The sequence below is a fragment of the Pedobacter sp. MR2016-19 genome (assembly GCF_014947265.1).
GTDB lineage: Bacteria > Bacteroidota > Bacteroidia > Sphingobacteriales > Sphingobacteriaceae > Pedobacter.
Map to the genome: position 1 here is coordinate 1 of NZ_JADCNK010000009.1, position 57,671 is coordinate 57,671.

Here is a 57,671-nt window from a genome sequence, read left to right on the forward strand (position 1 = left end):
GTTTACCAGAATGGGCTTTAAGTGATTTATAAATTAGATATTATAAAATCAAAACTATCTTGATCTTAGAATTACGATTGGATGAATTCTAAAATATCTTTATTAATTGTTGCGGCTTCCGTAGTCGGCATACCGTGAGGAAATCCAGGATAGGTTATCAATTTACCATTTTTAAGCAATTTAGCGGACTTAACGCCAGCATTTTGATAAGGAACAATCTGGTCATCTTCGCCATGTAACACCAAAACCGGAATATCAACTGCTTTCAAATCTTCTCTGAAATCAGTTTCAGAGAAAGCCTTTATGCCTTCGTAATGCGCCACTATGCCACCCATCATGCCTTGTCTCCACCAATTTCTTTGTACGCCTTCTTTCACAACTGCACCTTCCCTGTTGTATCCGTAGAACGGAATGGTTAAATCGATATAAAACTGCTGTCTGTTATTAAGCGTTTGATCTCTGATGTCATCAAAAACAGACATCGGAACACCATCCGGATTGCTGTCACTCTGCACCATTATTGGTGGAACTGCACTGATTAATACAGCTTTTTTAGCTCTGCCATTAGCATATTTATTAACGTAGCGGATTACCTCGCCACCACCTGTGGAATGTCCGATGTGAACAACATCCTGCAAATCAAGAAAATCGACCAATTCAGCAGCATCAGCAGCGTAAGTTTCAATATCATGGCCATAAATATCTTGGCTGGACCGGCCGTGGCCTCTCCTATCATGTGTGATCACCCTGAAGCCTCTTTGCAGGAAAAAAATAACTTGTGCATCCCAGTCATCTGATGATAAAGGCCATCCATGATGAAACATTAAAGTTGGTCCTTTACCTTGATCTTTGTAGAAAATTTCTGTTCTGTCTTTTAATTTTAGCGTACTCATAGTTTTTAGTTTTTGTAATTTATTTATTTTCTGAAGGTTTTTATTTTATTCTTTATCAAAAGTAAACTGGTAAAGGCGTTTAAATCTTGACCTATGATAAAATTAACCGGTTGATTAACCATCTTAATTATTAAAAGGTGCAATTGCTTTCGTGATTCCTTCGCCGGCAGTAAAGAAGAAAGCTGGTCCTGCTAATAATGTTATTTTCCTGATTGGTTTAAAGTTCGACATCTTTTTACCTTTTAAGTAAACCTGAGTCCGATACGCATTGATCGCTCCGGTAACACCATAGCCAGCAACTTCTGCGGTTGGTGAATCTATTCCAGCGTCTTTCAGATCAGATGCAAAGGCATATTCGGTAACTCCAAGGCGCAATGCTTCTTCCATACCCACGGTTGCAACCTGCTGCATTAGTACGGGCGTGAATTTGTTTCGGTCGCCTAATCCGATAAGCAGTAATTTTTTTGCACCGATACTTCCTGAAGGCGGCGTGATTAATAAAGTTTCTAATGAATGACCTGCAAATTTGCCGGATTTCCTGAGGTCTGTGATGAGTCCATTTAAACTTTTATCAAGATGAACCATTCCGTTGACGGCTTCGGGCAAAGCAGGAGGCGAATTGAAGATATCACCTTCCATATATTCAAAAACACATGCGATTTGTAATTGGGTGTTCTCTGTTGAAGGTCCCTGTACCATTCCTTCGATGCTAATACCGTCAACTTTTCCCCATATTTTAGACGTGTTTACAGCCGCTGTTTGCGCGGTTGTTTGTGCAAAAGATAATTGTGGTGCTATAATGAGCATCGATATATATAGACCAATGCATGCTACTTTTTTAATGGTTCTGGTAATCATAACAGGAGATTTAATGGATTAATAAATTTACTTTTTAGCTTTGGTTGATTAATAGTTTTTTGTTTTCCTACTGTAAATTTATTGCAGAATCAGATCCTTTTAATTCTTAATTCGGTGAACAGGCAAAAAGAATCGTTGGAATGTGAGATGTTGCTTGCTAAACTGCGCTAAAAACAAAAATCACCGCCATACAGCAGTGATTCTTTAGATCTAATGATAAATAAATTGGACTTTAGCTATTATCAGCTCATTTAAACAGCCATTTCTTAATCAGCATGGTGTAGTTTGGCATCACCACATAAACCATCAGCAAAACAATACAACCAGAATTTATAAAGGCATCAAAATAATGGTTAAGCGGAATGCCCAGCCATCTTAAAATTGGCAGCAACAAAACCGGAATAATTAAGGATAAGGGATAAATTGCCGACCAGGTGACCAGGTACTGTTTCCAGCGAACGGGTACCTTATGACCTTCATTTTCTGCATTGAAAAGAAAATCCAGGCCAGATTTTATTTGATATCTGTCATTCTTTCTGAAGAAAGGGCTTGCCTTTTCAATGAGTTGTTTTCGGTCTTGAGATTCCATCCAGCTTTTTAGGTTATCAATGGTATCAAAGCGGATAATAACAGTATAAACAAATGTTAATTTAGGAATTGGCCTTACGATCTGTAAATCGATAAAACCTGTTGCATGTTTAGAAACGGGTAAGATTTCATCTAACCATTTTTCATATTCTTTTTGTTTACCTTCCAGTATATGGTGGGTAATTACGACAGAGGCACCTGAATTTTCCATATGGAGACGCGTTGATAAATCTAATTGAAAGCCCTTTTATATTGCCATGGTACTTCGATGTCCATTTCCAACTCCTTAGCCGAATGGATAGCAAAATAAGGGTCCCGCAAATGTTCCCTGGCAATGACAACCAGATCAGCCTTGCCATCAGCAATAATTTCATTTGCTTGTTTTGCATCGGTAATCATACCGACAGCGCCTGTAGCGATGCCCACTTGTTCCCTTATGGCGGTTGCAAAAGGAACCTGATAGCCAGGAAAAACCTTATCCCGACTTACATTTGTAAATCCTCCGCCAGACGCGGTAATAAAATCCACCCCATTTTCTTTAAGTACTTTTGAAAGGGCAACGCTATCTTCCAAAGTCCAGGCATCTGCCGTATCTATGTAATCTACTGCGGAGATTCTAACCAGCAATGGCATGCCCTCTGGAATTACTTTTCTTACTTCCGTTACGGTATTTACCAAAAGACGGATCCGGTTTTCAAAAGTTCCGCCATATTCATCCTGTCTTTTGTTAATAACTGCTGAATAGAACTGATGAAACAAATAACTGTGGCCAGCGTGAATTTCAATTGTATTAAAACCAGCTTCAACAGCACGACGTGCGGCATCAACAAATTTTACTTTTAATTCATCAATCTCGGCAATCGTTAGCTCCTGCGATAGTACACCATTCAGTTCTGTTGCAGAACAGGTTTTTACAATCCACCCCCCTTCTTCCAGGCTTAAGGGCTTCATACCTTCATTTGGGTGTTTAAGGCTGCCCTTTCCTCCGGCATGCCAAAGCTGAATACCGATTTTGCTATCCTGTTCATGAACAAAATCCACAATGGTTTTCCAGGCATTTTTTTGCTCATCATTCCAAATACCTACATCGCTTAAGGTCGCCAGTCCTTCAGGCGATACGGCTGTACATTCGGTAATGATTAAACCTGCACCTCCAACTGCACGGCTGCCCAAATGTACCAGATGCCAATTTCCCGGGATTCCGTTCTGTGCACTGTATTGCTGCATAGGGGATAATACAATCCTGTTCTTTAAAGTGAGATTGCGAAAGGTTATGGGTGAAAATAGATCCATTTTATTTGTCTTTATAACTGTTGTAAAAAATTTTTAGCTTCAGCAACTGCCAGGGTTAAAATACTTTTTAAATCTTCTAAAACCTGCTGTAATGATGCCTTTTGTTCGGTCGCAACTTCAAGCACATCCAGTTTCTCTTCCAAGATTGTCAATAATCCCATCATGGCAATGCTGGTTTTAAAATCATGGGCCCTGTGGTTTACTGTTACAAAATCATGGCTTTGATAGGCGCTTAGAAGCTCCTGCAAATGAAGGGATACGTTATCAATAAATTGTTGGGTAACTGTTTTTTCGAAATCTGTATCTCCACCGCTTATGGATCGCATATAAGCAAGATCGAGATACTGAAAGCGGGTGGTGATTTCTGCCGCTTTTTTTTCTTTTTGTTGTCCGTTTTCAAGGCCGAATTCGGATATAAACTTAAACAATTTTTCCTCATTAATCGGCTTAGAAAGGTATTCATTCATTCCGCGACTGAGGCATTTTTCTCTTTCTCCCGCCATTGCATGTGCCGTCATAGCGATGATGGGAATGTCTGATTTCAGCACATCGCGTATGTGCTGCGTGGCTGCATATCCATCCATCTTTGGCATTTGGATATCCATCAATACCAGGTCGTAGGTTTGACCGGAGAGTTGTTCAATTGCTTCCAGACCATTGGATACAATATCAAAATCGATATTCCATTGCAATAATAAGTGCTGCATTAAACTTTGATTGATGGCATTATCGTCGACAACCAAAACCCGCAATGGCGCATTTGATTTATCCTTAAAATAACTGGTATTTACAGCCGGTATTACAGGGAGTTGATGCTCAGCAATGTCATAAGGAATATGAAAATTAAAGGTCGTTCCTTTTCCCTGTTCGCTGCTTACTTCAATATTTCCATTTTGTAACAAAATCAGATTTTTCACAATAGATAAACCTAAACCTGTTCCTCCGTAATTTCGGGTTATAGAATCTTCACCCTGGTTAAACCGTTCAAAAACTTCGTTTAATTTTTCTTTATCAATCCCTATTCCAGTATCAGCAACCTTGAAACCAACCGTTATTTTACTTCCTGTTTGTTCTTTTTTATACACTTCAACATTGATTTTTCCGTGCTGGGTAAACTTAATGGCATTACCTATCAAATTAACCAATATTTGAGTCAATCTTGTGGCGTCGCCGATTAATGTATCTGAAACGGAGGAATCTATTTTGCTGGATATGGTCAAACCCTTTTCTCTTGCCCGTTCCTGAAAAAGCGTTTCCAAAGAATTGATTAAACCGTTAATGCTGAATGTTCCCGGTGTGATGCGCATCATGCCCGCTTCAATTTTGGAAAGGTCCAGAATGTCGTTGATAATGGCCATCAGATTCTCTCCCGAGCGCTGGATCGAAGAAACAAATTCGGCAGAAGTCGTATCCATAGGTCTCTTTTGCAGTAAGTTGGTAAAACCTAAAATACCGCTTAAAGGTGTTCTGATTTCATGGCTCATATTGGCCAGAAAATTTTCTTTTGTCTGCGCAGCCACCGATGCTTTTTCCTCAGAAATGGCCAGTTCTTTAATCAATAAATGTTGACGGCGAAACTGGCGGACGATATGGTATCCGATGATGGCACCACTTACAACAAGCAATGCCAGTATGGAAATGTCATAGAGTCTTGCCTTTCTCCCCATTTCTTCGCTCCGCTTGCTGAGTTTTACCATATTCAATTGCCGGCTTTCATAAATTTTAGCGGTAATTGATGTGATTTCGTTGGAAATTCTTCTCGCCCCCGGGTTGGCAATGGAACTGCGATCGTCCATGTTTCCAATTGAAAGATAGCGACGTAAAAGTTTCTCCTTAACTACTTTTTTGTCAAGTGTTAAAACACTTAGCCGACGGATCAGCGTTTCTTCCCTTGTATCAACATTATCTTTAGAAAGTGAATCTAGAAAGTTTTCTACCTGGTCTACCTTCTGATCTATCCCTTCCAGGTGAGTGGTGTCATTTGTAGCTATAGATGCTCTTATCCTGCTTTCTACCCCTAAGATATCTCTGTCAATCTCCCTAAGGTGATTACTGGAACGCAATTCCTTTAAGAGTATGTTATTGTTGTTTATCAGTGCCCTGGTATTTTGGGCCGAATTGATTTGCAACGCGATGAGGAGGATAGAATCTGCAATGAAAGTAAACACAATCAGGTAAGCAAAACGTTTATTGCCCATCACTGTAGAAATATTGATCATAAACTAAAGTATAAATTGATGACAGGAACGCCTCAGTTCAAACGCATTGCATGGACACCTCAACTTAAAAAACATTCATTCTTGCACTGAGTGTCTTCCGATAAGCATCGGCAACCGGAATAAATTTTCCATTGATTACGACCCCGCCATCCTATAATGTGTCTATTTTACCAAGCGCTATAATGTAAGAGCGGTGAACCCTGATAAAATTATTTTTCAGCAAGCGTTCTTCGGCAGCTTTCATCGTACCATGTATGGCAAACATTTTTTCTGATGTATAGAACTTTACGTAATCACCCATTGCTTCCGCATAAAAAATATCATCCAGACTCAATCGTCTCGTAATATTTGAATCTCTGACGAAAATGAATTCTTCCTTATCAAACTGCACATGCTCTTTCTTACTTTCTGATATAATTTGTGCTTTACTAACAGCTTGTAAAAACCGGGCCGACGTAAAAGGTTTCAACAGATAATCAGCAATATTCAGTTCGAAAGCTTCAAGCGCATATTCCTTTTTTGAAGAAGTAAAAATGATAATAATATCTTTGCCTACTAAGTTTCTGGTCAGTTCTATTCCGCTCATTTCGGGCATCTCAATATCCAGGAATATCAGATCGACCTGATTGTTCTGCAAATGGTGATAGGCTTCTATAGCATTGGAATATTCATTTACAATAATGAGATTCGGGATTTGTTTTGCCAAATGAGCCAAAGTAGTTCTTGCAATAGCATTGTCATCAACGATTAGCGCTTTCATGGAGATGGTTTATTTGTGACTCAAATATAACTATTCCATTTATTTTATTCTTTTCCGGATCAATTATCTGAAGTAAGAACGGATCATCCAGGCCATTTCTTCATGTGTTTCCATTAGCCCGGTAATAAAATCGCTGGTGCCATAATCTTTATATTTTTCTGCAAAAGGAACGATATTGCCACGTAAAAATTCGATGATGCTTTCATGGTCCCTTAAGAGGTCTGCCATATAACCCAAACCGTCGTTAGTTCTTTCACTGTATTCTGTAAGGTGGGTAAGTTCTAAATAAGTTTTCATCGTTGCAGGTGCAAAATGACCTATTTTTCGCATACGCTCGGCAACACTGTCAGTTAATTCATCGAGTTGTTTGTATTGATTTTCAAAGAAAATATGGTTTGCGTGAAAATTATCACCTGTAACATTCCAATGTGCGTTTCTGGTTTTGGTATACAATACAAATTCGTCTGCCAATAATTTAGCCAATTCTGCAGCAACTGCATCTGTGTTTTTTTCTGTAATTCCAATGTTAGTTTTCATGATTCAAAGTTTTTTATTTAAGCGATATTGCTCTTTTCATGGTTTAAAGATGCAGCAGGATCGGCTTAAAATCATTTGGCTTTCGATAAACAGGCAAAATGAATCGTTGAAGGGTTGAATAAATTGCTTTTGCTAAAAGATGCATTTCACTATCAGAGAGGTCCGGAAGTATTGGAACCATATTTGTACAAGCAAAGAAAAATTAATCATGAGTATTAAACAAAATTTATTTGCCCTATCCATATTGCTAACCGGCCTGTATAGCTGTACGCAATCTAAACAAGATAGTTCTGCTAGCAACCAAGCCGCAGCAGACAGCACTGAAACCTCTATAAAAGGCTGTTATCTGTACAAGGTCAATAAAGACACTTTTCAACTCGCCATCACCGCCGTTAATAAAAACGATATAGAAGGATCAATTATTTATAATTTTTCAGAGAAAGATGATTCTAAAGGCACTTTCAATGGCCATTTTGATGGGAATATCTTAAAGGGTGACTATACTTTTCAGTCTGAAGGGCTTACTTCTGTACGCGAGGTTATATTCAAAAAAACACAAACGGGTTTCGTTGAAGGAACTGGCGAAGTTAAAGTTATAGGCAACAAAGCGGTATTCTCTAAACCTGACTCGATATCTTATGAAAACGGTACAGCCTTTACAAAAAGTGAAACTTGTCTGCCTTAAATTCTGATAACTGGTTTGTTTGTGTAAAGATTGGTAGCGAATAAACTCTTATTTACAAAATTAAGATATCCTACATTACTTACATTTCCGTTTAGCATATCTACATGCAGGATTATTACCTGGAACCAGGTTTTCGTGAGCCATACAGGCATGTATTATGAGCCATGCGGGCAAATTCCGCATGATTTAAATTCAGACCTTTAAATCATGAAAAATAGCACAACAATTCAACTAGGCCAAAATGGCCCTTTAATATCCAAACTTGGTCTGGGCTGTATGCGCATGTCCTCTATCTGGGGCGGATCTACACCCGACGAAAGGGAAAGCATTGCTACGATCCATGAAGCATTGGATAATGGCATTAATTTTTTGAACACCGGCGACTTTTACGGAGCTGGTCATAATGAGATCCTGGTGGGCAAAGCCATAAAAGGGAGACGTGATGAGGCGTTTATTAGCGTAAAATTCGGAGCGATTTTTCATAATGGACATTGGCTGGGATTAGATCTGCGTCCCATCGCCATTAAGAATTTTATAAACTACTCACTAACCCGTTTAGGGATCGAAACCATTGATTTATACCAACCCAGCCGGATGGATGACAGTGTACCGGTAGAAGACATCATCGGCACAGTAGCCGACCTCGTTAAAGAAGGTAAAGTTCGCCACATTGGTGTATCAGAGATCACAGCGGACCAGCTTCGAAAAGCCAATAGCGTCTACCCAATAAGCGCATTGGAGATCGGGTATTCATTAGCCGATCGTGGGATAGAGAGTGACTTACTTCCGGCGGCTAAAACATTAGGTATTGGTGTGGTAGCTTTCGCTAATACTGCCGAAGGTTTATTAACTGGTGAAATGAAAGCCCCGGTTGCCGAAAACGATTACCGTAATCACTTCTCTCGTTTTCAGGGCGAAAGTTTGGTTCATAACCTGGAAAAAGTGGAAGTTTTAAAGCAACTGGCTACCGATAAAGGTTATACACCAACGCAGGTGGCGATAGCCTGGGTAAAAGAGCAGGGTGACAACATTATGCCCTTAGTAAGTATGAGCCGCAGATCGCGCTTACCTGAAAATATTGCAGCGATGGAAATTGTGTTCACGCCCGAAGAAATGAATACTTTAAATACTACTTTTGCAACAGGCGCTATCCAGGGCGGCACTTATTTACAACGCTAAATGATCAGTCCAGCAGAGATTCTTCCCGGTGTAATATTCTATTCTTACCTTTCTGCAGAGCGGAAGGAGAAAGCATGTTTTTGGAATCACCATACCTTGATCCTACAGGTCTCGGGGCAGTTTACCTTGGAAACCTCTACGCAAACCATTTCAATGACCGCAGGGGAAATGCTGCTGATCGGAAAAAATCAACTGGGTACAATTACCAAAACACCGCTGCCAGGTGCAAACTATGAAACCATCGTGATATCCCTGCAGGAAGATCTGTTGCGCAGAATCGTGTTAGAAGAAAGGCTTAAAGCAGACCAGAAATATGTTGGTCCGCCAAATATTTTAATTCCTTCTAATGAATTCCTGCAGGGTTATTTTCAATCCATTGTTCCATATGCACGTAGTTCCGGCGCAGAGATGACCGACGAAATGGGCATCCTGAAGGTAAAGGAAGGCGTCAAATTGCTGATGCTTGCCATGCCGGTGTTACTTAATTTTTTATTTGATTTTTCAGAACCTTATAAGATCGACCTGGAAAAATTTATGCTGCATAATTTTCATTTCAATGTCCCTGTCGAAAAGTTTGCACAATTAACAGGTCGCAGCCTGGCGGCCTTTAAAAGGGATTTTATGAAGACATTCGGTGCTCCACCCCGTCACTGGCTTCAGGAAAAACGGCTAAATGAGGCTAAACACCTCATCGAAGCTAAACATCAAAAGCCATCAGCTATCTACCTCGACCTGGGCTTTGAAAGTTTATCGCACTTCTCCCATTCTTTTAAGAAAAAGTTCGGAAAGGCCCCAACTGAGTTCATGTAGGAATATTCTTTTTCAAATAATCAATAAACAAATCGATTGCAAGACCGGTAATCTTGGAAGAAATGCTTTCCTATAAAAACAATCCTGTTGAATAAGGAAAAACAATTCAGGCCCACCTTAACAACAGTCAAAATGTTGCACAATGGCCTCGCTTATTTCACTAGCTTTGACTCAGATATACCATACACATGAAGAAGATCCTGATCGCCTTAGCCCTTTTTACCACTACCTTCGCAATGGCCAAGACGCCCGTAAGGTCGACCATCGATGAGCGTGTGGAACTGTTCAGTATCATCTTCCGGCTTGCGGGAAACCCCGAGTACAACATGAAATTCGCAAAGCATTATATCGCCGACATCAATGCACATTTTGCCCTTTACAACAACGACCCTGTGATTAGCTTTGCAAAGGAACTTGCAACAGAAAAGAACATGGGCTTCTCAAAAGTGATGTTCCTTGCCGTACACTTAAAAAAGTCGAAAAACGGCTTCACCATAATCCCTGAGCAAAAAAGTAACCTCATCGGAAAATGGGATCCTGCTGATGCCGAAAAGTTCATCGGGCTCGTGAACAGCTTTTACCGCTGCTCCGGTTTCAACCTGTTCTTTAGAGCCCATAAAAAACGCTACACCCAGGCCACGAGGGACTTCGACCAATCAATGGATGGATTCGACCAGCAATGGTACCTTGACTATTATGGTGACCACCAGGTCGATTATAGGGTAGCCATCGGACTTGGCGACGGCGGGGCGAACTACGGCCCCAGCGTTACGCCAATCGGAAGTAAACGAAGGGTCTACGCCATCATGGGCTCATGGACCTTCACCGCTGACGGCACCCCGCTTTTCGCAAGGGAAACCTACCTCAGCGACCTTATCCATGAGTTCAATCACTCCTTCATCGACCATATCCTTGAGCAAAGCCCAAGGATCGATTCTATGCTTAGTGCATCCGGAGAAATTCTATTGGCAGCTAGACGCAAAGAGATGAAACTAGAGGGCTGCGAGGACTGGCACAGCCTGATCAATGAATCCCTGGTACGCGCCTCCGTCGTTCGTTATATCATAGACCATAAACAAAGTCAGAAGGAAATCAACAACGAGATCGCCAAACAAAGAGAAAAAGGTTTTACATGGATGGAAGACCTGGTACAATTACTTGGTGAATATGAAACCTCAAGAGCGTCCTACCCGACCTTTGAGCACTTCTACCCACGGCTGACCACTTTTTTCGAAAAGACCGCAACAAACATCAGCTGCTAACGAAAATCGACAAAACTTTTTCAGTGTTAAGAGAAATCCCATAAACAAACAAACCCGACTATTTTCTAGAGCAAATCTATCCACTTTTTATTCGGCGATAAATATTTTCTTTTTGGCAATGTCAATGGTCAACACATTTCCCAACCAATCTATACTGGTCTTACCTTCGTAAATCAGTCCGTCAACAAATGCAACATCAAGCCCTTCCACCTTACGCAGATTATTCACTGTATTTAATTCGGAAAGCTTACCGATATAATAATTATTCTCCTTCTTAAAATCGCTTTTTACAGGAACTGCTTTAAAATCTGCTTTATTTAGGGCCAAGGGTTCCATTAACTTTGAACTGAACCAAAATGATTTTTTTCCGGCACCACTATCCAATAATGTCTGGATTTTCAAAGTATTGTTCAATTTTATATATGTAAAAATATCAAGGGCTCTGCCCGCATAATCTGCTATCTGAATATCGATGCTTTTTTCATTTTTTGTTACTTTATCAAAAACAATCTTTTTGTTGAGATAATCAATCGTAAGCGGTGTGTTGATGAAGGGTTGCAGCGAAATAATTCCATCAATATCCCCAAAATCTAAATCAACAATGGCGTATTGCTGATCTTTAAACTTTCTGTTATTCATTTCAAACCCTGTCGCATTATACAAATCAAGGTTCAACTCTTCTCCTGTCGCTCTGTGCCCGACGAAAAAATTACCGGTTTTTTCATTCTTGAGTTTTTGAGAAAATTTAGTAAAAATAGCATTAAGCCCTGCTCCGGTATCCAGAATAAAATTCCCCTCCACATTATTTATTTTTGCCTTAATGATGATATGCCCGCTGGCGTTCGTGGTAAAAGGCATTTGTGCATTAATTTTAAAAGAAAGAAATAGTAAGATAGAAAGGATGGTTACCGTAAATGGTCTTTTTCTCATTGTTATTTTTTTAATGCTTTGTTAGCTTGTTGCGATGGATTTATTTGATTAACAAATATACTTTATTTCTAAGCAATCAGCCCAGCACATAAAAAGCCCCTGATCAGGCAAAAAAATTGGGGGAGTTTGAGAAGTTTAAGCCAAATAAAAAGTGTAATGTATTAAACGCTCCCATGATCTAAGCTGATTTTACAGCGAAATAAGCGATAAAAAAAGAAGGGCAAGCGACCGTTTTACCGTGCTTGCCCTATTTGGCTCCCTCTGCTGGGCTCGAACCAGCGACCCTCTGATTAACAGTCAGATGCTCTAACCAGCTGAGCTAAGAAGGAGTGCTGGTTGTTTCCGAAAACGGGCTGCATTGTACTTTTCGGCACAATAAAGCTTGTTTGTTTTGGGAGTGCAATATTAGCGCTTTTAAATTATTTATGCAAAAAAACATTAAAGAATTATTAAAACACACTAATAATTAACCAGTTAAAAAAAATATTTCCAGAGTAAATTGCCGGGCATAATCAAAAAGCCACCCTAAAAGGTATTTAACTTACATATTTTTCCTCCTAAAAATATTTGCTTGGCAGTGCATAGTATCCCTTTCCGGATAACAGGCTGTAATCTTCCTCATACTGTTCCCTGTCATCTCCTGCAAAATTCTGCTGATGCTTATATTCACCTGAATGGATGAGAAGAAGTGATCTGTTTTTTGAATTTCTAACCACATCCTGCCGGGAATGGATAATCGGGGTCACTGGATCGCCTTTTTTTCCCCTACTTATCTTCGAGGTAAAATTCCAGGCAAAGGAAATAAAATTCAAAGGAGGAACCTCTGTTCCCGGGATGCAATCTTGAGTAGGATAGCATACCAGGGTGATATCGGAGGTATGGTAAGAATAGGCATTGTTTTGTCCTGCAACAATATTCCTATATTCGATCCTGGCGTAAGGTTTATTAAATGGCCCATAATTGATTTCAAATGGCGCTTCTACATTAGTATCATCAACAAGGTACCTTAACCTGAAACTGATTGGAACCCCGGGATCGTCCATTGAATAAGTCGAATTTGAAGAAAGTACCTCTACAAAACCTGCCAGGCTGCTGATGGTTTTCAGATCGCTTACATTTTTATCCCCGTTTGGCCCTGTTATGGCATATTTAATCTCAGAACTTTCGAGGATCTGTTTTTCCGAATCACTAAGCGAAGTACCTATCCCCACCAGCCCCTGCAGTATTCCGATCTGCTTGGTTATCGCATTATAAACCGAAGCGGAGTCACTATTGGATTCAATAGTCATAATGCCCATCCTTCCATAGGTTACGCTACTAACATAATATGGGCTTTTACCGCCGAATACGGTAGCGGTATCAAGTCCGGTAGGATCAAAAAGTTCGTTATAATCTGAAGGAACATCGACATCTACTGTAAAATTCTGCTGATAAAATTTTAGAATGAAGCCTGTGCTACGGGTAACTGACTGAGAACCCCCAGTGGTTGTGTTTCCCTGTTTGTAGAGAAAAAGATCAAGGTTTTTATTGTAACCATAAAGGGTTTTGATCATATCGTAATTAGAGAATGATGTCATTTCGAACTGGAGCCTTGCTGCACCAATTCTTCCTGGATTAAGGTCGTTAAGATCTTTAAGCGCAGCCCTTACAAATGCCCTATCGCTGCTTGGCCTGGCCATTACCGTTTTGGCTACTTTTGTTCCACTTACGGGCAAACTGGTTGACAGGTTAACGGGACGGATATTAGCCGAGATATTCGGAATGATACTTGGGGCAAAAACATCGGCGCGTATGCTGTTGCCATTCATTATGGCGCCCGGAAAAATGTTCAGTCCCATTTCTGGGGATATTACAAAAACATTTGATTTGAATGATTCCACGAACATTACTTTATTCGGATCAGCACCAAAATCACTAACCAGTTCGCCAGTGCGGTAAGTGCCAGCGATTAATGGAGGCCCGTCGAAACTACCGCCATCCATTTTACGCCTTTCCAGTACCGCGCCCAAACTTCCAAGGTTGGAATATTCATTATTTTTAACGCTAAAAGGGCTAAGAACAGATTTTTTTAGGCTCTTAAAATCTTTTGAAGCAGCGCTAAACAATGCATCCGATTCCATTTTGCGGCAACCCGATGCAATAAAGAGGATCAGGAGCATGACTCCTGATAAAATATTGATTTTTTTCATTGTTAATTTCTTTTAAGTTTAAAATCACTGTATGTTTTTATCAGCCCTTCTCCAGTAGAAGAAAGTCCGATGTATTTCTTAATCTTTGGGCTTTCTACGGTTCCGCCTGCAGGAACCTGTTTAACTGTTCCCAATTTCTTAATTGCGCTACCTGATGATTTTGTCGTAGGAGAAACGATGGCTTTAACTGCAGGATCGGCAATATCGGCAAAGTCGACCGTTACATCATCCATGGTTGAAATACCAGCAGGCAAACCATCAAAAAAGTCGCCTTCACCATTGGCATTCCTGGTCTGGTACATCGCAAGATAAACTTTGTAACGATCTATTTTTATATCAAAAAAACCCACAGGCTTTCCGTAAGTACTTACATTGCCCGAACCATCAGCAGATACACCCACCAGCTGAACCTTTAGGTAAGGCTTTAATACATTGATCAGAAGCTCGCTTGCCGATGCTGTTTGACTGCTAACGATAAAACTTACTTTTTCCAGGTGCAGTGCATTTCCCTCGATCTCAAAATTATTCCTGTTTGCAGCAGGACTATAATCAATATCGTGCAACGTGGCCATCTGCCCATTAATATAAACAGGCCTGTTATCAAAACCCAATATCGGCTGGTTGGCAAGAAGATCAGCTTTTCCCTCCTGCATTTGGCTGTTGTAGTATTCCGTAAACATCAGTTTTCCATCAGCAGACTGGGGGGCTATACAATTTGCAAGGTACCTGCAAGTATTTTGGTATCCCCCGGTATTATAACGTAAGTCTACAATCAGTTCCGATATTCCGTTTGCAGCAAACTGGTTCAGTACCGGACCGAGAAATTGTCTGGTATTTTCCTCGTCGGTAAAGCTTTTGTAAGCGATATAGCCAATTTTTTTGCTTTCAACATTCAGTACCGAACTTTTCAGTACGGGACTGGGTACGAAATACTGTTTTTTAAGCTGTATTGTTCTGTTAACCGCAAGATTGTTCTCCAAGGTCTCGATAACTACAGACAGGCCACCGCCATTCAGTGCAGAAGATATATAGCTATAATAGCCCGTTGAGGCAACTGCTTTTTCATTATTGATGCTAACTACCTTTTGTCCACGCCTTAGCCCTGCCTGCCAGGCGGGAGCATTCATGTCAACATATAATATCCTGATACCATCCGAAGTACCCACAAATGCCAGACCGAAGCCATTATCGTCACTATTGTATCTGGGTACTGTACCGGCAGAACCTGTCTCAATCAATGATGAATATTTGGGAATCCCGGCAGCGTTTGCATTATATTCGAAAGGCTTGTTATTGGAAGGATTTATCGCAAACCTGCTTAGCGCAAATATTTCATTTTTGTAAATATCGATTTCATTACCCGCTGCCCCGTCATAAAATCTGGCTGGCTTAAAGTCCTTACCAGCCGGGAGTTCGCTGTTCCATAGGTAGATTTGTTGCGCATAGGCATAGAGCGAATCTAGATTGCTCATGATCTTTTCTTTTCTAACTTCTACCTGGGTTTCGACAGGTGGATCTGACGGATCTTTTTTACAGGAGAAAAACAAGGTCGAACAGCACATCAACACCATAACAGAACTGGCATTTTTTGCGATAAAACGGAGCGGAATGTTAAATTTTTCCATAATAACTGTTAATAGTAATAATCAACCTTGAATATGGGTCTGTAGGGCGAATTGTCTTTCAGGTATTTTAAGGTAAACTGAACCGGCACGCCCGGATCGTTTGCTGTAAATTCGCCCAGGCTTTCGCTGATGAAATTTGAAAGGCCATCATAACTTCCGGGATTGTTGATTAGCTGGGTTACGGCCCCTCCATTACTTCCCATCAGGTATACGGTTAGCCTGCTGGAATTGAATATACTCTCTTCTTCAAAGGTGAATGTTTCCGTTGTTTTTTTGAATATTTTCTTCACCACCTTTTCAAATGCCGTTTTGGTTGCAGCGCTGTTGGAGTTGGTTTCGATCATCAGAAAACCGAAACGGCCATAGGTTACCGAATTGATATACACAGGAGAAACGCCTTCATATACACTTGAAGGTGTTCTTGTGTAATCGATCAGCTGACCTGTAACAGGATCGGAAGGCATGGCCAAGGTAAAATTCTTAACCAGGTAGGTCAGTATCAGCCCGGTTGAATAAGAAGTTCTGGAATTTGCAGAATTAAAGGAGCTATTTACCGAAGAGAATAGTCTTTTTTCGTTCAAGTTATAGCCAAAAGAGAGCTTGGATTCTTCATAAGAATTGAAAAACGAAGATGTATAAGAGAAATCTTCCAGCTGCCTGCCCGAAAAGAAAGGATCCATCAGTGCATTTCTTAAAAAAACCCTTGTTTTAGAAAGCGACGGTGTATCGATTTTACCTGCAGCCTTATCAGATGGGAAAGAGGCCAAAATATCGATAGGAAGTTTTACATAACCTTTTAAGGGCGAAAAATTTCCACTGGCTACCGAGGCACTCTTAATAATCGAACCAGGATAAACATACGATTCGTTATCTGGGGTTACCACCATTTCATCAGACTGGTATATTTTGGAAAAACCATCAGTCCAGCTGCTGTCTCTCAAAAAAGTAGTGGTATTCTGTTTTGCTCTGTCTAGAAAATCCTTTAGTTCCTTGTTTCGGCCGCCTTCAATCGTGATCATGCTCAAAGGTTCTATTTTAAGATTACCATATACCGAAGATAAGGGCAGGCCTTTTTTCAGTTGGGTATTTTCGGTTAGAGTTTCAGCGCGATCAATATCTTTTTTACAGGAAAGCAGGCATATAGCAAGGCTTAGCAACAGTATGAATTTATTGTTGTACATATATTTCAGATTTGGGTTAAACAACAATGAGGCTGCCTGGCAAAGCCAGATAGCCTCCTGTTTATTCATCATCTACTCGTAAATATTCTGTTTTTTAGTTACTATGTACCTGTACCTGAAATTTATTCCAATAAGTACTGAAATCGCTCAGGTAGTTAAGCGTGTAGTAAAGCGGAACACCTGGAGCCTGCCATGAGAATTCGCCTCCACCAGCAATGATCTGTGCAAAACCGGGAATCCCCTGTATGATTTTGGCCAGATCTTTACCTTCGGCACCAATGATATAGATACTGATCTTTGCGTTGTTCAATACGTCGATCTGGCTTTTTGTAAGGTGTGCTGAAATATTCAACGAATCTTTAAGAACAGGCAACGGTAAATTGAATACCGCTTTTATACTGCTGGTAACAGATTTGAAACTGGAATCAGACTCTACTGTCATAATTCCCTTTCTACCATAAGTTATCGAACTAACGATTAATGGATCGTATTGGCCAAATTTGCTTTTATCAATAGGATCTTTTAAGAAAGGTTTGTCGATAGGCGGCTCCAGGTTGACAGAAAAATTCTCCTGCGTAAATTCAGCACGTACCCTGGTTTTATTGTTTGATAGTGCAGTAGAATCTTTGATATCAAGTTTGAACAAACCTGCAACTGAGACGTTTGCTCCAAATGACAGTTTTAGTTCCTCGTATCTTTTGAACGATTCCATTTCATACCTGAAAGAAGAAAGCTGTTGGCCGCTACCCACTTTTAGCGCAGCCTGAAGATAGGCCCTTTCGGCAGTTGGACTAGGAGAAGCAAGTGTTTTAGAAATGCTATCGGTAGGAAATGAAGCATAAATGGTAATCGGGTTCCGCTCTGCCGCAGTAACAAAAACGGGCAAGAAGTTGGAAGGGTTACCAGCATTTTCGGCTTTGATTATCGCACCAAGGTAAACCTGACGACGGATGTTATCAAAAACAGCTGGCATCTCTGTAGACTGTAGAAAAAGTGTTTTACCATTTCCACTCGCCCATACACTGTCTCTGAGCACCTCAACCGTATTCTGCTTTTTCTGCTCTAGTATTTCGGCTATCGTTCTGGTATCGGATACGTTAACCTTGATCACTTCTGTAGGTAAGCGTTTTGCCCCTTTAAATTGCGAAATGTAACCTTTTGGCCCTTTAGGAGTGTTTTCCTGTGGACTTTTTTCCAATTGCGATTTTTTACACGCGTTGAAAAATGTCACGCCGGCTAGCGCTAACGCAAGCGTTAATAGATGTTTTTTTTTCATAGGATTAAATGTTAATGGTGATAGATAGTAGATGTGATACTTTTTATGCTGATTTTCTCAATAGGATAAGGTTTAAGGTGATAGACTATTAACTAAAAACACAGTAGATAAAATTAGCAATTGTTACAATACGCTAATGATCAACTGTGTTAAGAAATTATTATGTTTTTTAAAGAAGTATTATTTGCTCAACTGCAAATTAAACTAACTGAATATTTCCTTGATGCTTTCTGCGGCATAACCGGCACTAGCCGTCATTCCTTTACCACCAATGGCCGTACGGATGTGGATACGGTCATCCAGGTCGTAGGCTACAATATGTTTAGTAGAATGTTGTGGATAAAATCCTGCTCAGGTACTTTGCAGTTTACGTACGTCGAAATCAACAATTCTGGCTGCTTCATCCAGCATCAGTTCGTTAATGTGATAACTTAAATCGAAACCCAAATCATCAAAATGGTTTACATCGGCATAAACATGCGAATCGCCGATGATGATGGTATTATCCGCTGCTTTTTTAAACAGGATATGGATCCCCCATTTTTTCAATTCTTCGTAATGTTCAGGTGTTTTAATGCTTTTAAATGAAGGGCAATAGTGCTCAAAACTCTCGTAACGGCGGGTAGTTAAACCTGTTAAAATGTTGCCTTCCAATGCTACATCGGGCATCGGGATGCTGCGCATCATCTGTAATTTGCTCACCACAATGCCTCTTTCGCTAAACAGTTCGGGGTACAGCAATTTAAACTCATAACCATTGCAGACAATGGCTTTCTCGGCCGTAAAAAGCTCGGCATTGTTTTTCAGCCCCACTTCTACCCCGGTGCCTTTGGTTTCGCATGCGGTAACCGGACTATTATATTTAAGCGTGTACTTTTCGAATTTTGTCTGCATATACTGGTGCAAACGGTAGATCATCTGATCGGGTGCTACGCTGATTTCCTGCGGAAAAAATATGGCCTCTTTGGCATAAGATGATTTAATGGCCGGATATTTTTTTTAAAACAGCAGCCTGATTGAGCAATTCTGTTTCGTAACCAATGGTATCGTAATGCGCTTTCAGCTCGTGGATCAAGGTGCATTCATCATCATCTGAGGCGATGTATACGCTGTAGAAAATTTGATGTTCTTGGTTAAAATACGCGAGTAGTTAAAGCCAACAGCCTGTTCTTTTTCGAACTTCTGGTAATTGGCCTTCCGTTTTACCAGCACAGGAGCATCTTTTTATGAAAATTAATGTCTTTAAAAAAGCTGTTTAAATCAATTTCCAGGCTCTTAATAATATCCATCAACACCATAAGCGATGGGATGGTCCTGCTGTTTTCGATCTGAGAAATAAGGCCTTTACTTACTTCTGCCTTATCTGCAAGTTCCTGAACAGTAATGCCCAGTTCTTTACGTCTTTCTTTGATTTTTCCGCTTATTTATAAAAGAATTTCTTCCTGCATGGTTAAAATAGATATTAATAGCGCCAATGTATTATTTTATTCCAATAATATAAATGAAACATCACATTAGTTACACCTTAAATAGTCAGATAAAGGCATTCTTTTCACCACAGAGAAAACAGAGATAAGCCCCGGCAAAAGTGAGCAATAATACAACATAATAAAATCGGTCGGTAAGATACCGACCGATAGAAGTTTTAGCGATAATGACCATGCACCCAATGGCGACCACCGTAAGGACCAACAACATAATAACCGGGTACCCAGTGGGCACGTGGCGCACGTGCGCTTACTACGCATGCACTAAAATTTAAGGCCAAAACCAATAAGAGCAACGCATTTACAATCTTTTTCATAACCTAACCTTTTTAAGTGAAAAATAAATCAAGCTTTACGCTGTGTGTAGTGGTTTGACGAATGAACTTACTTTAAGTTTAATTCAATTAAACTGAAGTATTAAAAAAACTTAAATTTCATTAGATGATCAGCGCCCTTCTTTTACATCATTACGTTTCATTAGGCTTATGTTGCTCTTTGTTTTAATAACAGTTGGAATTATAATCTCCCAGGTAATAGATTTTGACTGCTGAAGAATACCCGACTTCCTTTCGCTACCATCGGAAAATTTCAAGCCATCATCTAATATAATTTCATAGGTTCCTTCATTATCTGGTGCAATAACACATTTTAATGTAAGTGATTTCTTACCAGGCCTTAAATTATTCATGGCTATCGAATTTGCTGCACCAATATCAGTTTTGCCAATAGAAACACCATCTAAAAAAACTTCAAATGCATCATCCGCCCAGTTACCGTTATCGCGAACGGTGATACTTCCAGCCGCATTTTGTTCTTGCAAACACGGGAAAGGATCAACTGGTCCTTTTTTATTATTTAGACTACTGTTAGTATAAAATTCGAAATGTAGATGGGCCCCCGTAACCCTACCTGTTTTACCCGATACTCCTATTAACTGGCCAGCTAAAACATCCTGTCCGGGTTTAACCAATAACTCCGAAAGATGCAGGTATCTTGATTTATTGCCATTATCATGCATAATTTCTATGAAATTACCTGCAGTATTAGAAAACTGTGAAACTTTTATTTTTCCTGATCTTACTGCATAAATCGGAGTGCCTTCTTTTACTTTAAAATCGATACCATTATGTTGCTTTTTATATTTAAGCACGGGATGGACACGTACACCAAACAAATCATCCGCATCGGCCTGCGCCAGTAACTCACTACACTTATCCAATAAACCTAAGGGGCAGGATATTGGTGAAGCTTCGCAATCCATTAATGAAGTTTTTGAAGTTGCCGCTGAAGCAGTTAATGCTTTAGCATTTTTTTGCAGCACTGAAAATGCGGGATTCTCGCCTGGGCTAATGCCAATCATAATTATTGCTTCAAAAGTTTTGTTTTTACTTCTTTTATCTGTGAATAAGTACCTGGGCATTTCCAACAGAATAGTCCCTGTTTCCGGATTATATTTGGAAGGAATAATCTGAAAATTATCCAAAGTTTCATTTGCATTATCCTGATATATCTGGGCGAAAACTTCAAATCCGGACGTTGTTTTCTTTAACTTTTTAAATCTATCGGAAATTTTAACTTCCATCGATATATTATCATCCAGTGCCTGATTTTTCCCTAAATCTAAAACAATAGTATATGGCCAATAATGTTCAACATCAAACAACCATGCCATTTCGTTAAACAATGCTTCTCTTTCTTCATCTTTAACAATTTTGAGCGAAATATCTAAAGAGTTTATAGAACCATCAGGAAAATTTACTTTCACACTATCACCCAAATGAAGCTCTTTAACAATTTTATTATTCGAGCTTTGGGCTTCGTCTTCTCTGTTCCTTTTTTTACAGCTAACAATATTTAATAGTATTAGACATATTAAAACCGGATAAGTGTATTTTAATTTCATCGTATTTTAGTTTATTGGTTTACTTTAATTGTTATTTTAGATCGGGGTTAAGCAGAAATAGTTTCTTGATGGCAGTTGCAAAACCATCATAAGCAGTGCAACAGCGTTATTGCTCTTTCTGGCAAATCAGATCTCAACAACCTCAACCTCTACAATACCATTGGTTATCGCATGGGTTTTGATCAGGTATTCGAGTGTCTTTTTAAAATTCAAAATTTCGCGGTGGGTTAATAAATTTTCTTTTAAATCTTTACCTATATGCGATTTTGAAGAGTAGAGCTCAATAGCTTTATAAAGTGAGTTTAATGTAAAAGGTATATCTACCACGTGCAGCTCACCATCAACAGCTTTAGAAACATCAACTGAAAAATCGTAATCTCTTACATCTTTTGATTTCACCTTCATTTTTTGCCAGCTATCTTTCAGCCTTTTGGATTGAACTTTATTAAACATATTATCACCAAGATCATCTGGAAGCAGAATGGTGAATTTTAACAACAATATTTTAAAGGCCTTTTTGTTTAAGAGATGAAATACTTTACCTTTTTTTTTATCCTCAAGCAAACGCTTTACTGTAGGTTCTATGAAATTTGTAAAATAACCGTATGCAAGTACAGTTGATGGCAGAAAACCGATATCGAATGTTTTCTCCCTGCTGATGATGTGTTTTCGTATTTTCGCTATACAATCATTTAATGCATCCTCGAAACCGGCAGATGATTCATTTGGAATTAACGGCAGGGATATACCAACCAAATCAGTTGGAACTTTAATTCTCTCTTCAGTTACATAAAAAACCCTCGATCTTCCTAATCCCCCGGCAAAAAGGCCAAACTCAAAAAGCACATTATCTCTTGCTCCTACTGATAATTTTTCTCTGGAAAGGATGAGATCATCGCCCATGGCTATTAAAATAGCATAGTCGTAAAATGCGATCTGAGAAATCAGGTTATCAAATGCACTAACACCTAAATCAAATGCATCATCCCAGGATACACATTCGGCAATGTCTGTCAGGCCCTGTTTAATTTTTTTTACAACCCTAACATTTTCTGTAGAATTACCTATAAATATTCTTGGTTTAAAATCCATATCTTAAAGTTCGGGTGGTTTTAGAATAATGATTATTTTTGATTGGAACTGTGGGCCCTATAGCCTCCGTAAACTGCAGAGAATAACCATCCTGGCACAATACCTAAACCAGGTATTAAAATAAAGAGGCCAATAAGAAATACGAAGCACCAGAAAAAATCCGTGAAGCTTTTAAAATAAATACCTATGCCAATCGGCCCAAAAAAAAAGCCAACAACGGCAGATAAAAACGGATTTTTAGGTGGGATTTTGGGTAAACCATCAACATGATCTTTTACTCCCTTAATGTAGTGTCCGGTACTCATAATAGTTAATTTAAATGATTAAAAATGTTTATATTCTATTCTCTTTTACCAATTTCCAGTAATGCTTCCCTAAGACGGTTAACTTACAGCCCTTGGAGTTTTGAGCCGCCCAATACAAATGCTCCTCATCATGTGGAATAACCAAACCAACACCTTGCATTTTTTGGAGTTTCTTAAATATTTGGACATTTGCTTCAATAGCAACACCCGTATTGCTGTATTCGTAAGAAGGGTCAAGCTGAAACACAGATTCAGGTTCGGCAAAGAATTCGGTTATCGTGTTCAATACTGTTAGGGGCTGTATAGAGGGGTATGTAGTGCGTAGCGGCATAAACCTGCTAACATTGGTTTTAAATTGAGGACGTTGCTGCCAAAATCCCAGAGACCGATCAATGTATGCATAAATGCTCCCGATAGTAATATTTCCTACAATATCAGCGGCACCACCCTCTAAAGCTTTTAACAGCAGCAGTGTAAACAGCCCGTGGCCACCACTTTCAACAGATGTTTCGGACATTCCTGATGCAGTTAATACGGTAACACCGTTACCAAGGTAGGTAGCTTTACCTCCCAACAAATGCGGGCTACCAATATGCCCTGAATAGCAGCAATCTAAAACAATTATCTTCTCTTTTATTGGTGAATAATTGCATAAAGACAATAGTTCATCCATCGATATTCCTTCATCGTAACTCCCGTAATCAGGCGTAACAATATATCCGCCAATATCTGTAGTACATCCATGCCCTGCGAAATAAAAAAGTGCAACGTTCAAATCGGAATGGAAAAGCCTCGTTACTGCTTTTTTTAATTCGCCCTTTGTTTTAATATTATTTTGGAGTTCAATCTGAAAATTGCTTGTACCATCTTCATTTTTTGCCAACAAATCTGCCAGAGCTGTAGCATCATTTACACATCCTTTAAGCTGATTTCCGCCGTGATAATCATCTATTCCTACTAATAATGCACCTTTCATAAATTTAACTTTATATGAGTTTTAAATTTGATTAATCAGAGGTTTTTGCTATTTCTTGCTCAAATATTGAGAGTAAAATCTATTGTAAAAAGGGAGTTTCCCATATCAGGGATAAATCCCTTTATTAAGCACAGGATAATTCCTATTGGTTATGAAAAATAAGGGGGATTAATCCTGTATACGTTCTAAAAATTTTAAAACACTGATTTTCAACATAGTTTAGCACCATAAAACATTTCCAACGTTAAAAATTTATGAACAAGTACCCCCCTCAACCACTGCCACTCTTTTTTGTTAGCAAAGCCGTACTAAAAAACCGTGTAGCCGACTATCAAAAAAACAAGTTACCCTTACTCAGCAAGGCCATTGGCAAACCCGAAACAAAAAGTATTTGGTACACAAAAGACCATATAGCCAAGCTTTTAGCTGAAATAGAATATGTCAACGGCGACGGACTACGATTATATTTCGGCTCTTATGATGCGCAGCATCCGTCTTTTGCAGGTCAGCAATGTATTTTAATGACAGTTACCAGAGAAGAATTCGTTGGAGATTCTGTACGTCACATTAATGTATTTTTGGAAGAACAACCAGGTTTTGAGGCAAGAATTTCCATAACACGCGAATTTTCGGCAAATGATTCAAGTGAAAGAAATTTTAATTTTGGTTCGCCATGCCCTCCTGCATGCGACGAAAGCAGCCTTGAAGATTAAATACCGATCACAAGTAATATTGTATATTAGTAAATGCATAAACTATTGAATAACATTTACATATACCTTATTCCTTTAATGCTGAGTACAATTGCCAGCCTAAAAAGCTTTAGGCTGGCAACGTTTCGGCCATATTTACTGTTTTCTATATTTTTACTACTTACTTTGGCCGTTGAAATATTTGCCATATTATGGAAATGGCAATTATATCAAACTGCCTACTGGAACTATTCCAGGTCTAATTTATTTATTTATTGCGGGTTTCTTACCGTCCGGTTAATTTTTACGCTATTGATTTATTACCAGGTTTTACACAGCAAAAGGATAAAAAAAATTATAAAACACTTATCCATTCCCCTTTTGTGCTTCTTTATCATTAATTATTTCTTTATTCAAATGCCCGATCGGGTAAATACATATTCAATCGTTCTTCTGCACTTAACTTCAATTATCCTGGCATTTATGTTTTTTAATCAGATATTAAAAGATAAAAAAATTGTACAATTGAGTGTTCAGCCAATGATATGGATATCTTTAGGTATTTTCATTTATCATGCAGGAACCCTCCCCTATTTTATTTTCTTAAACTACCTTAATAAAGAATACGTTACGCTGGCACTTTCACTCCTTAACATTAATCAGGCCCTAAATATTATCATGTATTCATTTTTCTTAATCGCTTTCTTATGCATCCCACATCATCAGAAGTAAGTGCAATTACCATAATTGTCTCGACGGTTTTACTATTACTTTTTTCAAGCGTAATTATCTATTTCCTTTTCCTATACCAGAAAAAACGATTTCTCCATCAAAAAGAAGTATTAGAACTAAGGGAAACCTTTAATCAAACATTACTGCTCTCTAAACTAGAGATCCAGGAGCAAACACTCGATCATATCTCAAAAGAGCTTCACGCCAACTTCAGCCACCTGGTTTCCTTAATCAATATCAACCTTTCAGAAATACTACCGCAAAGCACGGATACTATGAAAGATAATATCTCGGAAACAAAATCTTTAGCGAAACAATTATTATCAGAATTAAAGGCATTAAGTGCAAGCTTAAACACCGATCATATTATTCACATTGGTTTTTCAAAAGCTTTGGACAATGAACTTAAAAGGTTAATTAAAACAAAAAAATTTACGGTCACTTCATCAAAAACAGGTGAAGAATTCCGCTTGCGCCCCGAACATGAAATCATATTATTCCGACTGTGCCAGGAAGTTTTAAATAACGTAATTCAATATGCACAGGCTAAAACGATAACAGCTAACCTGATCTATTCCAAAAACCTTTTTAGACTGGAAATAATCGATGACGGTATTGGCTTTGACATTGAAGAGTCGGATAGCCAACGGGCACAGAAAGAAAGTACCGGGTTACCCAATATTAGAAAAAGAGCCCATCTTATTGACGCCAATGTTGATATTAAAAGTACAATAGGGCATGGAACAAATGTTACAATTACAATTCCAATCAATGAATATACTAAAGGACAGAAATACTATTAACCTTGGAGTAGTAGACGATCACAATCTTTTTCGAAAGGGTCTGATCAAGCTTATCAATCTTGGTGATACAGACAAAAAATATAACATCCTATTCGAGGCAGAGAGCGGATTGGATTTAAAAGAAAAACTAAAAAAAGACGAGTTGCCCGACATCATTCTAATGGACATTGACATGCCGGATATGAATGGATATGAGGCTATAGAATGGCTGCAAAGAATTTATCCTTCTATTAATATACTCGTAATATCCATGTTTGAAACCGAAGAAGCAGTGCTTAGGATGCTCAGACTTAAAGTCAAAGGATATCTATCAAAAGATATTGAAGTTGAAGACATGCACATGGCTCTTGAAGCCATTTTGCATAATGGATATTATTATTCCGATTTTGCATCGGCAATCATTTCCCAGTCTTATACACCACTTGAAGGAGATGACAAAAAAAACATGTTGCACGATAAACCAAGTAGTTTCCTATCACAAAAGGATCGTGATTTTTTACAATATGTATGTAGTGACATGACTTACCAACAAATAGCTGGAAAAATGTTTTTGAGTCCGAAGACAATTGACGGGTACCGTGAATCGCTTTTTCAGAAATGTGGTGTTAAAAGCAGAGTGGCCCTTGCGCTTTATGCTGTAAAACATGGAATAGTCGAATTATAGGTAGGTAGGGTGAACTTAGTTCATAGCCCAAAAACCGCTTTCCAAAAAAAACGGCCTGACCTTATTTAGGCCAGACCGCTATATATATTTATTTTAAAAAAAGATTAGAAGCTATATCTCAATCCCAATTGCATCTGGTAACGTGAGGCAAAGAAATCTTTTGAATAAGAGGTTACATCTTTTTGTGCAAAAGTATAAACCGGGTAAGCGGTTGGTGTTCCCGCAGTTCCAACTTTGATACCCATACTAGCCATCGAGTTGAATGTATTAGGAGAAAAATACTGAATACCCCAATCTTTATTTACCAAATTAGTCAGGTTAATGATATCGTAAGTTAAAGTAAGTATGTGTGGATGTTTTCCTTTTGCAACCTGAATATCCTGAGAGAAACGGAAATCAGCCTGTACATTCCAAGGGGTACGTGCGCCGTTACGTTCTGTAAAATTGCCACGACGGCTGCTTAGGTATTTATCACTATTGATGTAGCTATCAAACGCTGCTGCCTGTGCAATTCCATCAGCTGTATTGGCAAAAAATTTCTGTGTTTCGCCAGCTGCCGGAACATACATTAAACTTACGGTTTGTCCGGTTCCATTGATTGTACTGTTCACCAAACCCAATGAATAAGGAGAACCTGATTGACCACTGAAGAACAAAGAGAAGTTAGAAACGTATTTACCGTTTTTAGCCCAATCTAACCTATAATTGATGGTAGAGATAATCCTGTTGCGGATATCGAAGTTAGAATAAGCCAAACCTGGGTTATTTGGGTTAAGCGCCTGGTTTAACTGCCAGTTAGATTCCATCGAGTTCCGGATACCGTTTGCAATATCTTTTGACTGACCATAAGTATAAGCCACCATTACATCTAAACCAAATGGTAAAGATTTACTCACCTGTCCTGTTAAGGAATATTTATATCCTTGATCGGTATTTGATAATAAATAAGCATTTGTATACTTGTTATTAATCTTTCCATTTCCGTACGCTCCAGAAGTTGTACTATAAATTGGTTGTTGCTGCTGTGTATCATAAACCATGTATTTTGGATTATCTACATAGTTAATTTGCTGGAAAGCAACATCCTTAATAACCTTGCTATAAATACCCTCTACAGTAAATTTCCAGTTATCCTGTGTTTTGAAATCAAAGCCCAGGTTACTTCTCCATGCTTTTGGCATTTTAAAATTATTATCTACTAAATCTACTTGTGTTGCACCATTTGCATCGTTAATGTTTACGCCTTGTTTAGCGGCGTATCCTGCTTCGCCATTCCCACCTAATGCATCTTTAATTGGATCGGTACCAGGCACTTGCGTCACAACCTTGTTTCCTGTTGCAGGTTTAAGATCATAAGAACCATAGTTTACACCATTATTATAATACGCATAACCTAACCAGGCAAAAGGTACACGACTGGTAAATAAACCACTACCACCGCGTAAAATCAAACTTTGATCACCTAATGCATCGAAATTAAAACCTAATCTTGGTGAAATCTGAACTTTATTTAAAAACTTATTATTAATGTTTGAAGGTTGGGTATAGGTATAAGTTGTACCATAGTTAGGATCAACCGGTGAGTTAGTTGTTTTACTACTCAAAGTTGGCATGGTTGGTAAATCAGCCATATCGAAACGCAAACCTAATGTCAGTTTAAATTTATCGCTCAAACGCATTTCATCCTGCCCATAAGCACTATAAAGATTAACATTGAATTTAGCTGTCGGATTCGCAATAATATTATCGCGGGTATTATCAGCATAATCAAAACTTGTGCGTACCCTTTTTGGCTTGTTGTTTAAGAAGTCATCAACACTATCATAAGCTACCCTACCGTTCCAGGCATTTACAAAACCATAATTGATTTTATAAAATTCATTGTGGGTACCCACTGTAAAATTATGTATGCCTTTGCTGAATGAATAGTTATCCGTTAGCTCAAAAGTATTTTGCTTCATATTAAAAATACTTGCTTCTCTATCCGTTCCCAGGAAAATAGTACCACCATTAGAGCCAATTTCAATTTGTGGAATAGCAGGATCAGAAAGAGGTGTACGGAAATCGTGTACAGTTGAGTAACCTAAAATCAGGTTATTTGTAGCAGAATTGTTAAACCTTGTCTTTAAATCAGCAACGGTTGAACTTTGATTATTATTCTGTTTAAAATCGATACCGCCAAACCTGAAGTTAGACTGATCTCTTTCTAAGTTCGTGGCTTTCGAAACGATGGTATTATTTCTGATGGTTAACTGGGTGCTTTCGCTGATATTCCAATCTAAACGGTTAAAAAATTTGTTAGATTGCGAATAAATATTATAATCTCCGAATGAACCCGCATCAATACCATAAGCATTTTTCATGCGGTCAGAAATTTTCTGTGCGTCAGATAAGGTAAGTAATTTCATGTCAGACGATCCTGCACCTAAAATTACCGGATCCTGACGGCGGGTAATTTCCTCATTGGTAAAGAAGAATAACTTATCTTTTATAATCGGGAAACCAACACGGAAACCGGTTTGATAATCGTGAAAGGCAGAAGGCTCTTTTGCATTATCGCCGATTTTATTTCTACCGATCAATGAAGCGTTACGGCCATAACCATAAACCGATCCTACTACCTCATTGGTACCACCACGCGTAACAGCGTTAATACTACCACCTAAAAAGTTACCCACTTTAACATCATAAGGAGAAAGTAGAACGGTAACATCCTGGATTGCATCGAGCGAAACCGGGTTGGTACGTGTACTGCTTCCCGGCATACCCGAACTTCCGCTCTGGCCTCCTAATGAAGGACTAAAACCAATGGCGTCATTGTTAATCGCACCATCAATGGTTACGTTGTTGTACCTGAAATTGGTACCGCCAAAGGTATTATCTTTACTGCCTTGAGGCGTTACACGGGTAACATCCTGCAAACTGCGGTTCATGGTAGGTAAGGTTTTAATCTGACCTTCGCCAATGCTGGTACCTGCACCAGATTTTGTTCCGCCCTTTTGGCCCTTAATACTTACATCAGCCAGTTGATTACCCTGCTCCTGAAGATCAAGATCAAGTTTTAGGTCTGAGCCAAGAGTTAAATAAATGTTTTCTTTTACTACTGGACTATAACCTACAAAAGTTACGGTGATTTTGTATGGTCCACCCGGATTTAAGTTGCCAATGCGGTAAAGCCCAGATTCGTTTGACGAACCTTTGGACACTGTGCCTGTAGGAACATGTACCATAACGATGGTTGCACCAGGAATGATACCTTTGTTATCCTTAATCTTTCCATTAATACTAGACGTGGTAACCTGCGCCTGCGCAAACGTGACCAGGAGTACAAGAATACTTACTAGCGATAGTATACGTGATTTCATTTTCTGTTATTTTATTTTGGTACAAAACAACAGTCTTAATGTTAATTCAATATTAACAAGAAATTAAGTTTAACCTTATGTTAACAATATGAAAATCGGAATTAAACAATAGCAAAACAATTCCTTAACAGCCTTTTAGAAGCCGGAATACGATGAAGAGCGATATGCTCAAATATCAGACAGAAAGATGAAGATTTGATGAAGATTTAAAAAGTCCGAAGTCTTTAGTCCAAAGCCCGAAGTCAATTTTCAGTTAATAATTTTTAGTTGGCGGTTACTCAAGCTCCGTAACATGCTACTAATAAGCCAATAACTTCTGAACCAATGAACCACCAGCTAATAACCATAAAACCATTAACCAACAAACAAATGACCAATGAACAACTGAACGAATGAACCCATCTATTATCTTTGCATCCATGACAATAAGATTAGCCGTTACAGAAGATATACCACTAATTATGCAACTGGTGCACAAGGTTGTTCCTTTGATGCGTGCTGCAGGAAATTTCCAGTGGGGAGATGATTATCCGAACCCTGAAGTATTTACCAACGATATTACGATTGGTCAGTTATGGGTAGCTGAAATGGAAAATGAAATTGTTGGTGTTTCAGCAATTACGACAGATCAGGATCCTGAATATGCAGATGCTGGTTGGAACATTACGGAAAAAGCCATTGTTACGCACCGTTTAGCTGTAGATCCGGATTGCCAGGGCAAGGGCATTGCCAAAGCTTTGATGAACCAGGCAGAGCAGGTAGCAAAAGCTTCGGGAATCTCCATCTTAAGAGTAGATACCAACAGTAAAAATATGGCCACACAAGCGCTTTTCCCAAAACTTGGCTATCAGTTTAGCGGTGAAATTAACCTGGCCAAGCGCCCCGGACTACGTTTCTTTTGTTATCAAAAGCTGTTGTAACCGTTAATTACACTTTTAACAAACCACGAAATGCCCTTGCAGCATAATACGATTGCGCACCATTGTGGTACACAAATACATGATCGTAGCGCCGATCACCAAAAAGAGCACCCCCTAATTTTCTGATTCCGGAAGGAGTAACAATCCAACTGGATGTTTTCGTATCAAACTGGCCAAGTTGCTGCAAAAAGCGATATTGCTCTTCTGTTAACAGCTCAATACCCATTGCAGCAGCCATATCAATAGCATTATTTTCTGGCTGATGCTCTTTTCTTGATTCTAGTCCTTCCAAATCATAACAAATACTTCTTCGGCCCTTAGGACTTTCTGCCGAACAATCGTAAAAAATATATTCGCCTGTTTTTTCATCATAATCCACAATGTCTGGTTCGCCACCGGTTATTTCCATTTCATCAAGTACCCAGAGTTTGTCAGTATTCGCTTCTAATTTTGCCTGTACTTTAGTCCATTCGATACCTTTATGGCGCTCCATGTTTTTCTCGAAACGGGTTTTCAATGTATGCAGCAATTCGTGCGTTTGTTCTACAGATAGTTCTTTTTTACTCATGTTATAGTTTCAATTGAATAGTTTCTTAGTTTTAAAAATACCAATTTATATTTGGAGCGCAAGGCTTGTAATAAACAAAAAGCTTCTTCCCGTTTTTTGCTTTTACGCTTCGCTTCCTCGTACCTAGTTGCCGCAGGGTAACGCTCAATGTTGTCATTAAGTTAAGGGATAAATCTCAAAAAGATGTCACCCTGAGCGTAGTCGAAGGGCATTTATTTACGATTTATCTATCTCAAGAAGTCTTCGACTACGCTCAGACTGACAACTGCGGTGCTTAACCTAATGAAATTGCAGTAACGCTTCAACCGGGGCTAGTTGGCTACGACAGCATTTCATTTTTGAGGTTGCAGGGTGCACAAACCCTTGTTCCTAAACCCGACAGTAGCGGCAGCCTCCGATTTTTTCTATCGGAGCTACAGCGAATGGCGGGACTGAAGTTCGCCAAAAGCCACAAACCACTCATTTTCAATAAAAACTAACCATTTAAGGGAAAATAGGGTACATATAAGCTTATTTTTTTTCAAAACTCCTAATCCAGCTTTACTTTTTAAACTGAATTAGTGTATCATCAACCAAATGTGCTATCGATAGAAAATTATTAGCCAATGATAAAATTTCATTTTGAAAATCGTTTGCATCACAACTTACCCAGCCCTGCATTAAAGTTAGCGGACCATAACTAACCCTCACATTTGGCCACTGGGTTTCAAAAATATTGAAACTGCTTCTGAATAGATCGGCAAACTGCCGGCTTTGTATGGCGTAACCTTTAAGATGCCTCAGTTTAAATGCATGAATGTTATAATAAATCTTCTGCTCTTGAATGGTGGCATCATTTATCCAAATGGAAAAGAAAATCCTCGAAACTGCGGTTAAGGGATCCTGTGCAGAACTTGCCCAAGATTTTTTATAGAGTTTTAAAAATACAGCATCCAAAACCACTCCAACAGCAGCCTCGATTTCTTTTTCATGAAGCATTTTTTGATCGAGCTGATCAGCTGCTTTTTGAAATTTCTCTAAGTAAAATGAAGTATCCATATTGCCGTTTGGTAATTAAATGTAGTGAGAAAGGAGTAGATGGCTCACATAAATAAGTTCCCATCTGCTGAAGCATAGCAGAATGGAAGGATCTTTAAAGATAGATTTACATTAGTTAAACACTTCACAATCAACGACTTATTTAAAATTCATTCAAAATGACGAATCTATATTAGTTAGAAAACAGTCTTTTATCTGGCATCTTAACCCAAACTCAAGCCCTACCACCTAATTAGTGCACTCGCCCAGGTAAAGCCCGATCCGAATGCTGCAAGGCAAACCAGATCTCCATCTTTAATTTTACCCGCTTCCCAGGCTTCGCACAAGGCAATAGGAACAGAAGCCGCTGTAGTATTGCCATACTTCTGGATGTTATTAAAAACCTGGTCGTCGTTTAAGCCCAACAACTGCTGTACATACTGGCTGATACGCAAGTTTGCCTGATGGGGTACTAACATGTCAATATCTTTCTCTGTTAAATTATTTGCAGCTAAAGCTTCTTTAATTACTTCAGGAAATTTCACCACTGCTTTTTTAAAAACCGATGGCCCATCCATGTAAGGTAAAGCGGCACCACTTTCTAAAATCTCCTGTGTCATAAACAAACCGCCAAGTTCCTGTTCGGGATAGGCAGGTTTATCTTTCAACCATTTATTGGCATGGGAACCTGGATAATACATGGCCAGGATTTCGGCATCTGCACCATCGCTATGCAAATGTGTACTTAAAATCCCTTTTCCAGGTTCATCTGTAGGCTGTAGTACTACCGCACCTGCACCATCACCAAAAATCACCGATACATTACGGCTTCGGGTTTCAAAATCCATCGCAAATGAGTGTTTCTCGCTTCCCACTACCAGCACATTTTTATACATGCCGGTTTTTACAAACTGATCGGCCACCGAAAGTGCGTATACAAAACCCGAACATTGATTCCGGATGTCCAAAGCACCGATCTCGCCCATGCCCATTTCACGCTGCAACAACACTCCACAACCCGGAAAATAATAATCAGGACTTAGCGTAGCAAAAACAATAAAATCTACATCCTTGGCGGTAATTCCCGCTCTTTCGATTGCGATTTTTGCTGCTTCAATGCCCATTGTAGTCGTGGTTTCCTCGTTGCGATCGGCAAAGCGACGCTCTTTAATACCGGTACGCTCCTGAATCCACGCATCGTTGGTATCCATAAAACGGCTTAAATCATCGTTGGTATATACATTTTTCGGAACGTAGTAACCTATTCCGGCTATTTTAGACTGGTGCATACTCGTATATTATTTGGTTAACAAATGTATTAAAAGGGATGTAAGATGTATGAGGTAAGATGGAAAATGTAATGCAAAGGCCAAAAAGTCTACGTCTATAGTCCAAAATAATCACAACCATCTTCCATTTAACATATTACATCTTCCATAAAAATAGTTATTTTTGCACCATGTCTACAGAAACCAAAGAAGAGACCTTTACGCTCGAAGAAATTTTAACTTCCCTAAAAACTGTACATCGCCTTATTTTGTGGAATGATGATATCAATACTTTTGATCATGTGATTTACTGCATGATGAAATATCTTGATTATAACGAATCGCAGGCTGAAAAAATTGCCTGGAAAGTGCATAATGATGGGAAATGCCCTGTTTTAGAAGGCTCATTTACCGAAATGGAAGTTTATCGTAAAATTTTACAGCAGGAAGGCTTAACTGTTTCTGTTGATTAAGGCTACTTCTTGCACGAACAATCCTCGCAACAACGTCATTTCGAGCGGAGTGCAACGCAGTCGAGAAATCTATCTAGGCAGATCTCTCCATTTCGCTTCGCTACAGTCGAGATGACGACTTATTCTGTAAAATTAACTCTCTAATCTTTTCAAAAGCTCATTTAACCCAGCCTGAGTAGTCTGTGTTTTATCTTTAGCGTACCAACCGTGAAGTTTTTCTGCCAAAATTGGCATTTCGGTGCTTTCTTTTCTCCACTCTTTTAAAAGCTCCTGCAAAATTTGTGGCCTTGGGCCCCAGCTCGCCAGAACTTTATCGCCAGTTTCATTTAAAATTAAAAGAACAGGAATTGCTCTCCCGCCGTTGGTTAAATGCGCATCTATTAATGGAAGGTTTTTATCTCGAAGAACAAACTTCAGATCAATTTTACCTAATGAGGCAGTCGCAATTTTATTGAATACCGGAACAATCTGGGCAGCATCACCACACCAACCTTCGGTAATCACTAAAAATTTATAATTTTCTTTAAAATGATCAATGGTTGAAGTCAACTCATCAGTCAAGCTAACTGTTTTATCCACGCGATTCATCCTTTGCACGTTCATTTTAGTATAGTGCAAATCGTAAGTTACATCACCTGTAGCTTTTCCCTCTAACAGAAGTTGATCAATCAATGCACGATAGGTTTGATAATCCATTCCTTGCTCGCTGAAAATTTCGCTGTAATTAACCATGATGTTTAAAATTATGTCGCAAAGGAAAGGAGAAATTCAATGAAAATAATCACGGATTTGCAAGAATCGCTTCGCGGATAATTACACAGAGTTTAGGATTACAATGATATTTTTTCACTCCTGTCATGCTGAGGCACGAAGCATCTGGGTCTTTGAAATTTTACCTCGTTAAATAGCCCTGATGGCAATGGAAATCCCTTTTGGATAATATAAATTGTTTATCCAGATAATTTACCAAAAGGATTGCAATGTACAGCAGGACAGAACCCCTCCTATCAACTACAGGATTTGCGCTTCAAAAAAAATTGCTTTGCAGAGTCGTCGGGTTCTCCACTGCATTCAGAATGACAACAGATATATTAAACTTCCATCAACTTACTCACATGTTGTGTTAGTGCTACAAAATCTGCAACAGTTAGCTGCTCGGCACGTTTCTCGAAGTAGATGTGATCGTCCATTTTATCTTTAGGCATCACAGCAGAAACAGCATTACGCAAAGTTTTTCTCCTTTGATTAAAACCTGCCTTAACCACACGCCAGAATAATTTTTCATCACAGTCTAAAGTCTCCACTTCATTTCTGGTTAAACGGATCACTGCCGAATGAACCTTTGGCGGTGGATTAAATGTACCAGGTTTAACCGTAAACAAGTATTCAATTTTATAATAGGCCTGAAGAAATACACTTAAAATTCCATAGTCTTTGGTTCCTGCAGGCGAGGCACAACGTTGGGCTACTTCTTTTTGAAACATCCCAACCATTTCTACAACCTTGTGGCGGTTATCTAAAATCTTAAATAAAATCTGTGATGAGATATTATATGGAAAATTGCCAATTATGGCAAATTGCCCTGGAAAAATAGCATCGAAATCAAGTTTCAGAAAATCGCCATTGATCAACCGATCGCCAAGTTGAGGGTATTTTTCATTTAAAAAATGGAAAGATTCTGTATCTATATCGATCAGATAAGTTTCCAGATCTGTACGCTGCAGCAAAAAATCAGATAAGATTCCCATTCCCGGTCCAACCTCTAAAACCTGATTATATTTATCGGTATTTACCAAAGCCTCAACAATGCGGTTGGCAATGCCTTTATCAGTTAAAAAATGTTGCCCTAAATGTTTTTTCGCTTTTACTAAACTCATACCTTAAAATTAATCGAATATTTTAACCGCAAAGGGGTGCTAAGATTCGGCGCTATGAACGCAAAGATAGACTTATTATTTCTTTGCGAATCAATCTCTGTTCTTTGAGGTTTCATTTTTTTTAAAGTCTTTAAACGAAAATCAGTAATTTGCGCTAAAATTTTCCAGTAATTATGAGCGATAAACTTAAAATTGGTATCAGTATAGGCGACGTAAACGGCATAGGTTTAGAGGTAATCATTAAAACATTATCCAATCCTGCTATTTTAAATTATTGCACTCCAATTGTTTATGGCCACACCAAGGTTTCATCTTTTCACAGAAAAGCGAATAATTTGGGCGATTTCAGTTTCAATGTAGTGAACCATGCCAACCAGGCACTGCCAAAAAAGGCAAACATGATTAATTGCTGGGAAGAAGATGTAAAAATCGAATTGGGTCAGGTTACAGCTACTGGTGGAAAATATGCCCTTTTATCATTGGAGCGCGCAACAGCCGATCTGGTAAATGGCGATATAGACGCTTTAGTTACTGCGCCAATTAATAAACACAACATTCAATCAGAAACTTTTGCTTTTCCGGGCCATACAGAATATCTGCAGGAAAAAAGCGGAAGTAAAGATGTGCTGATGTTTTTGATCAGCGAAAATTTACGCGTGGGTGTAGTTACTGGCCACATTCCTGTAAAAGATGTTCCAACCTCGATTACAAAAGAGAAAATCATCAGTAAATTAAAGCTGATTAATGAAAGTCTGAAAAAAGACTTCTGGATTGAAAAACCAAAAATTGCCGTTCTGGGTTTAAATCCGCACGCCAGCGATAATGGATTACTAGGGACTGAGGAAGCTGAAATTATTACACCAGCCATTCAGGAAGCCTACGATAAAGGCATTGTTTGTTTTGGACCATACCCTGCTGATGGCTTTTTCGGCAATGGCAGCTACAAACAGTTTGATGCCGTTTTAGCCATGTACCACGATCAGGGTTTAATTCCTTTTAAAACATTAGCTTTTCACAATGGCGTAAACTATACCGCTGGTTTGAACTTCGTGCGTACCTCTCCCGATCATGGAACAGGCTACGATATTGCAGGTAAGGACCTGGCTGATTCGACTTCATTTACTGAGGCTTTGTTTTCAGCCATCCACATTGTAAAAAACCGTCGGGAGCAGGAAGAAATGTTAGGCAACCAGTTGCGTTCAGGAGGTAAAGTTGTAGAAACGCAGTTTGATATTAAAGATGATGCTTCGTAAAGCGGAAGGCAGAAAGACTAAAGCTGAAAGACCAAAGCAGATAAACAACAGGCTATAACAACCTTGGCCTCTGACTTCGGACACCCGACCCCGGACTTAAAAGGAGTAGAAAGACTAAAGCTGAAAGACCAAAGATGCATTAAACTCAGATGCACTAAGGTGGCTGAGGTGGTTATATATTTTTTTTTGCAAAGCAAGGCCTTGTGTTCCATCGGTTCCGAAAGTCCTGCTTTTCCTACAAGCCCAATGAAGAATTGGGGCTTGTAGGAAAAGCAGGTTTATTTTAGTTAAAATTGTGCATCAAATTAAAAATGAGCGGCACTAAAAAAACCAATTCCATTCTCCCTACAATTGTTATTGCACAGTTTCTCTGTACATCTTTGTGGTTTGCTGGCAATGCGGTATTACCCGACATTGTTAAAAACTTCCCAACTGAAACCAACCTTTTGGCCAATCTGACCAGTATGGTGCAGTTCGGTTTTATAAGCGGAACTTTAGTATTTGCCTTTTTTGCCATTTCTGATATTTTTCCACCCTCAAAAGTGTTCTTTATCTGTGGAATTGCAGCTGCCTTGTTTAATCTTGGCATCTGTTTAGAACTACCCGATGTCCATTTATTACTGCTTTTTCGCTTTTTAACTGGTTTTATGCTGGCTGGAATTTACCCCGTTGGCATGAAAATAGCATCCGATTATTTTAAAGACGGACTAGGAAAATCCTTAGGTTTTTTAGTTGGCGCCTTGGTTTTGGGTACTGCTTTCCCTCATTTATTAAAAACATTTACTGCAAATTTTGCCTGGCAATATGTAATCTTTGCTACTTCGGGTTTATCTCTAACTGGAGCAATTGCTATTTTATGGTTTGTGCCAAACGGCCCATTTAGAACTGCCGGACAAAAATTTGATTTCCGTTCTTGTTTTAACGGCTTTAAAGATCCTGATTTTCGATCTGCTGCTTTCGGCTATTTCGGGCACATGTGGGAACTTTATACCTTTTGGGCTTTTTTACCCGGCATGCTGCTGCTTTACAATACTAAACATGTACATACAACTTTAAATATACCTCTGTTTTCGTTCCTAATTATCGCATCGGGAGGTTTATCTTGCATGATTGGCGGTTTGCTCTCACAAAAATTTGGTGCAAAACGAGTTGCCACCATTGCCCTTTTCATTTCAGGGTTATGCTGCCTGCTCTCTCCGCTCTTCCTATTCAGCGGCTCAGTCTATTCTTTTCTTATCTTTTTATTCTGCTGGGGTTTATCCGGAACGGCCGATTCGCCCCTTTTTTCTTCCTTAATTGCTAAAAATGCACCAGAAAGTTTAAGGGGAACTTCATTAACGCTGGTCAATTGTATTGGCTTTGCGATTACGATTATTAGTATCCAGACGGTCAACTTATTATCAAAACAGCTAAATGTTCAATATCTTTATATGGTATTGGCTATTGGACCGGTTTTGGGATTGTGGGCATTAAAAACAAAATAATATGCTTTTAAAATTTGGAATATCCTTAGTTATAATTGGTATTATAATGTTTATATACGGCATCTCATTATTTAGCTACAGGGGAGACTTAAGCTTCATTTTAAAAGATCTCGGAGAATACTCAATTGTTTTATGGCTACCTGTTTTGATTATTGGAACCATCCTTACTATAATTGCAAGAATAATAAAAAAAATAAAATGAAATCACTATCCCCAATTATAAAACCCGAAGAATTAACCTGGTTAAACCAGGATGATGAAATTGTAATCATCGATACCAGTGCTGGTTCAAAAGCCAGATACGATGAACAACATCTAGCTGGAGCCATTTTTGCAGATGTAAATGAAGATTTAGCCAACATTGGCGATTTTGCAATTGGCGGACGTCATCCTTTACCAACATTCGACCAGTTTTCCAACGTATTGCAAAAACTCGGGGTTACAGAACATAGCCACGTTATTGTTTACGATGATAAGAATGGCGGTAACGCAGCAGCGAGGCTTTGGTGGATGCTAAGAGCAATCGGTCATAACAAAGTGCAGGTTATTGATGGAGGCTTCCAGGCGGCTGTTAAAGCAGGCTTCCCAACTACCGATAAAGTTGAAGTTCCAAAATCGGTTGATCCTTATGAAGTGAAAGCATGGACTTTCCCTTTATCCGACATCAACGAAGTTGAAAAAGTAGCCAAAACTGACGATTACATTGTGATCGACGTACGCGATGCCAACCGTTTTGCAGGTTTAACTGAACCTATTGATTTAATTGCAGGTCATATCCCTGGAGCGGCCAATATTCCTTATACCGAAAATTTAGATGCAAACGGTGCTTTCCTTGCTCCTGAAATATTAAAAGAAAAATACGAAGAAGCCCTTGCGCATGTAAAGCCCGAAAATGTGATTGTTCATTGTGGCTCGGGCATTACCGCCTGCCATACGCTACTAGCTATGGATTATGCAGGCTTAGCCATCCCTAAACTTTATGTTGGTTCCTGGAGCGAATGGAGCAGGAATAATAAAGAAATGATATTAGCAAACTAACCATATTACAGACCTTACAGGTTTCAGAAACCTGTAAGGTCTTTCAGTATTTCGATTAACATTCTGAAAACCTGTCCGATTAACGCCAACAATTTTTAAAAAACATTTTTAATCTAATTTTTTTATCCCTACATTTGCAGGCTAAAATTTTACAGTACTTTGAACCCACTAAAACAATTTTCATTACCGTTTACCGGATTAAAATTGGGAATACATCAGTTTGATTATGAGCTCGATGATACCTTTTTTAATGCATTTGAGTACTCGTTAATTAAAAGTGGAAATTTAAAGGTAGACCTGGAACTTGATAAACAAGAGACCATGTTGCTTCTAAAATTCAAAGTTATTGGTACCGTAAATTTAGATTGTGATAAATGTTTATCTGAGTTTTCATTCCCGGTAAATCTTTACGAACGTCAGATCGTAAAGTTTGCAGAAGCCGAAATGGAAAGTGATGATGAAGAAATTATCTCATTAAGCCGAAAAGACACCGAGATTGATATATCGGGCCCTTTATACGAGATGATTAACGTAGCGGTACCTTATATCAAAAACTGCGAGCAGGCAGGTAAAGATTGCGATCAGGAAATGATTGACCGCTTAAATCAGTTATCTATCCAAAAGCAGGCTGAAGAAAATGAACAAACAAGCGACCCACGTTGGGAAGCCCTTAATAAGTTAAAAAAATAATTAGATTATACAGCAATGGCACATCCAAAACGGAAAATCTCGAAACAGAGAAAAAATAAAAGAAGAACGCACTATAAAGCTGTTACTCCTTCTTTAGCAACATGCTCGGCAACAGGTGCTATCCACGTACCTCACCGTGCTTACAACGTTGATGGTAACTTATACTACAACGGCAAACTGGTTATCGAAAATACTCAGATAGGGTAATTTTCTTAAAAAATTGTTTGTGTTTTCAGCGGCTTTAGTCATACCTTAGTCAACTGAAAAATTCAGGATTACACCTGACTTAACACAAACAGATTTTTTCTATGAAAATAGGCCTCGACATAATGGGCGGAGACTATGCTCCCAAAGCAATTGTTTTGGGAGCAATAGCTGCTCATCAATCGCTTAACGCTGGAGAGCATTTAGTTCTTATTGGCGATACCGAACAGATTAAACCCATTCTTGCAGAAGAAGGTTTTAATCCAGATCATTTTGAATACGTTCATACTGATGAAGTAATTGGTATGGGCGAACATCCCACCAAAGCAATCGTTCAGAAACCGAATTCGAGCATAGCTGTTGGTTTTAACCTTTTAAAAGAAGGTAAAATCGACTCTTTTGCAAGTGCTGGTAACTCTGGAGCCATGTTGGTTGGCGCAGTCTTTAGCGTTAAAACCATCCCGGGCATTATCCGTCCTTGTTTATGTACAATTCTTCCAAAAATTAAAGGCGGTACCGGCTTACTGTTAGATGTAGGTGCAAATGCCGACTGCAAACCTGATATTTTATTACAATTTGGCGTTTTGGGCAGTTTATATGCAGAAAATTTGTTGCAGATCAATGATCCGAAAGTTGCCCTGATAAATATTGGCGAAGAAGATGAAAAAGGAAATATGCTAAGCATGGCTACTTTCCCGTTAATGAAAGAAACCAGCCTGTTCAACTTTGTTGGAAATGTGGAAGGTAGGGATTTATTTAATGATAAAGCCGATGTGATTGTTTGCGATGGTTTTACCGGAAATATAATGCTAAAATTAGCAGAATCGTTTTACGTACTTACCATCAAAAAAGGACTTAAAGATGAGTTCTTCGATCGTTTTAATTATGAACAGTACGGTGGAAGCCCGGTTCTGGGTGTTAACGCTCCCGTTGTTATCGGACATGGAATTTCCAGCCCGCTAGCTGTTAAAAATATGGTTCTCCAATCCAGGGAAATGATTACTACCGGATTGGTAGAAAAAATTAGAATGGCATTTAAATAATTTATTAAAATTCTTAAAATGAGTAAAATTCACGCTGCTATTACAGCAGTAAATGGTTACGTTCCCGACTATGTGCTTACAAACACAGAGTTAGAAACCATGGTTGATACTTCGGATGAATGGATTACCAGCAGAACGGGAATTAAAGAACGTAGAATTTTAAAGGGAGAAGGTTTAGGTACTTCTGATATGGCTGTTCATGCCGTAAACGGTTTACTTAAAAAGAGGGGAATTGATGCAAGTGAAATTGAACTGATTATCTTTTGCACCACTACTCCTGATTTTACTTTCCCTGCAACAGCAAACGTCTTAGCAGATAAAATCGGGGCTAAAAATGCATGGGGTTACGATTTACAGGCCGCTTGTTCTGGCTTTATTTTCGGACTTGCTACAGGTGCATCATTCATCGAATCAGGTAGACATAAAAAAGTTTTAGTAGTTGGTGGCGATAAAATGTCGTCAATCATTAACTATGAAGACCGTACAACCTGCATCATTTTTGGCGATGGTTGTGGCTGCGCCTTGCTAGAACCAAATGAAGAAGGATTGGGAATCCAGGATTCGATATTAAGAACAGATGGTTCGGGTAGAGATTTCTTAGGCATGAAAGCTGGTGGTTCGGTTAAACCTGCAACACACGAAACCATTGATGCCAGAGAGCATTTTGCTCACCAGGAAGGACCAACGGTATTTAAATTTGCCGTAACCAATATGGCTGATGTAGCTGCAGAAATTATGGAACGCAATGGCCTAACCGCTGATGATGTGGCATGGTTAGTACCGCACCAGGCCAACAAACGCATTATCGATGCTACAGCAAGCCGCATGGGCGTTACAACTGATAAGGTGATGATCAACATCGAACGCTACGGAAATACAACTAACGGAACAATTCCTTTATGTTTATGGGAATGGGAAAGCAGGTTGAAAAAAGGTGACAACATCGTTTTAGCTGCATTCGGTGGCGGCTTTACCTGGGGTTCAGTGTACCTTAAATGGGCTTACGATACAAATTAGTCAGAAGTCTTTAGTCGTGAGTCAGAAGTCATAGACTACTCAGATAAAAAATAAAACAAAAAAAGTATAACTTAGTTAATTCAATAAACACTATTTTTTACATAAAAGCCTAAAAAATGGATATCAAACAAATACAGGAACTGATTAAATTTGTTTCTCGTTCTGGAGTAAATGAAGTTGCTATTGAGCAGGAAAACTTCAAAATCACGATCAAAACAAACCAGGCACCAACAGTTGTGCATGCTACCGTACCCCAAGCTCCGCTTGTACAGGCTGCTGCCCCTGTTGCAACAGCTCCTACTGCTCCAAATGCAGCAACACCTGCTGTACCTGCTGCAGAAGACACTTCAAAATACATTACTATTAAATCGCCAATGATCGGTACTTTCTATCGTTCAGCTAGTCCGGAAAAACCAATGTTTGTTAACGTTGGCGATGAGGTTAGCACAGGTAAGGTAGTTTGTATTATTGAGGCAATGAAACTTTTTAACGAGATTGAAAGTGAAGTTTCAGGCCGTATTGTTAAAATATTGGTAGATAATGCATCACCTGTAGAATACGACCAACCGTTATTTTTAGTAGAACCTATTTAATAATAACGTTACCTTACGCCTTGGTCTGTGTCCTCACTAACCGGAATACCGTAAAATTACGATGATCTTCAGTTTTGCATTTAACAAACTGAAAAATATAAATGGTTCGTGGCGACACGAACCATGGCATTTAATTTAAAATTTGAATATATCGGTTTACATTACGCTAAATGATCAGTGTAATCATATCATCGGTGTAATCATCAATTAAAAAATTATGTTTAAAAAAATACTAATTGCCAACAGGGGTGAAATCGCTTTGCGTATTATCCGTACCTGTAAGGAAATGGGCATCAAAACGGTTGCTGTTTACTCTACCGCAGATCGCGAGAGTTTACATGTACGTTTTGCTGATGAGGCTGTTTGTATTGGCCCCCCACCTAGTAAAGATTCTTATTTAAATATCCCAAATATTATCTCGGCTGCAGAACTAACTAACGCCGATGCCATACACCCAGGTTATGGTTTTTTATCAGAAAACGCTAAGTTTTCTAACATTTGCCGCGAGTACAACATCAAATTTATTGGTGCTACCCCAGAGCAGATTAATGGAATGGGCGATAAAGCTTCGGCAAAAGAAACCATGAAAATTGCGGGTGTTCCTACCATCCCAGGATCTGAAGGCTTGCTTAACAGTGTTAAGGAAGGTATTGCAATTGCCAATGAAATGGGCTACCCTGTAATTCTGAAAGCAACTGCCGGTGGTGGTGGTCGTGGTATGCGGGTAGTTTGGAAAGATGAAGATTTCGAAAATGCCTGGGATAGTGCCCGTCAGGAATCTGGCGCTGCTTTTGGTAATGATGGTTTATATTTAGAAAAATATATCGAAGATCCACGCCACATTGAAATCCAGATTATCGGAGATCAGTTTGGTACAGCCTGCCACTTATCGGAACGCGATTGTTCAATTCAACGCCGCCACCAGAAACTGGTTGAGGAATCTCCTTCTCCATTTATGACCGATGAACTTCGTGTTAGAATGGGTGAAGCTGCCATTAAAGGCGCTATGGCTGTAAATTATGAAGGAGCAGGTACCATCGAATTTTTGGTTGATAAACACCGTAATTTCTACTTCATGGAAATGAACACCCGTATCCAGGTAGAGCACCCGGTTACTGAAGAGGTAATCAACTTCGATTTAATTAAAGAACAGATTAAAGTTGCTGCGGGAATCCCGATTTCAGGCAAAAACTATACACCGGAAATGCACGCCATTGAGTGTCGTATCAATGCAGAAGATCCAGCGAACAACTTCCGTCCTTCACCAGGTAGAATTACTAATTTCCACTCTCCGGGTGGCCATGGTGTTCGTGTAGATACCCATGTGTATGCAGGTTATTCAATTCCTTCTAACTACGATTCGATGATCGCCAAGTTGATCTGTGTAGCGCAAACACGTGAAGAGGCTATTTGTACGATGGAGCGTGCATTAAGCGAATTCGTAATTGAAGGTATTAAAACTACCATTCCTTTCCATTTACAATTGATGAAAGATCCTAACTTCAGGGCAGGAAATTTTACCACCAAGTTTATGGAAACTTTCGAGTTTACGGAATAATATAAACGATTATAAAAATTTAAATCCCATTTTGATAAAACAGAATGGGATTTTTCTTTATTAAAAATTTTAGAATTATTTCAGTAATTTGAATTATGGAAACATTAATTGTACATCCGGAAAACAAGGCTCAATTAAATGCTGTAAAGCAGGTTTTAAAAGCCATGAAGATTTCTTTTGAAAAAGAGAATAAACCTTACAATCCAGAATTTGTAGAAAAAATTTTGCAAGGAGATAAAGATTTCAAAGAGGGAAAATTCACAAAAGTTGATTTAGAAAATCTATGGAAATAGTTTTCCTTCCAAGAGCAAATGATGATTTAGATTTTGGAAGAAATCAGGCAATAGTATTATACAAAAGAAAATTCATAGTCTTTTAGTCGCCATAAGAAATTCTCCATTTGAAGGCATTGGAAAACCCGAGGTATTAAAATATAATCTCACGGTAAGTAGTCGAGGAGGATTAATTCAGAACACAGAATTATCTATCAGGTTATGGAAGTTGAGCAAATTATTAAAATTCACTCCCTAATGGGAGATTATAAATAATTAACATATTGATCCACACAATATATCAAAGCATTTCTCATAATAATATAAACTATTTCTATATTTAACACGTAAATACCATTCTATTCAAATAGAATGGTATTTTTGTTTTCAACATGAGCGACACTAAAAAAAATCTACTTACAAAAGCTATCGGGCAAAAGAGCACCACATTAGAGGCAGAAATGTCTTTTTTCGATCACCTGGATGTTCTCCGTAAACACTTAATCAGAGCCGTAATTGCCATTGCCGTTTTTACCGGTATCGCCTTTTATTTCAACGAAGAAATCCTGGATAAAATAATCTTTGGCCCAAAAAAGCCTGATTTTTGGACCTACCGCATGATGTGTAAATTGGCTGAACATTTTCCATCACTGGGTAAAGATATGTGTATCACCAAAATTAATGGTGAAATTATCAATACGGAAATGGCTGGTCAGTTTAACCTGCAATTAAACGTTTGTGTAATGTGTGGTATTGTAGTCGGTTTCCCTTACCTATTATGGGAAATCTGGCGTTTTATCAAACCTGCGTTGCATGAGAATGAACGCAAATCGGCCAGTGGATTCGTATTTTCCGCCTCTGTTTTATTTATTATCGGGATACTATTCGGTTATTTTATTGTTTGTGCATTATCTATTAATTTTTTAACAGGCTACACCGTGAGTTCTGAAATAAAAAATACATTTACTGTTGATTCTTATGTATCTTCTGTAGCCACTTTAACTTTGGGAACAGGTATAATTTTCGAACTTCCTATTATTATTTTTATTTTATCAAAACTTGGTTTAATGACTCCGAAACTCATGAGATCAAGCAGAAGGTATGCAACTGTAATTATATTAATTATAGCGGCAATTGTAACGCCAACGCCTGATATTTTAACAATGCTAACAGTAGCTACGCCACTATTCCTGCTTTATGAGCTGAGTATTTTTGTTTCAGCTTACATTGAAAAGAAAAAGAAAAAGGCTGATGCTGCTTTCTACGCTAACTAACAAAAACATTACGAATAGATTTTATAATTCTCTATAAATTTGACAATGTCTGATACAAAAATTAAAATTGCTATTGGAGCAGATCACGCTGGGTTTGAATACAAAGAAATATTAAAAGATTTTTTACAGGATTACGAAGTAAAAGATTTTGGTACTTCCTCAGAAAATTCTGTTGATTACCCTGATTTTGCACATCCTGTTGCCAGCGCTGTTGAAAGTGGAGAATTTACCTATGGTATTTTACTTTGTGGATCGGCAAACGGTGTAGCCATCACCGCGAACAAACATCAGCATATCAGAGCGGGTTTATGCTGGGAAAATGAAGTTGCCTCTTTGGTACGCAAGCACAATAACGCAAACATTTTGTGTATCCCTGCCAGGTTTGTTTCAGAAGAACTGGCAAAAGAAATAACGACAACTTTTTTAACCACTGAATTTGAAGGTGGTCGCCATCAGAACAGGGTAGAGAAAATTTCGTGTTAACAAAAAACTCAACTAACTATTATCATAATGAACAAAAAGTTTTTAACCCTTGGTTTGGTATCACTTGTTTCAGCAAGTTCCTTTAGCCAGATAAAGCCCCTTATACCGAATAAGGATGCGATAAAATTCAGCAAGGCGATTAGTCCGGAAAATGCTTACAAACACCTTTCGGTTTTAGCGTCTGATGAATATGAAGGCCGTGAAACAGGCACTAAAGGCGCCTGGATGGCAGCAGATTATATCCGTGACTACTTCAAATCTTTAGGCCTAAAAGCCCCTGTAAATGGCAGCTATTTCCAAAAGATCGACCTTGTTAACGTTACGCTAAAAGAAAGCCATGTAACTGTTAACGGTCAGCCGAAAGAATATCAGAAAGATTATATCGTTTCGCCAAGCTTAATCAGCGATAAAGGTTTCACTTTTTCTACCGATCAGATTGTATTTATTGGTTACGGCCTCAAAAAAGACAATTACAACGATTTTGCCGGAACTGATATTAAAGGCAAAGTAGTGATGATGTTTAACGGCGGCGATCCGACGATTAAACCAGGTACCAGAATTGACAGGGCAGCTTACCGTGCTATGTTGGAAGGAAGAGCAAAATATTTTGCAGAGAATAATGTTAAAGCCATTATCCTGATCGATCCAAGTGTAGATAGAATTACCGAAAATAGCAAACAAGCTCAAAATAATGGCCGTGTAATGGTAAAAACCAATGCAGCTATTGAGGCTCAGAAGCAAAACGAAATTCCGCGCATTTCAATCTCTGTAGCACTGGCAAACGATTTGTTAAAAGCAGCCAATACTACTGTAGCAGATTTACAAAAGAAAATAGTAGATAGTCAGTCGCCTTCCTCTCAAGTTTTAGATGTGCCTTTTTCAGCAAGTGCCGCTAAAAATGAGGCATCGGTTAGGTGCGAAAATGTTTTGGGTTATTTAGAAGGCTCAGATCCTGTACTTAAAAAAGAAGTATTAATTTTAACTGGTCACTACGATCATATTGGTTTAGAAACTGATCCAAACGCAAAAGACAAAATAAACAATGGGGCAGATGATGATGGATCGGGTACTACTGGAGTATTATTGATGGCGAAAGCCTTTACCGATGCCAAAAAAGCAGGTAAGGGTGCTAAACGCAGTATCCTTTTCATGACTGTTGTTGGAGAAGAAAAAGGCCTTTGGGGTTCTGAATGGTACTCTGAGCATCCTGTTTTCCCGGTAGCCAATACCATTGCTGATTTAAATACTGATATGATTGGCCGTACTGGCGAAGAGTATTTGGGCAAACCAGATTCAGCAAACTACATTTATTCAGTAGGCTCTAGAATGTTAAGTAGCGACCTGGCTAATTTAAGTGAGCAGGTAAATGCTACTTATACCAAAATGAAACTGGATTACAAGTACGACGATCCAAAAGATCCTGAGCAGATTTATTACCGTTCAGATCATTATAACTTTGCTAAATTGGGTATTCCAATTATCTTCTATTATGACGGCATGTTACAACAAGACTACCACAAACCTGGCGATGAAGTAAGCAAAATTAACTTCCCACTTTTGGCTAAAAGAGCAAAACTGACCTACTTTACCGCATGGGAACTGGCAAACAGACCTAAACGCCCGGCAGTAGACATGGACGGGAAAGGAAATCCAAAGAAATAAAATTCAAAATACTTAGCCTCGACAAAATGTCGGGGCTTTTTTATGCACAATGCCTTTTAGCGCCTGCATAAATTCCTATCTTTGATGTTATAACGAAGTGGCTAAAAACTAAAAGCAGCTATTCTTCGTTACCCTATTACAAAATAACTATTGATGAATATTGCCGAAGAATTTTTAGAGAAGTCTGACGAGAAAGCTTTCGATCTACCGCATCGTAAAACCATAAATTATAATATTGGTAAATACAATGTGGCTGTTGAACGGGGCTTATCAAAATTCGAAAATTTAGAGGCATCCAAAAAAAAGGCACATGTAATTAAATGGCGTGTGATGGAAAATCTTGATAAGTTCTTACCCGAGTTCGAATCAAATTTTCAACGCCGTGGCGGTAAGGTAATCTGGGCCAATGATGCTGAAGAAGCCCAACAGGAAATCCTCAACATCATCAAAAGAAACAACGGCAAAACAGTTATCAAATCAAAATCGATGACCACCGAGGAAATCCATCTAAACGATTTCCTGGAAAAGAACAACATCGAATCTTTAGAAAGTGATCTGGGTGAGTATATTGTTCAATTGCTTGGTCAGGCGCCATACCATATTGTTACCCCGGCCATGCACCTAAGTGCAACAGATATAGCGCAGTTATTTCACGATAAATTTGGCACGCCTATCGATGCCACTCCTCCGCAGCTGGTACAAAAAGCAAGAGAATTACTTCGCGATAAATACCTGAATGCTGATATTGGCATTAGCGGCGGGAATTTTTTAATTGCCGATACCGGAAGTATTGCCTTAACGGAAAATGAAGGCAATGCACGTTTAAGTACTACTTTTCCTAAAATCCATATTGCCATAGTAGGTATCGAAAAGGTAATTCCTTCTATGGCCGACCTGGACCTGTTCTGGCCTTTACTGGCATCGCATGGAACGGGGCAAAACTTAACGGTTTATAATACTATTTTAAGTGGCCCGCGTCAGCCGAATGAAACGGATGGACCGGAGGAAATGTATGTGATTTTATTAGATAATGGCCGCACCAATTTATTGGCACAAAAAGACCAGAGACAAGGCTTGTACTGCATCCGTTGTGGTGCATGTTTAAATGCCTGCCCGGTTTATAAAAATATTGGTGGGCATACTTATAACACCACCTATAGTGGTCCAATCGGCTCGGTAATCACGCCTCATTTAAAAGGTATGGAAGAGTTTAAACACTTAAGTTATGCTTCCAGTCTTTGCGGTAAATGTTCTGAGGTATGCCCCGTAAAAATCGATATTCATAAAATGCTCTTACTTAACCGTAGAGATGCCGCTGCAGGTCACGAAAACGGCAAAAAAGAAGAAATTGGCTGGAGCATGTTCAGCAAAATGATGCAAAAACGCAAATGGATGGATTTCTTCGGTGGAAAGTTTAAAAACTTTATGCTCAAAAGTTTTTTCAAAAAAAGCTGGGGCAAATACCGGGAGATGCCTAAAGTTGCCGATAAATCTTTTGCGAAACAGTGGGAAGAGCTGAAGAAAAGTCGGGAGTCCTGAGTCCAGAGTCACTAGTCAAAATAACCAGATATGCAATTTAACAGAGGTGATAAAGACGACAAGTTCTTACTGAACTTATACAGAAAATTGCTTTACCCCCGGATGGTTGAAGACAAAATGCTCAAGCTACTGCGTCAAGGTAGAATTGGCAAATGGTTTTCGGGCATTGGCCAGGAAGCCATTGCTGTTGGCAGCACCTTAGCCATGCAAAGCGACGAGTATATTTTGCCTATGCATCGCAATCTGGGCGTTTTTACCTCCCGCGATATTCCTTTAAAAAAATTAATGGCTCAATGGCAGGGCAAAATTACCGGCTTCACTAAAGGCCGCGACCGCTCCTTCCATTTCGGCACACAAGATTATAAAATCATCGGGATGATCTCCCACCTCGGGCCACAAATGGCCTTGGCTGATGGCATTGCTTTGGCTAATGTTTTAGAGAACAAACAGCACGCCACATTAGTTTACACCGGAGAAGGGGCAACCAGTGAAGGCGATTTCCACGAAGCAGTAAATGTTGCAGCAGTTTGGAATCTGCCTGTTATTTTTCTGATCGAAAATAATGGTTATGGCCTTTCCACTCCAAAAACTGAGCAGTTCAGATGTAAAAACCTGGTGGATAAAGCCATTGGTTACGGCGTGGAAGGCATTCAGATAGATGGAAATAATATTCTGGAGGTTTATAATACCATTGATCAACTGGCGAAGGAAATCAGAAAAGATCCAAGACCGGTTTTGGTGGAATGCCTTACTTTTCGGATGCGTGGACATGAAGAGGCATCCGGCACTAAATATGTTCCGCAAGAACTTTTTGATGAGTGGGAAAAGAAAGATCCGCTAAGTAATTACGAAACCTATTTAATTGAGCAGGGTATTTTAACTTCTGATACGATTATCGGCATTAAAATTCAAATTAAAAGAGATATTGAGCTGGAAGTTGAAGAAGCTTTTAACGAGAATGAGCCCATTGCTAATGCCGATCAGGAAGAAGCAGACATGTATTTCCCCTACTCGCAACAGGTTACTCAAGCCAATGAATCTTCAACCGAAAAACGATATTTAGATGCCATCAGCGATGCACTTGATTTAGCCATGCAAAAGTATCCTAACCTGGTTTTAATGGGGCAGGATATTGCCGATTATGGCGGGGCTTTTAAAATTACAGATGGCTTTACCGCTAAATATGGCAAAGGCAGAGTGCGTAATACCCCTATTTGCGAATCAGCTATTGTGGGTGCAGGCTTGGGCTTATCCATAAATGGTTATAAAGCGGTTGTAGAAATGCAATTTGCAGATTTTGTGACGGTAGGCTTTAATCAGATTGTAAACAACCTGGCCAAAACGCATTACCGTTGGGGCGAAAAGGCTGATGTAGTGGTGCGTATGCCTACAGGTGCAGGTACGGGTGCCGGGCCATTCCACTCGCAAAGTAATGAAGCCTGGTTTACTAAAACCCCCGGACTTAAAATCGTTTATCCGGCTTTCCCTGAAGATGCAAAAGGTTTGTTATTGGCGGCGATTGAAGATCCAAATCCTGTATTATATTTTGAACATAAATACCTCTACCGAAGTTTAACAGCTCCTGTTCCGGATGGTTATTATACTACAGAGATCGGTAAAGCCGTCAGGCTTGCCGAAGGAAGCAAGTTCGCGATAATTACTTACGGACTAGGTGTACACTGGGCGTTAGATTACCTGAATCAATATCCTGAAAGTGAGGCAACCTTAATTGATCTGCGTACACTACAGCCCTGGGATAAAGAAGCGGTGAGGGCAGTTGTTAAAGCAACCGGAAGGGTTTTAATTTTGCACGAAGATACGTTAACAAATGGTTTTGGCGCCGAACTGTCTGCCTGGATTGGAGAGCACTGTTTCGCTTATCTTGATGCACCGGTAATGCGTTGTGCAAGTTTAGATACCGCCATTCCAATGAATAAAATATTAGAAGAAGATTTTTTGGCTAAAGCAAGATTAGCCGAAACGATTGATAAGTTATTAAAATATTAAGAGCGGTTTAGTACCCTATCGTCATGCTGAATTTATTTGAGCTTCTTTAAAGACCCTGAAATAAATTCAGGGCGACGACATCAAAAAACAGAAAAATGAGCAATTTCAAAGTCGAAGGGAATATCATTAACATCACAAAGCGGAATATTTTCTTTGGCGAAGTAGCCGTTGAGGATGGAAAAATAAAATCGATCTCCAAAATTTCTGAACAGAAAGAAGGAGCACATTTTATCTCACCAGGTTTTATCGATAGCCATGTGCACATCGAAAGCAGTATGTTAATTCCAAGTGAATTTGCACGATTGGCGGTTGTTCATGGAACGGTTTCTACGATTAGCGATCCACACGAAATTGCCAACGTTTGTGGGATGGAAGGTGTAGAATTTATGATTGAAAATGGCAATACTGTTCCTTTTAAATTCAACTTCGGTGCACCAAGCTGTGTTCCTGCTACCATTTTTGAAACCGCTGGCGCAGAACTGAATCATGATGATGTAAAAGCATTATTAGAGCGTCCGGAAATAAAATACCTGAGCGAAATGATGAATTTCCCTGGCGTACTTTATAAAGATGAAGAAGTTTTAAAAAAGATTGCTGCTGCTCACGCGCTCGGTAAACCTGTTGATGGGCATGCTCCGGGTTTACGCGGGGATATGGTTCAGCAATATATAGATGCCGGAATTTCTACTGATCACGAATGTTTTACTGCCGAAGAAGCTTTAGACAAATTACAGCGCGGCATGAAAATCCTTATACGTGAAGGAAGTGCAGCCAAAAATTTTGAGGCGCTGATCCATTTGCTGAACGATTGGCCGGAAATGATGATGTTTTGCAGTGATGATAAACATCCCGATAGTTTAGTCGAAAACCATATCAATCAGCTTTGTGCAAGAGCAGTAGAAAAGGGAATTGATATTTTCAATATTCTTCAGGCAGCCTGCATCAATCCTATTCTTCACTACAAATTAGATGTTGGAACATTACAACATAACGATCCGGCAGATTTTATTGTAATCGAGGATCTAAAAAACTTCAAAATTAAACAAACCTATATTGATGGATTGTTGCTTGCCGAAAATGGCAAAACAGTTGGAGATTGGGTAAAACATGTAGAAGATCGCGAATCGGTAAATCATTTCGATTGCAGTTTGAAAAAGGAAGAAGATTTTGTTTATCCCTTCACAGGACAAGAAGAAATCCTGGTAATCGAAGCTTTAGACGGACAATTGATTACAAACAGGTTATCTGCTAAACCAAAAGTTTTAAACCAAAATATTATTAGTGATCTGGAAAATGATGTATTGAAAATGGTGGTGGTAAACCGTTACCATGATGCTCCTGTTGCTGTATCTTTTGTAAAAAACTTTGGCTTAAAACAGGGAGCCATTGCTTCAAGCGTTGCTCATGATAGTCATAATATTATTGCTGTTGGTGCCGATGACAAGAGCATCTGTGAAGCGGTAAATTGGGTAATTAAAGAAACTGGTGGTGTAGTGGCGCTGGGAAAAGGAAAAAAAGAAGTTTTAGCTTTACCGGTAGCCGGGTTAATGAGTAATCAGAATGGTTATAAAGTTGCTGAAAGTTATACTTCTATAGATCAATTTGCGAAAGATTTAGGTTCTACTTTACTTGCTCCATTTATGACACTTTCTTTTATGGCTTTATTGGTAATTCCACACTTAAAACTAAGCGACAAAGGTTTATTTGATGGCGATGAGTTTAAGTTTGTGTAAATAAAGTATCAAAAAGCGTCATCTCGACTGAAACGCAGTGGAATGGAGAGATCTATCGAGACAGATTTCTCGACTGCGTTGCACTTCGTTCGAAATGACGATTTTTGAGAATTCTAATTGCATTCAGAATGACAGCAAATCAATCTTATTCTACCACAAAAACCTCAGCCAAAGGATTAAACAGATACAACCGCTTATCATCTAAACAAACACAACGGTATCGCTTTCTAATCCTTTCTCCTTTGGTGAAACGCCTACCATCCTTAATTTTAAAGTTGGTATTAATGGGTAATTGCTCTAAATGTAAAGTCTCCGTTTTATTGCTGTCGTACTTTTTTAAGGCACGTGATAAGTGTAGATCAGAACAGCTTGAGGCCGCCGGATTAGACATATAATTATCAATTGCTTTATGAATATCATCTGGAAAGATATTCAGCTCAAAAAAGGGAACCATCATCCGTTGGAAATTCTTTTTCCATTCTGATCCATGTGGCTTTACCTTATTCTTAAAATCGTTCCAGGTGAGTAAATGCGCAAATTCATGTACAGTGGTAACCAGGAAAGCATAATGATTCAGGTTAAAATTAACCGAAATGCGATGGCCTTTGCCCTGATAAGGATGGCGGTAATCGCCCAGTTTGGTAGAACGGGTTTTAGCGATTTTAAATTCGCACTGAAAATAATCGATCCATTTTGCAATTAGCGGTGCCGCTGGTTCCGGCATGTACTGCGCTAAAACTTTAACCTTTTCCATTTAACCGCAAAGTTCGCAAAGTTTTCCGCAAAGAAACAAAGAAAAGTTATAAGCCATTCACTACACGTTTTAATCCATCCTTTAACCTAATTACGTTAAAATTCATCAAAAGCCCCAATTTGTAATTTCCGAGTTTCATATAAGTTAGCGTTTGCGCCAAATGAATATCATTAAAAGCCTCAATACTTTTCAGTTCTAAAACGAGTTTGCGTTCCACTAAAATATCAATTCGATACCCGCAATCAAGTTTCACTTCCTCGAAAATTAAAGGCATTGCTTTTTCTTTTTCTGCAAATAATCCAGCTTTGATGATTTTATAATATAGACACTCCTTATATGCGCTTTCCAACAGGCCAGCTCCCAAAGCACTATGAACTTCTATTGCCAATCCGATTACAATTCTTGATAATTCATTCTCATCCATATCCTTGAATTTGCTTTTGCGCCCTTTGCGTTTTGTTCTTAGCGATCTTTGCGGTTAGATTTCGATCTGTTCCTCCGACGGGAACAACGATGCCAATACGAGCTTGATCTCGCCGAATGAGTAATCTTTCCCCAAAAACTCTCTTATCGTAGCCATCGACTTTGTTTTCTGGCTTTCCACCGCATCACTGATGTTTCTGATCTTATTGGCTTTTACCAATTTGGTTACATCCAATTGTTGTGTAGAAACATAATAGGCTAAATGGCCTTCAATGGTACCGGCAGAAAAACCGCGTTCTTTGGCTATTTCGTCAATGGTTTTACCCTGCTCATAAAGCTCGAAGCTGACCAGTTTGGTATCAATTTTTGGCTCTTTTTTCTTCTTCTCAGCTGCTGATTTTACCTTGAGTGTTTCTCCTTTTAATTGGATTGCTTTTTGGAGTTGGTTGTTTCTTTCAACCGTATTTAACAGTGCATCGGTATCAGCTTTGCTAAACTCTTTACCTGCAATGAGCGCTTGCAACAATGCTTTACTTTTATGCATTTTTTTTAATTGCTCATACACTAAAATTTCGAGTTCTAATAGCTCCGTAACATAGGTTTTAATTTGCTTTTCTTCTTTTATCACTTCGATTTGAGCCAGAAAACGATCAGAAATCTCTTTAACCAATGGATTAAAATATTTTAAGGCGGCCTCTACCCTCTTCGATACATTAAATAAAGTATGTTCAGTTTGTTGTGCGAAAAGGTTTTTCAGCTGATTAACGAATGTATCGGCCGTAGCAGTGATTTTTTGAAAATCCGTATAAACAGCATCAGTCCAATCTTCGTGCCTTTGCTTGGCCGATTTTTCGCTTTTATCAAAGGTCTGACGGTGTTCTTTTAAGTAGTAGCGGATCAGGTTCAGATCGAATGCCGCAAGCAGATAACTACGGATAAAAGTATAACTTTCTATACTAATCTGCTCGTTCAGCACTTCCGAAGGTTGTTTTGTTTTAGAAAAGTAATGTACATTCTGATCCTGTTGCAAACCACTATCGCGAAGATGAGAAGTTAAAACCAAACCCTTTAATGAGCGTAAACGAGATAAGGCGACATAGGCCTGACCAGGTGCAAAAGCATCACCTACATCAATAATGGCCTTATCGAAAGTCAAACCCTGACTTTTATGCACGGTGATGGCCCAGGCCAATTTAATGGGATATTGGATAAATGAACCAGCTACATTTTCCTTAATTTCGTTCGTTGCTTCATCCAGCTTATATTTAACATTCTCCCAGGTATATGGCGAAATCTGGATTACAACCTTATCCTCTGGTAATTCAATTTCGATTACATCCTTTTCGATATGATGTACCACGCCAATTTTACCATTGTAATACCTTTTCTCTGCCGTCATATCATTTTTAATGAACATTACCTGCGCGCCAACCTTTAACTCTAAACTTTTATCATTTGGATAAGCATATTCATTAAACTCTCCCTGAACTTTTGCTTCGAAAAAATATGATTTTGTTTTCAGTTGGGTCAACCTTTCGCGGTTAATGTTATCTGCTTTATGATTATGGGTGGTTAAAGTGATGTAATTTTCATCGGCAGAAGGTTTAAAATCCTGTTTAAAATGTTGCCTGAGCAATGCGGTATCCTCAGCGGTAATTTTATTGTTTCGTAGGTTGTTGAGCAGATCAATAAAAACCGAATCATCCTGACGGTAAATTTTATCCAGTTCGATATAAACCGGTGGATTATCCTGCAGGGCCAAGGCATCGAAGAAATAAATGCTCTTATAAAATTTGGCCATAATGCGCCATTCATCATTTTTTACCACGGGTGGCAACTGGTGCAGATCGCCGATAAACAATAGTTGTACTCCGCCGAACGGCAGGTTCCTGTTCCGCCGTACATAACACAAAGCGAAGTCGATGGCATCTAGCATATCGGCACGTAACATACTCACCTCGTCGATTACCAGCAATTCCAGTTCTTGTAACATGCGGCGTTTATTGCCCTGCATGTTTAAGTGTTTTACTAAAGTTTTGGGCGTATTAAAGTTGAAATTAATATTTTCGTTGATCAGCGCTCCCGCAGCATCAGGAAAAAAAGCGCCAAAGGGCATCTGAAATAAGGAGTGAATGGTTACTCCAGCGGCATTAATGGCTGCAATACCTGTAGGCGCCACAATTAAAGCCTTTTTATGTGTAAGCTGGATCAGTTTTC

At 39.0% G+C, this 57,671-nt stretch carries 56 protein-coding genes and 1 tRNA gene (1 of these 57 running past the window's edge); 26 read left to right on the plus strand and 31 right to left on the minus strand.

Features of this window, described 5'->3' with window-relative positions; translation table 11 throughout:
* Positions 1 to 71: 71 nt before the first annotated feature.
* The 7 genes from IM793_RS13095 to IM793_RS13125 form a co-directional block, all read right to left on the minus strand.
* Positions 72 to 893: an alpha/beta fold hydrolase gene (locus tag IM793_RS13095; protein ID WP_193422042.1), complete on the minus strand. Its 822-nt coding sequence runs from the start codon at positions 891 to 893 to the stop codon at positions 72 to 74.
* A gap of 123 nt (positions 894 to 1,016) precedes the next feature.
* Positions 1,017 to 1,751 (minus strand): M17 family peptidase N-terminal domain-containing protein, encoded by a 735-nt coding sequence (locus tag IM793_RS13100; protein WP_193422044.1) that lies wholly within the window; start codon positions 1,749 to 1,751, stop codon positions 1,017 to 1,019.
* A gap of 247 nt (positions 1,752 to 1,998) precedes the next feature.
* Positions 1,999 to 2,550: an antibiotic biosynthesis monooxygenase gene (locus IM793_RS13105; RefSeq protein ID WP_193422046.1), complete on the minus strand. Its 552-nt coding sequence runs from the start codon at positions 2,548 to 2,550 to the stop codon at positions 1,999 to 2,001.
* Positions 2,551 to 2,570: 20 nt separating this feature from the next.
* Positions 2,571 to 3,632, minus strand: coding sequence for an NADH:flavin oxidoreductase/NADH oxidase (locus IM793_RS13110; RefSeq protein ID WP_193422047.1), 1,062 nt, complete (start codon positions 3,630 to 3,632; stop codon positions 2,571 to 2,573).
* 11 nt (positions 3,633 to 3,643) lie between these two features.
* Positions 3,644 to 5,851 (minus strand): ATP-binding protein, encoded by a 2,208-nt coding sequence (locus tag IM793_RS13115; RefSeq protein ID WP_193422049.1) that lies wholly within the window; start codon positions 5,849 to 5,851, stop codon positions 3,644 to 3,646.
* Positions 5,852 to 6,002: 151 nt separating this feature from the next.
* Positions 6,003 to 6,611: a LytTR family DNA-binding domain-containing protein gene (locus IM793_RS13120; RefSeq protein ID WP_227256248.1), complete on the minus strand. Its 609-nt coding sequence runs from the start codon at positions 6,609 to 6,611 to the stop codon at positions 6,003 to 6,005.
* 63 nt (positions 6,612 to 6,674) lie between these two features.
* Positions 6,675 to 7,148: a Dps family protein gene (locus tag IM793_RS13125; RefSeq protein ID WP_193422051.1), complete on the minus strand. Its 474-nt coding sequence runs from the start codon at positions 7,146 to 7,148 to the stop codon at positions 6,675 to 6,677.
* 208 nt (positions 7,149 to 7,356) lie between these two features.
* Here IM793_RS13125 and IM793_RS13130 point away from each other — a divergent pair, with 208 nt between their 5' ends.
* The 4 genes from IM793_RS13130 (at position 7,357) to IM793_RS13145 (ending at position 11,084) form a co-directional block, all read left to right on the plus strand.
* The gene (locus IM793_RS13130) at positions 7,357 to 7,833 is read left to right on the plus strand and encodes a hypothetical protein (RefSeq protein WP_193422053.1); all 477 of its coding nucleotides are present in this window, start codon (positions 7,357 to 7,359) and stop codon (positions 7,831 to 7,833) included.
* Between the two features lie 207 nt (positions 7,834 to 8,040).
* Positions 8,041 to 9,012 carry an aldo/keto reductase gene (locus IM793_RS13135; RefSeq protein ID WP_193422055.1) on the plus strand — a complete coding sequence of 324 codons (972 nt, stop codon included), beginning with the start codon at positions 8,041 to 8,043 and terminating at the stop codon, positions 9,010 to 9,012.
* The gene (locus tag IM793_RS13140) at positions 9,013 to 9,822 is read left to right on the plus strand and encodes an AraC family transcriptional regulator (RefSeq protein WP_193422057.1); all 810 of its coding nucleotides are present in this window, start codon (positions 9,013 to 9,015) and stop codon (positions 9,820 to 9,822) included.
* A gap of 188 nt (positions 9,823 to 10,010) precedes the next feature.
* Positions 10,011 to 11,084, plus strand: a complete 1,074-nt coding sequence (locus tag IM793_RS13145; RefSeq protein ID WP_193422059.1) for a DUF4932 domain-containing protein — start codon at positions 10,011 to 10,013, stop codon at positions 11,082 to 11,084.
* Positions 11,085 to 11,171: 87 nt separating this feature from the next.
* Here the strand turns inward: IM793_RS13145 and IM793_RS13150 are convergent, their stop codons facing one another.
* From IM793_RS13150 to IM793_RS13210, 14 genes are all read right to left on the minus strand, one after another.
* Entirely contained in the window at positions 11,172 to 12,014 is an 843-nt protein-coding gene (locus IM793_RS13150) for an aspartyl protease family protein (protein ID WP_193422061.1), read from the minus strand.
* Positions 12,015 to 12,266: 252 nt separating this feature from the next.
* A tRNA-Asn gene (locus IM793_RS13155) sits at positions 12,267 to 12,343 on the minus strand.
* A gap of 228 nt (positions 12,344 to 12,571) precedes the next feature.
* The gene (locus IM793_RS13160) at positions 12,572 to 14,203 is read right to left on the minus strand and encodes a thiol-activated cytolysin family protein (RefSeq protein ID WP_193422063.1); all 1,632 of its coding nucleotides are present in this window, start codon (positions 14,201 to 14,203) and stop codon (positions 12,572 to 12,574) included.
* Between the two features lie 2 nt (positions 14,204 to 14,205).
* Complete coding sequence (locus tag IM793_RS13165; protein ID WP_193422065.1) at positions 14,206 to 15,828, minus strand: S41 family peptidase; 1,623 nt, start codon at positions 15,826 to 15,828, stop codon at positions 14,206 to 14,208.
* An 8-nt stretch (positions 15,829 to 15,836) separates the two neighbouring features.
* Positions 15,837 to 17,081, minus strand: coding sequence for a thiol-activated cytolysin family protein (locus IM793_RS13170; RefSeq protein WP_193422068.1), 1,245 nt, complete (start codon positions 17,079 to 17,081; stop codon positions 15,837 to 15,839).
* Between the two features lie 22 nt (positions 17,082 to 17,103).
* A complete protein-coding gene (locus tag IM793_RS13175) occupies positions 17,104 to 18,285 on the minus strand; it encodes a thiol-activated cytolysin family protein (protein ID WP_193422070.1) in 1,182 nt (393 codons plus the stop codon).
* A 351-nt stretch (positions 18,286 to 18,636) separates the two neighbouring features.
* The gene (locus tag IM793_RS13180; protein ID WP_193422072.1) at positions 18,637 to 19,179 is read right to left on the minus strand and encodes a hypothetical protein; all 543 of its coding nucleotides are present in this window, start codon (positions 19,177 to 19,179) and stop codon (positions 18,637 to 18,639) included.
* A gap of 177 nt (positions 19,180 to 19,356) precedes the next feature.
* Complete coding sequence (locus IM793_RS24785; protein WP_227256249.1) at positions 19,357 to 19,497, minus strand: hypothetical protein; 141 nt, start codon at positions 19,495 to 19,497, stop codon at positions 19,357 to 19,359.
* A complete protein-coding gene (locus IM793_RS24790; protein ID WP_370629788.1) occupies positions 19,488 to 19,709 on the minus strand; it encodes a helix-turn-helix domain-containing protein in 222 nt (73 codons plus the stop codon). The genes IM793_RS24785 and IM793_RS24790 overlap by 10 nt, the downstream gene beginning before the upstream one ends.
* Positions 19,710 to 19,930: 221 nt before the next feature.
* Positions 19,931 to 20,089 (minus strand): hypothetical protein, encoded by a 159-nt coding sequence (locus tag IM793_RS13190; protein WP_193422074.1) that lies wholly within the window; start codon positions 20,087 to 20,089, stop codon positions 19,931 to 19,933.
* Between the two features lie 128 nt (positions 20,090 to 20,217).
* Entirely contained in the window at positions 20,218 to 21,675 is a 1,458-nt protein-coding gene (locus IM793_RS13195) for a M23 family metallopeptidase (protein WP_193422076.1), read from the minus strand.
* A 126-nt stretch (positions 21,676 to 21,801) separates the two neighbouring features.
* Complete coding sequence (locus IM793_RS13200) at positions 21,802 to 22,767, minus strand: STING domain-containing protein (RefSeq protein WP_193422078.1); 966 nt, start codon at positions 22,765 to 22,767, stop codon at positions 21,802 to 21,804.
* Between the two features lie 32 nt (positions 22,768 to 22,799).
* Positions 22,800 to 23,072 (minus strand): hypothetical protein, encoded by a 273-nt coding sequence (locus IM793_RS13205; protein WP_193422080.1) that lies wholly within the window; start codon positions 23,070 to 23,072, stop codon positions 22,800 to 22,802.
* A gap of 28 nt (positions 23,073 to 23,100) precedes the next feature.
* A complete protein-coding gene (locus IM793_RS13210) occupies positions 23,101 to 24,048 on the minus strand; it encodes a caspase family protein (RefSeq protein ID WP_193422082.1) in 948 nt (315 codons plus the stop codon).
* Positions 24,049 to 24,302: 254 nt separating this feature from the next.
* On the opposite strand from IM793_RS13210, the gene IM793_RS13215 reads away from it, so the two are divergent.
* Positions 24,303 to 24,761, plus strand: coding sequence for a hypothetical protein (locus IM793_RS13215; protein ID WP_193422084.1), 459 nt, complete (start codon positions 24,303 to 24,305; stop codon positions 24,759 to 24,761).
* Positions 24,762 to 24,817: 56 nt separating this feature from the next.
* Here IM793_RS13215 and IM793_RS24985 read toward each other — a convergent pair whose 3' ends face one another.
* Positions 24,818 to 24,949: a hypothetical protein gene (locus IM793_RS24985; protein ID WP_255512042.1), complete on the minus strand. Its 132-nt coding sequence runs from the start codon at positions 24,947 to 24,949 to the stop codon at positions 24,818 to 24,820.
* Between the two features lie 498 nt (positions 24,950 to 25,447).
* On the opposite strand from IM793_RS24985, the gene IM793_RS13220 reads away from it, so the two are divergent.
* A complete protein-coding gene (locus tag IM793_RS13220) occupies positions 25,448 to 26,275 on the plus strand; it encodes a sensor histidine kinase (protein WP_193422086.1) in 828 nt (275 codons plus the stop codon).
* Positions 26,244 to 26,939, plus strand: coding sequence for a response regulator transcription factor (locus tag IM793_RS13225; protein ID WP_193422088.1), 696 nt, complete (start codon positions 26,244 to 26,246; stop codon positions 26,937 to 26,939). Before IM793_RS13220 ends, IM793_RS13225 begins: the two co-directional genes overlap by 32 nt.
* A gap of 104 nt (positions 26,940 to 27,043) precedes the next feature.
* On the opposite strand, the gene IM793_RS13230 is transcribed toward IM793_RS13225, so the two are convergent.
* Positions 27,044 to 30,304: a TonB-dependent receptor gene (locus IM793_RS13230; RefSeq protein WP_193422090.1), complete on the minus strand. Its 3,261-nt coding sequence runs from the start codon at positions 30,302 to 30,304 to the stop codon at positions 27,044 to 27,046.
* 419 nt (positions 30,305 to 30,723) lie between these two features.
* On the opposite strand from IM793_RS13230, the gene IM793_RS13235 reads away from it, so the two are divergent.
* Entirely contained in the window at positions 30,724 to 31,224 is a 501-nt protein-coding gene (locus IM793_RS13235) for a GNAT family N-acetyltransferase (RefSeq protein ID WP_193422092.1), read from the plus strand.
* A gap of 7 nt (positions 31,225 to 31,231) precedes the next feature.
* Here the strand turns inward: IM793_RS13235 and IM793_RS13240 are convergent, their stop codons facing one another.
* The 3 genes from IM793_RS13240 to IM793_RS13250 all read right to left on the minus strand — a co-directional run bounded on the left by IM793_RS13240 (position 31,232) and on the right by IM793_RS13250 (position 34,098).
* Positions 31,232 to 31,792: a DUF4256 domain-containing protein gene (locus IM793_RS13240; RefSeq protein WP_193422094.1), complete on the minus strand. Its 561-nt coding sequence runs from the start codon at positions 31,790 to 31,792 to the stop codon at positions 31,232 to 31,234.
* A 540-nt stretch (positions 31,793 to 32,332) separates the two neighbouring features.
* Complete coding sequence (locus tag IM793_RS13245; RefSeq protein ID WP_193422096.1) at positions 32,333 to 32,830, minus strand: hypothetical protein; 498 nt, start codon at positions 32,828 to 32,830, stop codon at positions 32,333 to 32,335.
* A 221-nt stretch (positions 32,831 to 33,051) separates the two neighbouring features.
* Positions 33,052 to 34,098: a 3-oxoacyl-ACP synthase III family protein gene (locus IM793_RS13250; protein ID WP_193422098.1), complete on the minus strand. Its 1,047-nt coding sequence runs from the start codon at positions 34,096 to 34,098 to the stop codon at positions 33,052 to 33,054.
* A gap of 170 nt (positions 34,099 to 34,268) precedes the next feature.
* Between IM793_RS13250 and IM793_RS13255 the strand changes: the two genes are divergently transcribed.
* The gene (locus tag IM793_RS13255; protein WP_029274160.1) at positions 34,269 to 34,550 is read left to right on the plus strand and encodes an ATP-dependent Clp protease adaptor ClpS; all 282 of its coding nucleotides are present in this window, start codon (positions 34,269 to 34,271) and stop codon (positions 34,548 to 34,550) included.
* A 132-nt stretch (positions 34,551 to 34,682) separates the two neighbouring features.
* On the opposite strand, the gene IM793_RS13260 is transcribed toward IM793_RS13255, so the two are convergent.
* Both IM793_RS13260 and rsmA read right to left on the minus strand, forming a co-directional pair.
* Positions 34,683 to 35,282, minus strand: coding sequence for a thioredoxin family protein (locus IM793_RS13260; RefSeq protein ID WP_193422100.1), 600 nt, complete (start codon positions 35,280 to 35,282; stop codon positions 34,683 to 34,685).
* A gap of 359 nt (positions 35,283 to 35,641) precedes the next feature.
* Complete coding sequence (gene rsmA / locus IM793_RS13265; RefSeq protein WP_193422102.1) at positions 35,642 to 36,427, minus strand: 16S rRNA (adenine(1518)-N(6)/adenine(1519)-N(6))-dimethyltransferase RsmA; 786 nt, start codon at positions 36,425 to 36,427, stop codon at positions 35,642 to 35,644.
* Between the two features lie 173 nt (positions 36,428 to 36,600).
* On the opposite strand from rsmA, the gene pdxA reads away from it, so the two are divergent.
* The 17 genes from pdxA (at position 36,601) to ade (ending at position 54,277) form a co-directional block, all read left to right on the plus strand.
* Positions 36,601 to 37,680 carry a 4-hydroxythreonine-4-phosphate dehydrogenase PdxA gene (gene pdxA / locus IM793_RS13270; RefSeq protein ID WP_193422104.1) on the plus strand — a complete coding sequence of 360 codons (1,080 nt, stop codon included), beginning with the start codon at positions 36,601 to 36,603 and terminating at the stop codon, positions 37,678 to 37,680.
* Between the two features lie 311 nt (positions 37,681 to 37,991).
* Positions 37,992 to 39,164, plus strand: a complete 1,173-nt coding sequence (locus IM793_RS13275; RefSeq protein ID WP_193422106.1) for a nitrate/nitrite transporter — start codon at positions 37,992 to 37,994, stop codon at positions 39,162 to 39,164.
* A gap of 198 nt (positions 39,165 to 39,362) precedes the next feature.
* Positions 39,363 to 40,202 (plus strand): sulfurtransferase, encoded by an 840-nt coding sequence (locus IM793_RS13280; RefSeq protein WP_193422108.1) that lies wholly within the window; start codon positions 39,363 to 39,365, stop codon positions 40,200 to 40,202.
* 159 nt (positions 40,203 to 40,361) lie between these two features.
* Positions 40,362 to 40,892 (plus strand): DUF177 domain-containing protein, encoded by a 531-nt coding sequence (locus tag IM793_RS13285; protein WP_193422110.1) that lies wholly within the window; start codon positions 40,362 to 40,364, stop codon positions 40,890 to 40,892.
* Positions 40,893 to 40,907: 15 nt separating this feature from the next.
* The gene (gene rpmF, locus IM793_RS13290) at positions 40,908 to 41,099 is read left to right on the plus strand and encodes a 50S ribosomal protein L32 (protein WP_025143959.1); all 192 of its coding nucleotides are present in this window, start codon (positions 40,908 to 40,910) and stop codon (positions 41,097 to 41,099) included.
* A 101-nt stretch (positions 41,100 to 41,200) separates the two neighbouring features.
* Complete coding sequence (plsX, locus tag IM793_RS13295) at positions 41,201 to 42,139, plus strand: phosphate acyltransferase PlsX (protein ID WP_121287617.1); 939 nt, start codon at positions 41,201 to 41,203, stop codon at positions 42,137 to 42,139.
* 18 nt (positions 42,140 to 42,157) lie between these two features.
* Positions 42,158 to 43,156 carry a beta-ketoacyl-ACP synthase III gene (locus IM793_RS13300; RefSeq protein WP_193422112.1) on the plus strand — a complete coding sequence of 333 codons (999 nt, stop codon included), beginning with the start codon at positions 42,158 to 42,160 and terminating at the stop codon, positions 43,154 to 43,156.
* A gap of 116 nt (positions 43,157 to 43,272) precedes the next feature.
* Positions 43,273 to 43,749 (plus strand): acetyl-CoA carboxylase biotin carboxyl carrier protein, encoded by a 477-nt coding sequence (gene accB, locus IM793_RS13305; protein ID WP_121287613.1) that lies wholly within the window; start codon positions 43,273 to 43,275, stop codon positions 43,747 to 43,749.
* Between the two features lie 217 nt (positions 43,750 to 43,966).
* Positions 43,967 to 45,307: an acetyl-CoA carboxylase biotin carboxylase subunit gene (gene accC / locus IM793_RS13310; protein WP_193422114.1), complete on the plus strand. Its 1,341-nt coding sequence runs from the start codon at positions 43,967 to 43,969 to the stop codon at positions 45,305 to 45,307.
* Positions 45,308 to 45,402: 95 nt separating this feature from the next.
* A complete protein-coding gene (locus IM793_RS13315; RefSeq protein ID WP_193422116.1) occupies positions 45,403 to 45,600 on the plus strand; it encodes a DUF2683 family protein in 198 nt (65 codons plus the stop codon).
* 70 nt (positions 45,601 to 45,670) lie between these two features.
* On the plus strand, positions 45,671 to 45,838 hold the full coding sequence (locus IM793_RS13320; protein WP_370629789.1) for a hypothetical protein: 168 nt from the start codon (positions 45,671 to 45,673) through the stop codon (positions 45,836 to 45,838).
* 133 nt (positions 45,839 to 45,971) lie between these two features.
* Positions 45,972 to 46,853 (plus strand): twin-arginine translocase subunit TatC, encoded by an 882-nt coding sequence (tatC, locus tag IM793_RS13325; protein WP_193422118.1) that lies wholly within the window; start codon positions 45,972 to 45,974, stop codon positions 46,851 to 46,853.
* Positions 46,854 to 46,898: 45 nt separating this feature from the next.
* Positions 46,899 to 47,336 (plus strand): ribose 5-phosphate isomerase B, encoded by a 438-nt coding sequence (gene rpiB, locus IM793_RS13330; protein ID WP_193422119.1) that lies wholly within the window; start codon positions 46,899 to 46,901, stop codon positions 47,334 to 47,336.
* A gap of 27 nt (positions 47,337 to 47,363) precedes the next feature.
* Positions 47,364 to 48,998: a M28 family peptidase gene (locus IM793_RS13335; protein ID WP_193422120.1), complete on the plus strand. Its 1,635-nt coding sequence runs from the start codon at positions 47,364 to 47,366 to the stop codon at positions 48,996 to 48,998.
* A 153-nt stretch (positions 48,999 to 49,151) separates the two neighbouring features.
* Positions 49,152 to 50,537 (plus strand): LutB/LldF family L-lactate oxidation iron-sulfur protein, encoded by a 1,386-nt coding sequence (locus IM793_RS13340; RefSeq protein ID WP_370629786.1) that lies wholly within the window; start codon positions 49,152 to 49,154, stop codon positions 50,535 to 50,537.
* Positions 50,538 to 50,567: 30 nt separating this feature from the next.
* Positions 50,568 to 52,544, plus strand: coding sequence for a thiamine pyrophosphate-dependent enzyme (locus tag IM793_RS13345; protein WP_193422122.1), 1,977 nt, complete (start codon positions 50,568 to 50,570; stop codon positions 52,542 to 52,544).
* A gap of 95 nt (positions 52,545 to 52,639) precedes the next feature.
* Positions 52,640 to 54,277: an adenine deaminase gene (gene ade, locus IM793_RS13350; protein ID WP_193422123.1), complete on the plus strand. Its 1,638-nt coding sequence runs from the start codon at positions 52,640 to 52,642 to the stop codon at positions 54,275 to 54,277.
* A 145-nt stretch (positions 54,278 to 54,422) separates the two neighbouring features.
* Here ade and IM793_RS13355 read toward each other — a convergent pair whose 3' ends face one another.
* The 3 genes in view from IM793_RS13355 to IM793_RS25060 are tightly spaced (at most 54 nt apart) and all read right to left on the minus strand, a layout consistent with a single transcriptional unit that may run on beyond the window.
* A complete protein-coding gene (locus IM793_RS13355) occupies positions 54,423 to 55,031 on the minus strand; it encodes a SprT-like domain-containing protein (RefSeq protein ID WP_193422124.1) in 609 nt (202 codons plus the stop codon).
* Between the two features lie 46 nt (positions 55,032 to 55,077).
* Positions 55,078 to 55,455 carry a GxxExxY protein gene (locus IM793_RS13360; protein WP_193422125.1) on the minus strand — a complete coding sequence of 126 codons (378 nt, stop codon included), beginning with the start codon at positions 55,453 to 55,455 and terminating at the stop codon, positions 55,078 to 55,080.
* Positions 55,456 to 55,509: 54 nt separating this feature from the next.
* A protein-coding gene (locus tag IM793_RS25060; protein ID WP_193422127.1) for a helix-turn-helix domain-containing protein crosses the window boundary here: on the minus strand, positions 55,510 to 57,671 show its 3' portion. Its footprint extends 118 nt past the window's final position; the window shows 2,162 of its 2,280 coding nt (coding positions 119–2,280); the start codon falls outside the window, past its right edge — the gene reads right to left on this strand; the stop codon is at positions 55,510 to 55,512.

Coding starts and splice junctions, on each gene's coding strand:
- IM793_RS13095 (WP_193422042.1), bottom strand. CDS start 893: ATGAGTACGCTAAAATTAAAAGACAGAACAGAAATTTTCTACAAAGAT.
- IM793_RS13100 (WP_193422044.1), bottom strand. CDS start 1,751: ATGATTACCAGAACCATTAAAAAAGTAGCATGCATTGGTCTATATATA.
- IM793_RS13105 (WP_193422046.1), bottom strand. CDS start 2,550: ATGGAAAATTCAGGTGCCTCTGTCGTAATTACCCACCATATACTGGAA.
- IM793_RS13110 (WP_193422047.1), bottom strand. CDS start 3,632: ATGGATCTATTTTCACCCATAACCTTTCGCAATCTCACTTTAAAGAAC.
- IM793_RS13115 (WP_193422049.1), bottom strand. CDS start 5,851: ATGATCAATATTTCTACAGTGATGGGCAATAAACGTTTTGCTTACCTG.
- IM793_RS13120 (WP_227256248.1), bottom strand. CDS start 6,611: ATGAAAGCGCTAATCGTTGATGACAATGCTATTGCAAGAACTACTTTG.
- IM793_RS13125 (WP_193422051.1), bottom strand. CDS start 7,148: ATGAAAACTAACATTGGAATTACAGAAAAAAACACAGATGCAGTTGCT.
- IM793_RS13130 (WP_193422053.1), top strand. CDS start 7,357: ATGAGTATTAAACAAAATTTATTTGCCCTATCCATATTGCTAACCGGC.
- IM793_RS13135 (WP_193422055.1), top strand. CDS start 8,041: ATGAAAAATAGCACAACAATTCAACTAGGCCAAAATGGCCCTTTAATA.
- IM793_RS13140 (WP_193422057.1), top strand. CDS start 9,013: ATGATCAGTCCAGCAGAGATTCTTCCCGGTGTAATATTCTATTCTTAC.
- IM793_RS13145 (WP_193422059.1), top strand. CDS start 10,011: ATGAAGAAGATCCTGATCGCCTTAGCCCTTTTTACCACTACCTTCGCA.
- IM793_RS13150 (WP_193422061.1), bottom strand. CDS start 12,014: ATGAGAAAAAGACCATTTACGGTAACCATCCTTTCTATCTTACTATTT.
- IM793_RS13160 (WP_193422063.1), bottom strand. CDS start 14,203: ATGAAAAAAATCAATATTTTATCAGGAGTCATGCTCCTGATCCTCTTT.
- IM793_RS13165 (WP_193422065.1), bottom strand. CDS start 15,828: ATGGAAAAATTTAACATTCCGCTCCGTTTTATCGCAAAAAATGCCAGT.
- IM793_RS13170 (WP_193422068.1), bottom strand. CDS start 17,081: ATGATGAATAAACAGGAGGCTATCTGGCTTTGCCAGGCAGCCTCATTG.
- IM793_RS13175 (WP_193422070.1), bottom strand. CDS start 18,285: ATGAAAAAAAAACATCTATTAACGCTTGCGTTAGCGCTAGCCGGCGTG.
- IM793_RS13180 (WP_193422072.1), bottom strand. CDS start 19,179: ATGCAGACAAAATTCGAAAAGTACACGCTTAAATATAATAGTCCGGTT.
- IM793_RS13190 (WP_193422074.1), bottom strand. CDS start 20,089: ATGAAAAAGATTGTAAATGCGTTGCTCTTATTGGTTTTGGCCTTAAAT.
- IM793_RS13195 (WP_193422076.1), bottom strand. CDS start 21,675: ATGAAATTAAAATACACTTATCCGGTTTTAATATGTCTAATACTATTA.
- IM793_RS13200 (WP_193422078.1), bottom strand. CDS start 22,767: ATGGATTTTAAACCAAGAATATTTATAGGTAATTCTACAGAAAATGTT.
- IM793_RS13205 (WP_193422080.1), bottom strand. CDS start 23,072: ATGAGTACCGGACACTACATTAAGGGAGTAAAAGATCATGTTGATGGT.
- IM793_RS13210 (WP_193422082.1), bottom strand. CDS start 24,048: ATGAAAGGTGCATTATTAGTAGGAATAGATGATTATCACGGCGGAAAT.
- IM793_RS13215 (WP_193422084.1), top strand. CDS start 24,303: ATGAACAAGTACCCCCCTCAACCACTGCCACTCTTTTTTGTTAGCAAA.
- IM793_RS24985 (WP_255512042.1), bottom strand. CDS start 24,949: ATGGCAAATATTTCAACGGCCAAAGTAAGTAGTAAAAATATAGAAAAC.
- IM793_RS13220 (WP_193422086.1), top strand. CDS start 25,448: ATGCATCCCACATCATCAGAAGTAAGTGCAATTACCATAATTGTCTCG.
- IM793_RS13225 (WP_193422088.1), top strand. CDS start 26,244: ATGAATATACTAAAGGACAGAAATACTATTAACCTTGGAGTAGTAGAC.
- IM793_RS13230 (WP_193422090.1), bottom strand. CDS start 30,304: ATGAAATCACGTATACTATCGCTAGTAAGTATTCTTGTACTCCTGGTC.
- IM793_RS13235 (WP_193422092.1), top strand. CDS start 30,724: ATGACAATAAGATTAGCCGTTACAGAAGATATACCACTAATTATGCAA.
- IM793_RS13240 (WP_193422094.1), bottom strand. CDS start 31,792: ATGAGTAAAAAAGAACTATCTGTAGAACAAACGCACGAATTGCTGCAT.
- IM793_RS13245 (WP_193422096.1), bottom strand. CDS start 32,830: ATGGATACTTCATTTTACTTAGAGAAATTTCAAAAAGCAGCTGATCAG.
- IM793_RS13250 (WP_193422098.1), bottom strand. CDS start 34,098: ATGCACCAGTCTAAAATAGCCGGAATAGGTTACTACGTTCCGAAAAAT.
- IM793_RS13255 (WP_029274160.1), top strand. CDS start 34,269: ATGTCTACAGAAACCAAAGAAGAGACCTTTACGCTCGAAGAAATTTTA.
- IM793_RS13260 (WP_193422100.1), bottom strand. CDS start 35,282: ATGGTTAATTACAGCGAAATTTTCAGCGAGCAAGGAATGGATTATCAA.
- rsmA (WP_193422102.1), bottom strand. CDS start 36,427: ATGAGTTTAGTAAAAGCGAAAAAACATTTAGGGCAACATTTTTTAACT.
- pdxA (WP_193422104.1), top strand. CDS start 36,601: ATGAGCGATAAACTTAAAATTGGTATCAGTATAGGCGACGTAAACGGC.
- IM793_RS13275 (WP_193422106.1), top strand. CDS start 37,992: ATGAGCGGCACTAAAAAAACCAATTCCATTCTCCCTACAATTGTTATT.
- IM793_RS13280 (WP_193422108.1), top strand. CDS start 39,363: ATGAAATCACTATCCCCAATTATAAAACCCGAAGAATTAACCTGGTTA.
- rpmF (WP_025143959.1), top strand. CDS start 40,908: ATGGCACATCCAAAACGGAAAATCTCGAAACAGAGAAAAAATAAAAGA.
- plsX (WP_121287617.1), top strand. CDS start 41,201: ATGAAAATAGGCCTCGACATAATGGGCGGAGACTATGCTCCCAAAGCA.
- IM793_RS13300 (WP_193422112.1), top strand. CDS start 42,158: ATGAGTAAAATTCACGCTGCTATTACAGCAGTAAATGGTTACGTTCCC.
- accB (WP_121287613.1), top strand. CDS start 43,273: ATGGATATCAAACAAATACAGGAACTGATTAAATTTGTTTCTCGTTCT.
- accC (WP_193422114.1), top strand. CDS start 43,967: ATGTTTAAAAAAATACTAATTGCCAACAGGGGTGAAATCGCTTTGCGT.
- IM793_RS13315 (WP_193422116.1), top strand. CDS start 45,403: ATGGAAACATTAATTGTACATCCGGAAAACAAGGCTCAATTAAATGCT.
- tatC (WP_193422118.1), top strand. CDS start 45,972: ATGAGCGACACTAAAAAAAATCTACTTACAAAAGCTATCGGGCAAAAG.
- rpiB (WP_193422119.1), top strand. CDS start 46,899: ATGTCTGATACAAAAATTAAAATTGCTATTGGAGCAGATCACGCTGGG.
- IM793_RS13335 (WP_193422120.1), top strand. CDS start 47,364: ATGAACAAAAAGTTTTTAACCCTTGGTTTGGTATCACTTGTTTCAGCA.
- IM793_RS13340 (WP_370629786.1), top strand. CDS start 49,152: ATGAATATTGCCGAAGAATTTTTAGAGAAGTCTGACGAGAAAGCTTTC.
- IM793_RS13345 (WP_193422122.1), top strand. CDS start 50,568: ATGCAATTTAACAGAGGTGATAAAGACGACAAGTTCTTACTGAACTTA.
- ade (WP_193422123.1), top strand. CDS start 52,640: ATGAGCAATTTCAAAGTCGAAGGGAATATCATTAACATCACAAAGCGG.
- IM793_RS13355 (WP_193422124.1), bottom strand. CDS start 55,031: ATGGAAAAGGTTAAAGTTTTAGCGCAGTACATGCCGGAACCAGCGGCA.
- IM793_RS13360 (WP_193422125.1), bottom strand. CDS start 55,455: ATGGATGAGAATGAATTATCAAGAATTGTAATCGGATTGGCAATAGAA.